The 57,671-nt window shown below is 58.2% G+C and carries 54 protein-coding genes and 5 pseudogenes (2 of these 59 cut by a window edge); 31 read left to right on the forward strand and 28 right to left on the reverse strand.

Annotation, left to right across the window (positions count from 1 at the left end; all coding sequences use genetic code 11):
* The 10 genes from G6L97_RS23755 to G6L97_RS23800 form a co-directional block, all read left to right on the forward strand.
* On the forward strand, window positions 1-938 hold the 3' portion of the coding sequence (locus G6L97_RS23755) for a benzoate-CoA ligase family protein (RefSeq protein ID WP_141194289.1). 700 nt of this gene lie to the left of the window's left edge; only the last 938 of its 1,638 coding nucleotides appear in the window; the start codon falls outside the window, past its left edge; the stop codon is at window positions 936-938.
* 77 nt (window positions 939-1,015) lie between these two features.
* Window positions 1,016-1,744, forward strand: coding sequence for a fumarylacetoacetate hydrolase family protein (locus G6L97_RS23760; protein ID WP_065705974.1), 729 nt, complete (start codon window positions 1,016-1,018; stop codon window positions 1,742-1,744).
* Window positions 1,741-2,391: a maleylacetoacetate isomerase gene (maiA, locus tag G6L97_RS23765; RefSeq protein WP_065705975.1), complete on the forward strand. Its 651-nt coding sequence runs from the start codon at window positions 1,741-1,743 to the stop codon at window positions 2,389-2,391. Before G6L97_RS23760 ends, maiA begins: the two co-directional genes overlap by 4 nt.
* A 30-nt stretch (window positions 2,392-2,421) precedes the next feature.
* A complete protein-coding gene (locus tag G6L97_RS23770; protein WP_211390061.1) occupies window positions 2,422-3,612 on the forward strand; it encodes an ABC transporter substrate-binding protein in 1,191 nt (396 codons plus the stop codon).
* A gap of 35 nt (window positions 3,613-3,647) precedes the next feature.
* Window positions 3,648-4,568, forward strand: coding sequence for a branched-chain amino acid ABC transporter permease (locus tag G6L97_RS23775; RefSeq protein WP_065705979.1), 921 nt, complete (start codon window positions 3,648-3,650; stop codon window positions 4,566-4,568).
* A gap of 3 nt (window positions 4,569-4,571) precedes the next feature.
* On the forward strand, window positions 4,572-5,582 hold the full coding sequence (locus G6L97_RS23780; RefSeq protein ID WP_083211738.1) for a branched-chain amino acid ABC transporter permease: 1,011 nt from the start codon (window positions 4,572-4,574) through the stop codon (window positions 5,580-5,582).
* Complete coding sequence (locus G6L97_RS23785) at window positions 5,579-6,328, forward strand: ABC transporter ATP-binding protein (protein ID WP_065705981.1); 750 nt, start codon at window positions 5,579-5,581, stop codon at window positions 6,326-6,328. The genes G6L97_RS23780 and G6L97_RS23785 overlap by 4 nt, the downstream gene beginning before the upstream one ends.
* The gene (locus G6L97_RS23790; RefSeq protein ID WP_065705983.1) at window positions 6,328-7,029 is read left to right on the forward strand and encodes an ABC transporter ATP-binding protein; all 702 of its coding nucleotides are present in this window, start codon (window positions 6,328-6,330) and stop codon (window positions 7,027-7,029) included. Before G6L97_RS23785 ends, G6L97_RS23790 begins: the two co-directional genes overlap by 1 nt.
* 94 nt (window positions 7,030-7,123) lie before the next feature.
* Window positions 7,124-8,572: an aldehyde dehydrogenase gene (locus G6L97_RS23795; RefSeq protein ID WP_141194013.1), complete on the forward strand. Its 1,449-nt coding sequence runs from the start codon at window positions 7,124-7,126 to the stop codon at window positions 8,570-8,572.
* 127 nt (window positions 8,573-8,699) lie between these two features.
* Window positions 8,700-10,415, forward strand: a complete 1,716-nt coding sequence (locus tag G6L97_RS23800) for a GMC family oxidoreductase (RefSeq protein WP_174003969.1) — start codon at window positions 8,700-8,702, stop codon at window positions 10,413-10,415.
* A gap of 120 nt (window positions 10,416-10,535) precedes the next feature.
* Here G6L97_RS23800 and G6L97_RS23805 read toward each other — a convergent pair whose 3' ends face one another.
* The 8 genes from G6L97_RS23805 to G6L97_RS23840 form a co-directional block, all read right to left on the reverse strand.
* A complete protein-coding gene (locus G6L97_RS23805) occupies window positions 10,536-11,522 on the reverse strand; it encodes an NAD-dependent epimerase/dehydratase family protein (RefSeq protein ID WP_174038130.1) in 987 nt (328 codons plus the stop codon).
* A 37-nt stretch (window positions 11,523-11,559) separates the two neighbouring features.
* On the reverse strand, window positions 11,560-12,321 hold the full coding sequence (locus tag G6L97_RS23810; protein WP_174003973.1) for a hypothetical protein: 762 nt from the start codon (window positions 12,319-12,321) through the stop codon (window positions 11,560-11,562).
* Window positions 12,318-13,352: a Gfo/Idh/MocA family protein gene (locus G6L97_RS23815; protein ID WP_174003975.1), complete on the reverse strand. Its 1,035-nt coding sequence runs from the start codon at window positions 13,350-13,352 to the stop codon at window positions 12,318-12,320. Before G6L97_RS23815 ends, G6L97_RS23810 begins: the two co-directional genes overlap by 4 nt.
* Entirely contained in the window at window positions 13,349-14,224 is an 876-nt protein-coding gene (locus G6L97_RS23820) for a sugar phosphate isomerase/epimerase family protein (RefSeq protein ID WP_272438517.1), read from the reverse strand. The genes G6L97_RS23815 and G6L97_RS23820 overlap by 4 nt, the downstream gene beginning before the upstream one ends.
* A gap of 67 nt (window positions 14,225-14,291) precedes the next feature.
* Window positions 14,292-15,359, reverse strand: coding sequence for an ABC transporter ATP-binding protein (locus G6L97_RS23825; RefSeq protein ID WP_065705997.1), 1,068 nt, complete (start codon window positions 15,357-15,359; stop codon window positions 14,292-14,294).
* A gap of 4 nt (window positions 15,360-15,363) precedes the next feature.
* Complete coding sequence (locus tag G6L97_RS23830; RefSeq protein WP_065705999.1) at window positions 15,364-16,191, reverse strand: carbohydrate ABC transporter permease; 828 nt, start codon at window positions 16,189-16,191, stop codon at window positions 15,364-15,366.
* 4 nt (window positions 16,192-16,195) lie between these two features.
* Entirely contained in the window at window positions 16,196-17,104 is a 909-nt protein-coding gene (locus G6L97_RS23835; RefSeq protein WP_244517229.1) for a carbohydrate ABC transporter permease, read from the reverse strand.
* 4 nt (window positions 17,105-17,108) lie between these two features.
* Window positions 17,109-18,311: an ABC transporter substrate-binding protein gene (locus G6L97_RS23840; protein WP_158006618.1), complete on the reverse strand. Its 1,203-nt coding sequence runs from the start codon at window positions 18,309-18,311 to the stop codon at window positions 17,109-17,111.
* Between the two features lie 425 nt (window positions 18,312-18,736).
* Between G6L97_RS23840 and G6L97_RS23845 the strand changes: the two genes are divergently transcribed.
* The gene (locus G6L97_RS23845; RefSeq protein ID WP_141194021.1) at window positions 18,737-19,831 is read left to right on the forward strand and encodes a LacI family DNA-binding transcriptional regulator; all 1,095 of its coding nucleotides are present in this window, start codon (window positions 18,737-18,739) and stop codon (window positions 19,829-19,831) included.
* A gap of 180 nt (window positions 19,832-20,011) precedes the next feature.
* On the opposite strand, the gene G6L97_RS23850 is transcribed toward G6L97_RS23845, so the two are convergent.
* The 3 genes and pseudogenes from G6L97_RS23850 to G6L97_RS23860 form a co-directional block, all read right to left on the reverse strand.
* A complete protein-coding gene (locus tag G6L97_RS23850; RefSeq protein WP_272438518.1) occupies window positions 20,012-20,137 on the reverse strand; it encodes a hypothetical protein in 126 nt (41 codons plus the stop codon).
* 245 nt (window positions 20,138-20,382) lie between these two features.
* Window positions 20,383-21,336, reverse strand: a complete 954-nt coding sequence (locus tag G6L97_RS23855) for an NAD(P)-dependent oxidoreductase (RefSeq protein WP_211391364.1) — start codon at window positions 21,334-21,336, stop codon at window positions 20,383-20,385.
* A 44-nt stretch (window positions 21,337-21,380) separates the two neighbouring features.
* Window positions 21,381-22,325, reverse strand: a pseudogene (locus G6L97_RS23860) (branched-chain amino acid aminotransferase).
* A 166-nt stretch (window positions 22,326-22,491) separates the two neighbouring features.
* On the opposite strand from G6L97_RS23860, the pseudogene G6L97_RS23865 reads away from it, so the two are divergent.
* Window positions 22,492-22,949 (forward strand): annotated as a pseudogene (locus G6L97_RS23865) (Lrp/AsnC family transcriptional regulator).
* A 543-nt stretch (window positions 22,950-23,492) separates the two neighbouring features.
* Here G6L97_RS23865 and G6L97_RS23870 read toward each other — a convergent pair.
* Window positions 23,493-24,392, reverse strand: coding sequence for a LysR family transcriptional regulator (locus G6L97_RS23870; protein ID WP_174003977.1), 900 nt, complete (start codon window positions 24,390-24,392; stop codon window positions 23,493-23,495).
* A gap of 162 nt (window positions 24,393-24,554) precedes the next feature.
* Here G6L97_RS23870 and G6L97_RS23875 point away from each other — a divergent pair, with 162 nt between their 5' ends.
* From G6L97_RS23875 to pcaD, 4 genes are all read left to right on the forward strand, one after another.
* The gene (locus tag G6L97_RS23875) at window positions 24,555-25,736 is read left to right on the forward strand and encodes a muconate/chloromuconate family cycloisomerase (RefSeq protein WP_174003979.1); all 1,182 of its coding nucleotides are present in this window, start codon (window positions 24,555-24,557) and stop codon (window positions 25,734-25,736) included.
* Between the two features lie 9 nt (window positions 25,737-25,745).
* On the forward strand, window positions 25,746-26,036 hold the full coding sequence (gene catC, locus G6L97_RS23880; RefSeq protein WP_065706012.1) for a muconolactone Delta-isomerase: 291 nt from the start codon (window positions 25,746-25,748) through the stop codon (window positions 26,034-26,036).
* A gap of 71 nt (window positions 26,037-26,107) precedes the next feature.
* Window positions 26,108-27,046, forward strand: coding sequence for a catechol 1,2-dioxygenase (catA, locus tag G6L97_RS23885; protein WP_065706014.1), 939 nt, complete (start codon window positions 26,108-26,110; stop codon window positions 27,044-27,046).
* Window positions 27,047-27,311: 265 nt separating this feature from the next.
* The gene (pcaD, locus tag G6L97_RS23890) at window positions 27,312-28,094 is read left to right on the forward strand and encodes a 3-oxoadipate enol-lactonase (RefSeq protein WP_174003981.1); all 783 of its coding nucleotides are present in this window, start codon (window positions 27,312-27,314) and stop codon (window positions 28,092-28,094) included.
* A 297-nt stretch (window positions 28,095-28,391) separates the two neighbouring features.
* Here the strand turns inward: pcaD and G6L97_RS23895 are convergent, their stop codons facing one another.
* From G6L97_RS23895 to G6L97_RS23905, 3 genes are all read right to left on the reverse strand, one after another.
* Window positions 28,392-30,347 carry an FUSC family protein gene (locus G6L97_RS23895; RefSeq protein WP_211391362.1) on the reverse strand — a complete coding sequence of 652 codons (1,956 nt, stop codon included), beginning with the start codon at window positions 30,345-30,347 and terminating at the stop codon, window positions 28,392-28,394.
* A 130-nt stretch (window positions 30,348-30,477) separates the two neighbouring features.
* Window positions 30,478-31,929: an aldehyde dehydrogenase gene (locus tag G6L97_RS23900; RefSeq protein WP_174003985.1), complete on the reverse strand. Its 1,452-nt coding sequence runs from the start codon at window positions 31,927-31,929 to the stop codon at window positions 30,478-30,480.
* Window positions 31,930-31,979: 50 nt separating this feature from the next.
* Window positions 31,980-33,116: an NAD(P)-dependent alcohol dehydrogenase gene (locus tag G6L97_RS23905; RefSeq protein WP_174003987.1), complete on the reverse strand. Its 1,137-nt coding sequence runs from the start codon at window positions 33,114-33,116 to the stop codon at window positions 31,980-31,982.
* Between the two features lie 177 nt (window positions 33,117-33,293).
* On the opposite strand from G6L97_RS23905, the gene G6L97_RS23910 reads away from it, so the two are divergent.
* From G6L97_RS23910 to G6L97_RS23940, 7 genes are all read left to right on the forward strand, one after another.
* The gene (locus G6L97_RS23910) at window positions 33,294-34,232 is read left to right on the forward strand and encodes a LysR family transcriptional regulator (RefSeq protein WP_174003989.1); all 939 of its coding nucleotides are present in this window, start codon (window positions 33,294-33,296) and stop codon (window positions 34,230-34,232) included.
* 155 nt (window positions 34,233-34,387) lie between these two features.
* Entirely contained in the window at window positions 34,388-34,804 is a 417-nt protein-coding gene (locus G6L97_RS23915) for a DoxX family protein (protein WP_141194030.1), read from the forward strand.
* Between the two features lie 4 nt (window positions 34,805-34,808).
* A complete protein-coding gene (locus G6L97_RS23920) occupies window positions 34,809-35,684 on the forward strand; it encodes a VOC family protein (RefSeq protein WP_174003991.1) in 876 nt (291 codons plus the stop codon).
* Window positions 35,681-36,445: an isochorismatase family protein gene (locus G6L97_RS23925; protein ID WP_065706027.1), complete on the forward strand. Its 765-nt coding sequence runs from the start codon at window positions 35,681-35,683 to the stop codon at window positions 36,443-36,445. The genes G6L97_RS23920 and G6L97_RS23925 overlap by 4 nt, the downstream gene beginning before the upstream one ends.
* Window positions 36,446-36,499: 54 nt before the next feature.
* Complete coding sequence (locus tag G6L97_RS23930; protein WP_065706030.1) at window positions 36,500-37,507, forward strand: glutathione S-transferase family protein; 1,008 nt, start codon at window positions 36,500-36,502, stop codon at window positions 37,505-37,507.
* A complete protein-coding gene (locus G6L97_RS23935; RefSeq protein ID WP_065706032.1) occupies window positions 37,504-38,124 on the forward strand; it encodes an alpha/beta hydrolase in 621 nt (206 codons plus the stop codon). Before G6L97_RS23930 ends, G6L97_RS23935 begins: the two co-directional genes overlap by 4 nt.
* A 165-nt stretch (window positions 38,125-38,289) precedes the next feature.
* On the forward strand, window positions 38,290-39,204 hold the full coding sequence (locus G6L97_RS23940; RefSeq protein ID WP_065706034.1) for a LysR family transcriptional regulator: 915 nt from the start codon (window positions 38,290-38,292) through the stop codon (window positions 39,202-39,204).
* Window positions 39,205-39,827: 623 nt separating this feature from the next.
* Here the strand turns inward: G6L97_RS23940 and G6L97_RS23945 are convergent.
* The 11 genes and pseudogenes from G6L97_RS23945 to G6L97_RS23995 form a co-directional block, all read right to left on the reverse strand.
* Window positions 39,828-40,040, reverse strand: coding sequence for an MDR/zinc-dependent alcohol dehydrogenase-like family protein (locus G6L97_RS23945; RefSeq protein ID WP_158006619.1), 213 nt, complete (start codon window positions 40,038-40,040; stop codon window positions 39,828-39,830).
* A gap of 432 nt (window positions 40,041-40,472) precedes the next feature.
* Window positions 40,473-41,255: a (S)-acetoin forming diacetyl reductase gene (locus G6L97_RS23950; RefSeq protein ID WP_065706036.1), complete on the reverse strand. Its 783-nt coding sequence runs from the start codon at window positions 41,253-41,255 to the stop codon at window positions 40,473-40,475.
* A 27-nt stretch (window positions 41,256-41,282) separates the two neighbouring features.
* Complete coding sequence (locus G6L97_RS23955) at window positions 41,283-41,528, reverse strand: hypothetical protein (RefSeq protein WP_065706037.1); 246 nt, start codon at window positions 41,526-41,528, stop codon at window positions 41,283-41,285.
* Between the two features lies 1 nt (window position 41,529).
* The gene (locus tag G6L97_RS23960; protein WP_065706038.1) at window positions 41,530-42,090 is read right to left on the reverse strand and encodes an NADPH-dependent FMN reductase; all 561 of its coding nucleotides are present in this window, start codon (window positions 42,088-42,090) and stop codon (window positions 41,530-41,532) included.
* Window positions 42,091-42,214: 124 nt separating this feature from the next.
* Window positions 42,215-43,663: a c-type cytochrome gene (locus tag G6L97_RS23965; protein WP_198927206.1), complete on the reverse strand. Its 1,449-nt coding sequence runs from the start codon at window positions 43,661-43,663 to the stop codon at window positions 42,215-42,217.
* The gene (locus tag G6L97_RS23970; RefSeq protein WP_065706040.1) at window positions 43,660-45,306 is read right to left on the reverse strand and encodes a GMC family oxidoreductase; all 1,647 of its coding nucleotides are present in this window, start codon (window positions 45,304-45,306) and stop codon (window positions 43,660-43,662) included. The genes G6L97_RS23965 and G6L97_RS23970 overlap by 4 nt, the downstream gene beginning before the upstream one ends.
* 2 nt (window positions 45,307-45,308) lie before the next feature.
* Entirely contained in the window at window positions 45,309-45,878 is a 570-nt protein-coding gene (locus G6L97_RS23975; RefSeq protein WP_065706041.1) for a sugar dehydrogenase complex small subunit, read from the reverse strand.
* A gap of 519 nt (window positions 45,879-46,397) precedes the next feature.
* Window positions 46,398-46,559: pseudogene (locus G6L97_RS28255) on the reverse strand (transposase); the annotation flags it as partial.
* Window positions 46,560-46,586: 27 nt separating this feature from the next.
* Window positions 46,587-47,258, reverse strand: coding sequence for a YoaK family protein (locus G6L97_RS23985; RefSeq protein WP_065706042.1), 672 nt, complete (start codon window positions 47,256-47,258; stop codon window positions 46,587-46,589).
* Window positions 47,259-47,457: 199 nt separating this feature from the next.
* Window positions 47,458-49,047 carry a GMC family oxidoreductase gene (locus tag G6L97_RS23990; protein ID WP_174003993.1) on the reverse strand — a complete coding sequence of 530 codons (1,590 nt, stop codon included), beginning with the start codon at window positions 49,045-49,047 and terminating at the stop codon, window positions 47,458-47,460.
* A gap of 271 nt (window positions 49,048-49,318) precedes the next feature.
* Window positions 49,319-49,522, reverse strand: a complete 204-nt coding sequence (locus G6L97_RS23995) for a tautomerase family protein (protein WP_065706044.1) — start codon at window positions 49,520-49,522, stop codon at window positions 49,319-49,321.
* A gap of 390 nt (window positions 49,523-49,912) precedes the next feature.
* Between G6L97_RS23995 and G6L97_RS24000 the strand changes: the two genes are divergently transcribed.
* Entirely contained in the window at window positions 49,913-50,704 is a 792-nt protein-coding gene (locus G6L97_RS24000; RefSeq protein ID WP_211391360.1) for a LysR family transcriptional regulator, read from the forward strand.
* A 368-nt stretch (window positions 50,705-51,072) separates the two neighbouring features.
* Here G6L97_RS24000 and G6L97_RS24005 read toward each other — a convergent pair whose 3' ends face one another.
* Window positions 51,073-51,969, reverse strand: a complete 897-nt coding sequence (locus G6L97_RS24005) for a LysR family transcriptional regulator (protein WP_065706046.1) — start codon at window positions 51,967-51,969, stop codon at window positions 51,073-51,075.
* A 142-nt stretch (window positions 51,970-52,111) separates the two neighbouring features.
* On the opposite strand from G6L97_RS24005, the gene G6L97_RS24010 reads away from it, so the two are divergent.
* From G6L97_RS24010 to G6L97_RS24025, 4 genes and pseudogenes are all read left to right on the forward strand, one after another.
* Complete coding sequence (locus G6L97_RS24010) at window positions 52,112-52,711, forward strand: nuclear transport factor 2 family protein (RefSeq protein ID WP_065706047.1); 600 nt, start codon at window positions 52,112-52,114, stop codon at window positions 52,709-52,711.
* Window positions 52,712-52,830: 119 nt separating this feature from the next.
* Window positions 52,831-53,784 (forward strand): ring-cleaving dioxygenase, encoded by a 954-nt coding sequence (locus G6L97_RS24015; protein ID WP_065706048.1) that lies wholly within the window; start codon window positions 52,831-52,833, stop codon window positions 53,782-53,784.
* Between the two features lie 43 nt (window positions 53,785-53,827).
* A pseudogene (locus tag G6L97_RS24020) lies at window positions 53,828-54,192 on the forward strand (hypothetical protein); the annotation flags it as partial.
* 44 nt (window positions 54,193-54,236) lie between these two features.
* Window positions 54,237-54,656, forward strand: coding sequence for a DoxX family protein (locus tag G6L97_RS24025; protein WP_065706050.1), 420 nt, complete (start codon window positions 54,237-54,239; stop codon window positions 54,654-54,656).
* Here G6L97_RS24025 and G6L97_RS24030 read toward each other — a convergent pair.
* Window positions 54,566-55,465, reverse strand: coding sequence for a LysR family transcriptional regulator (locus G6L97_RS24030; protein ID WP_065706051.1), 900 nt, complete (start codon window positions 55,463-55,465; stop codon window positions 54,566-54,568). The two genes, G6L97_RS24025 and G6L97_RS24030, sit on opposite strands and share 91 nt — an antisense overlap.
* Before the next feature lie 97 nt (window positions 55,466-55,562).
* Between G6L97_RS24030 and G6L97_RS24035 the strand changes: the two genes are divergently transcribed.
* The 3 genes and pseudogenes from G6L97_RS24035 to G6L97_RS24045 all read left to right on the forward strand — a co-directional run.
* Window positions 55,563-56,189, forward strand: coding sequence for an NADPH-dependent F420 reductase (locus tag G6L97_RS24035; protein ID WP_065706130.1), 627 nt, complete (start codon window positions 55,563-55,565; stop codon window positions 56,187-56,189).
* Between the two features lie 117 nt (window positions 56,190-56,306).
* The gene (locus tag G6L97_RS24040) at window positions 56,307-57,005 is read left to right on the forward strand and encodes a hypothetical protein (RefSeq protein ID WP_198927207.1); all 699 of its coding nucleotides are present in this window, start codon (window positions 56,307-56,309) and stop codon (window positions 57,003-57,005) included.
* 307 nt (window positions 57,006-57,312) lie between these two features.
* A pseudogene (locus G6L97_RS24045) lies at window positions 57,313-57,671 on the forward strand (AraC family transcriptional regulator) (its annotated part continues 34 nt past the right edge of the window); the annotation flags it as partial.

Raw genomic sequence — 57,671 nt, forward strand, 5'->3', positions numbered from 1 at the left:
GCTTTTCCGTGCCGAAGATTTTCTTCGCCTACGGTCTTGGCAACTCGCTGACGTTTCCGTTCTCTGTCGGGGCGACCAGCGTTCTGGTTGCTGGCCAGCCGAAACCGAAGGTCGTTTTCGATGCGATACGTGACTATCGCCCGACGCATTTCTTTGGGCTGCCGACCTTGTACACCGCGCTGACCAATTCGCCGGAAGCGGGGACTGCTGACCTCACAAGCCTGAAATTGTGCCTGTCGGCAGCCGAGGTTCTCTCAAACGAGGTCGCTGAAGAATGGCGCTCCCTTTCTGGGCTCGACATCATCGAGGGACTGGGTTCCACGGAAGTCCTTCATATTTACCTCTCCAACACGAAGCATTCGCGTCGCAGTGGAGCAGCGGGTCTGAAAGTGCCTGGCTACGAGATCTCCCTGCGTGATCCCGACGGCAATGAGGTGGCCGATGACGAGAGTGGCATCCTGTGGGTTCGAGGTGATTCAAACGCGCCCACCTATTGGAACCGGCCTGACAAGACGGCTGAAACGATGCGCGCCGATGGCTGGATCTACACGTCCGATCGTATGAAGCGTGACGCCGACGGATTTTATTACTTCCTCGGAAGGGCGGATGAATTCGTCAAGGTTTCGGGACAATGGGTTTATCCACTTGAGGTAGAGCTCTGCCTTGCAGATCATGCGGATGTCCGCGAGTGCGCAGTTCTTGCAGTGGAGATGGCCGACAGGCGCATGACGCTCCAGGCGTTCGTCGTCATCGACGGCGAGAACGAAGACAGAGCCGGCCTTGCGGAGACCCTCAAGCAGCACGTCAAGAAAACTCTTCTTCCCTACAAGTATCCGCGCACCGTCATTTTTCTCGATGAGCTGCCGAAAACCGGCACGGGAAAGATCGACCGACAGGCGCTGCGGCAACGCGATCTTTCGCAGATTGAAACGCACTGAATGGCAGCCGCCGCTGCCATGCGCCGCTCCTCGGCCAGTGACCCTTGATTTGCAAGATGAACAGAATGGAACACTCGATGTCTACTTTCGAATTCGAACCACAGGTACCTGCATCCATCGCGATCAGCGACAGCCAGAACCGCTTTCCCGTACGCCGGATCTTCTGCGTCGGTCGAAATTACGCCGCCCATGCTCGCGAAATGGGGAAGGATCCCGACCGTGAACCGCCGTTCTTCTTCACCAAACCAGCCGACGCGGTCGCGGACAGCGGCAGCGCGATCCCCTATCCGCCGGAGACCAGTGATTTCCATTATGAAATAGAACTTGTCATCGCGATCGGAAAGGATTGCGTCTCAGTGTCGAAGGAAGAAGCGCTGGATACCGTGTGGGGTTACGGCGTCGGAATCGATCTGACGCGGCGCGATCTGCAACTCTCCGCCCGTGACAAGGGCAGGCCGTGGGACTGGGGCAAGGCGTTCGACCTTTCCGCACCCTGCGCACCGCTGAAGCGTGTCTCAGAGGTCGGCCATGTCGATAAGGGCCGGATCTGGCTTGCCGTCAACGGGACCATCCGCCAGGACGCCGACGTGGCTGAACTGATCTGGGACGTTCCCGAAATCATTTCGATCCTCTCGCAATCGATGTCCCTGAAACGCGGCGACCTCATCATGACGGGGACGCCGGCGGGTGTTGGGGCAATTGTTGCCGGAGACAAGGTGACCGGCGGAATCGACGGCCTTGGCGAGATTGAAATCAATATCCTCGAAGCGGCATCACCCGCGAACCGCCGGGAGAATGCGGCATGAGCCGACCGGTTCTGCACAATTACTATCGCAGTTCGACATCCTACCGGGTGCGGATCGCGCTGGCGATGAAAGGTGTCGACTACGACTACGAGGCATTTCATCTGCGCAAGGGCGACCAGCGCTCGGAGCGGTTCCTGAAGCTCAATCCGCAGGGGCTCGTTCCGGCGCTTACCTGGAGCGACGGGGAGATCATAACCCAGTCGCTGGCGATCATCGAATATCTTGACGAGATCATTCCGGAGCCGCCGCTTCTGCCCGCCGATCCGGCCGGGCGGCAGCGCGTCCGCAGCCTGTCGCAGATCGTTGCCCTGGATATTCATCCAATCAACAATCTACGGGTCCTCGGCTATCTGAAAGAACACTTCGGAGCTGGCGAGGAGGCTCAGGCCACATGGTTCAGGCATTGGGTGACGGAGGCATTCGACGCAATGGAGCAGCGGCTTGCGAACGAGCCGGGCACTGGCCGCTTCTGCCATGGCGATACAGTTTCGCTTGCCGATATCTGCCTTGCTGCACAATTGACCAACAACAAGCGGTTCGGTGTCGATATGACACCCTATCCACAGATCACGAGAATAGGAGAGGAACTGGAACGGCTTGACGCCTTCCAGACGGCTGCGCCCGCGCGTCAGCCGGACAACGAATGACATTTTGATCGTTTCTCTAGGGAGGAGACTATGAGACGAACGATGACCGCAGCCGGTTTCGCATTGCTTGCGAGCGGAGCGTCGGCTTTTGCCGCAGACGAGCCCGTCAAGATTGGGTTCATCACCACCTTGACGACACCCGCGGCCAGCATCGGCAACGATATGGTCGATGCCGTCAACCTCGCCGTCGAGCATGTTGGCGGAACCATTGGTGGGCGACCCATCAAGGTAATTTTCGAGGACGATGGCCTCAAGCCGGAGCTCGGTCGACAGAAGGCCGAGAAACTCTTGCGGCAGGACGAGGTTGATGTCGTCTCGGGCTTTATCTGGTCGAACGTCCTGATGGCGGCTCGAAAGTCGGTTCTGGATTCAGGCAAGTTTCTCATCAGTACGAATGCGGGGCCGTCTGAACTGGCAGGCAAGTTGTGTAGCCCGAATTTCTTCTCGTTGCGCGGCCAGAACGACATGGTGCCGATCGCCCTTGGAAAGGTGATGAACGAGCGCAAGGTCAAGAAACTCTATGTCATGGCTCCCAACTACGCGGCGGGCAAGGATATGGCGGCCGGCGTTGAGCGCAGCTTTTCGGGCGAGGTTGTCGGTCGCGATTTCACCAAATGGGGTGACGATCCGCAGCTCGATTTTTCGGCGGAATTCGCGAAGGTCTCGGCATCCGGAGCGGATGCACTGTTCGCATTCTACCCAGGCCGTGCATCGATCTTCGCACGCCAGTTCGAGCAATCCGGGCTGGCAGACAAGGTCAAGCTCTACAGCGTCTTCACGATGGACCAGATCGCACTTCCGCAACTGCAGAAAGCCAATATCGATGTGGTGCTCGGAACACGTTCGGCCGATTACTGGTCCCCGGACCTGGACACGGAAGCCAACAAGCGTTTCGTTGCTGACTTCAAGACCAAATATAACCGCGTGCCATCCAACTATGCTGCGGCAGCCTATGATCTCATCCCTTATCTCAAGGCTGCGGTCGAGCAGAGTGGCGGCGACATTTCCAACACCGATGCCGTGCGTGAAGCCCTGATCAAGGCAGACTACGCTTCCGTGCGAGGCAGCTACAAGCTTGGCCGCAATCATTACCCGATAGACCATTACCATGGCCTTGAGGTCGCAGCGGACGCTAACGGCGCCTGGAGCTTGCGCTCTGACGGGATGAAAATGGACAGCCTCGTTGATCCTTACATCGAGGATTGCAAGAACACGCAATAACACGACCTACGGGTCGCCGCGCATGGGAGGGCACGGTGGATCTTGTTCTTTTCGCAAATCAGTTGATCAATGGAATCCAGCTTGGGCTGATCCTTTTCCTGCTTGCCGCCGGCTTGTCTCTTGTCTTCGGCATCATGGATTTCATCAATCTCGCCCATGGTGTCTTCTACATGGCGGGCGCCTATATCTGTGCAACTGTCGCAGTTCTCACCGGCTCGTTCATGCTGGGTATACTGGTTGCCATACCGCTGACCCTTGTACTTGGGCTCCTGATTGAATGGGTGATCGCGCGTCATTTCTACAAGCGCGATCACCTGGATCAGGTTCTGGCAACCTTCGGTCTGGTCCTGTGCGCGGACACGGCGGTGAAGTATTTGTGGGGGCCGGAAGGCTTGTCGGTACCGCTGCCATCCTGGCTCGGCGGGCAGGTCTCGCTTGGTGGCGTGACGCTTCCCACCTACCGGCTGTTCATCATCGCGGTGGCGGGCCTTGTTGCCTTCGCATTATGGCAGGTCATCAGCCGTACGCGTGTCGGCATGATGATCAGGGCATCATCTTCCAATGAGGAAATGGCGCGCGCCCTCGGCATCGAAACGCGCATGGTGTTCGCTTTCGTGTTCGCAATCGGGGCCGTGTTGGCGGGGATCGGGGGCATCATGGTTGCACCGATCACCGGCGCTTCGATCGGAATGGGTAACCAGGTGGTGATCCTGGCGCTTGTCGTCATCATCATCGGGGGCATCGGTTCGATATTCGGCGCATTCGTCGCCGCGATCGGCGTCGGTCTGATCGATACACTGGGGCGAGCCTACCTGCCGTCTATTCTGAACCTTGTGTTTAGCCCGGACGTTGCGTCCTCGGCCGGGCCATCGCTCGCCTCCATTCTTATCTATCTGACGATGGCGCTTGTTCTCGTCTTCAGACCGGCAGGTCTTTTCCCTCCGGCCAATAGGTGAACCATGACACGTATCTATTCTAGCGCCGACGTAACGCACACCAGCGATATCCCGGTCGGAAAGCCGACGGAACGGGGCATTTCAAGAGATGCAGCGGCCGCCGTCGTCATCCTTTTGCTGCTTGCTGCCGCGCCACCACTTCTCGGTGCCTTGTCCCAGAGTTTCTGGGTCGATGTCCTGTTGCGTGCGATGATCCTCGCCATCGCCGCCGTGTCGCTGAACTTCATCATCGGGCTTGGCGGAATGATCAGTCTCGGCCATGCGGCCTTTCTGGGGATTGGCGGCTATTCAGTCGGAATTCTGTCTGACGTGGATGTCGATAACGGGTTCATTCAGCTTGCCGTCACGCTTGCGGTAGCAGCCCTTTTCGCGCTTCTATCGGGCCTCATCGCACTCAGAACGCGCGCTGTTCACTTCATCATGATCACGCTCGCGTTCGCGCAGATGCTGTATTTCACGATGGTCGGCCTGAGACAGTTCGGCGGGGATGACGGGCTGACGGTAAATTACGCGAGCGCATTCGGTAGTGCGTTTGACCTGGGAAGCAAGTCAACGCTCTTTTACGTGGTCCTGGTGGTTCTCGCGCTGACGACATTCGGCGTTTCCCGCATTCGGCACTCCGCCTTCGGGCTGGTCCTGATGGCTGCCAAGGGCAATGAAAGGCGCGTCAATGCCATCGGTTACGATCCGTATCGGTATCGCATCACCGCCTATGTCCTGGCAGGCATGGTCTGCGCCATTGCCGGGTTCCTCGATGCCAATTTTACCAGCTTCGTAACCCCGGAAGCGATGAGCTGGACGAGTTCCGCCGAGCTTATCTTCATGGTTATCGTCGGTGGGGTCTCCACCACGGCGGGACCAATCGTGGGAGCGTTGGTATTTCTGCTCCTGGAGGAATTTCTCGGCGGTCTGACCATCTACTGGCACTTCTGGTTCGGCCTGTTCCTCATCGCCGTGGTGCTGTTTGCAAAAGGTGGGCTGGTTGGTCTGATTGCGAAGAGGAAACGCACATGAACCCCGCCCTGGAAGTCCGCAATCTTCAAAAGCACTTTGGTGGACTGCATGTGACGCGCGATGTTTCGCTGTCACTGGCGCATGGAGAACTGCACGCAGTCATTGGCCCCAACGGCGCGGGAAAGACCACGCTGATCAGCCAGCTGTTCGGTGACCTTGTGCCGTCGGCCGGAACGATCCTGGTCGATGGACGCGATGTCACGGGGCGGCCGCCGCATCAGCGCGCCGGCTTCGGAATGGCGCGTTCCTTCCAGATCACGACCCTTGTTCGTGAACTCACCATAGGCGACAACGCCAGCCTCGCGATACTCGCAAGCCGGGGACATGCGTTTCGGTTCTGGAAGCGCGTCGATCGCGATGCTCATCTTCTTGAAACCGCGCGGCACGCGTTGAGCGCGGTCGGCTTTGTCGGCATGGACCTTCAGCGCCGTGTCGCCGACCTCAGCCACGGTGAGCAAAGGCTTCTGGAACTCGCGATTGCGCTCATAGGCAAGCCCAAGCTTCTGCTGCTCGATGAGCCGATGGCGGGTCTCGGCTCGGAAGAAAGCAAGGCAATGACCCGGTTGCTGCTTGGGTTGAAAGGGCGCGTCACCATCCTCTTGGTCGAGCACGACATGGATGCCGTATTCGAGCTTGCCGACCGCATCACGGTGCTCGTTCGCGGTGAAGTGGTGGCCATTGGGACACCCGCGGAGATCCGGGCCGATGGCCGCGTGCGAACTGCTTACCTGGGGGAGGATGCCTGATGCTCAGCGTGCAGGGTTTGAAAAGCGGATATGAACGGACGCCCGTGCTGTTCGATATGTCTTTCGAGGTCAATGCCGGCGAGGCGATCTGCCTGATGGGCAGAAACGGCATGGGAAAGACCACCACTGTGCGAGCGCTCATGGGGCTGCTCCCCGTCTGGGACGGATCCATCGATTTCGACGGTCACCGTCTGGACGGCATGTCCGCTGCCCGTGTTGCGCGGCGCGGCCTTGGTCTTGTTCCCGAGGGGCGCCAGATATTTCCCAACCTCACCGTCATCGAAAACCTCAAGGTCGCGGCGGCCAATCGGGCCGGCAATCCCTCACCCTGGACGACCGACGAAATATTCGATTTCTTCCCTGCATTGCATGAACGTGCTGCTTCCTACGGCAATCTCTTGTCGGGAGGCGAGCAGCAGATGCTTGCGATCGGCCGCGCGCTGATGACAAATCCACGTCTGCTCATTCTTGATGAGGCGACCGAGGGGCTGGCGCCCGTCATCCGCGACCAGATTTGGAGCTGCATCGGCAAGTTGCGCTCGAAAGGGCAGGCGATCATCGTCATCGACAAGCACATCAAGCGGCTCATGCAGGTCGTTGACCGCTTCTATGTCGTGGAAAAAGGGCGCGTCGTCTGGTCGGGCGATCCGGGAGGGGTGCTTCGCGAGGAGGCAAGGATCAAGGCATATCTGAGCGTCTGATTGTAGACACGAGCGTGGCGGCCACCTGGCGCTGGCGTTCAGCATAGCGCAGATCAGTCGTTTTAGAGGGCGTAAACAAGGAGGAGCGAGAACCATGGATACCTATATCCACATTGATAACGAAGAGCGTCAGGCAGAAACTCGAGCAACATTCGAACGGCGCAATCCTGCATCCGATGCGATTGTAACAAGAGGCGCGGCCGGCGGTGTCGCCGATGCGATCAAGGCGGTCGAAAGCGCCCAGACTGCATTTCTTGAATGGAAGAAGTCGGGTCCGACGCAACGGCGAGCCCTGCTTTTGAAGGCGGCGGATGAGATCGAGGCAAGGGCGGATGACTTCGTCAAGGCGATGGCGCTTGAAGTTGGCGCCAACGAATTGTGGGCGCGCTTCAACGTCATGCTGGCGGCCAATCTTTTCCGTGAAGCCGCAGGTCTTTCGACACAGCTTCAGGGGGAAACCATTCCCACCGACAAGCCGGGAGCACTCTCGATGACGATCCGCCAGCCGGTTGGTGTCATTTTGAGCATCGTGCCATGGAACGGTCCGGTTGTTCTTGCCGCACGCGCGATCGCATATCCGCTGGTTTGTGGAAATTCCGTCGTGTTTCGCGCGTCGGAGACTAGTCCGCGCACCCATGAGATCATCGTGCAGGCCGTTCGCGCGGCGGGCTTCCCGGCTGGCGTTCTCAACTTCCTGACTAATGATCCGAAGGACGCACCCGACGTCGTTGATGCTTTGATCGCCCATCCAGCCGTCCGGCGCATCAACTTCACCGGCTCGACCCATGTGGGCCGCATCATCGCTGAAAAGGCAGGACGTCACCTCAAACGTTGCATCCTGGAACTCGGAGACAAATCGCCGCTCGTCGTTCTCGACGATGCCGATATCGACGGGGCCGTCTCAGCCGGCATTTTCGGCGCGTTTCTCTACCAGGGGCAGATCTGCATGTCGACCGAGCGGATCATCGTCGATGAGAAGATCGCCGGTGATTATGTGGCAAAATTTGCTCAGAGAGCGAAGACGCTTCCGGCAGGCGATCCGGCGCAGGGCGCCTGTATTCTCGGCCCGGTGATCAGCAAAGGCGCCGCCGATCGCTTGCGAGAATTGCTCGACGATGCCGTTTCGAAAGGGGCCAGACTGGTTGCGGGTGGCGCACCGAAAGGAACGGTTTTTCAGGCCACGGTTCTTGATGGCGTTACACCCGGAATGCGGATCTACTCGGAAGAGACATTCGGCCCCATTGTTTCGATCATCCATGCCAAGGATACGGATGACGCGGTCCGCATCGCCAATGACACAGATTACGGCCTGTCGGCTGGGGTCTTCGGGGGGGATATCGCGCGTGCGATCGACGTTGCGCAGCGCATCGACACCGGGTCTGTTCACATCAATGGCGCGACGGTCGCCAACGAAGCCCAGGCGCCATATGGCGGCACAAAGGCGAGCGGATTTGGCCGCTTCGATGGAAGGGCAGTGATTGATGAGTTCACCGAGCTGAAATGGCTCACGATCGAAAGCAGCCAGCAGGGTTATCCGTTCTGAAAGACGTCCCGTGGGCCATCCAATCCGGATGGCCCACGCGGATTTCAAAGCAGTAGAGTGAGGTTTTTCGTGCGGGTCCGGAGGCACGCGAAATATTCCGGACGCAATCTCGGGGAGGAGACGGAAAATGGGCAGGGACGGCAGCAGACTCGACAAGCTCGAGCACCGCTTGATTTCGGGCGCGATCACACGCAGACATTTTATTCAGGCCACGTTGGCAGCGGGACTGGTCGGTATCAGCGGGATCGATGCTCTCGCTGACGAACTCGACGCAATCCGCGCCAACCAGGAAAAGCGCCGCGTCTCTCTTGCAAAGACCTACGACTATATTGTCGTCGGTGCCGGAAGCGCCGGCTGCTCGCTTGTCGGAGCTCTGGCCAAAGACAAGGCAGCGCGCATCCTTGTGCTTGAAGCGGGAGAGTGGGACACTCCGCCGGAAGTACAGGACCCACGACTCTGGTTCACCAACCTGGGAACACCGCGCGACTGGGGCGACAATTCGATCCCGAGCAAAGGCGTCAACGATCGTGCCATCGCCGAGCATACCGGCCGCATCGTTGGCGGCGGCAGCAGTATCAATGCGACGATCTGGTCGCGGCCATTCAAGGCGGATCTTGACCACTGGGCAGAGGTTTCCGGCGACCCGCACTGGGGTTACAGCCATGGGCTTGACGTGTTCAAGCGGGTTGAGAACTGGCAAGGCGAGCCCAATGCGAAATATCGCGGCAACGGCGGGCCTGTCTGGGTGCAGCCGGCCCATGATCCGTTGCCGCTTGCGCTGGGGGCGCTCGAGGGGTGCCGCGAAGTCGGCCTGCCGGTGGTCGGCGACCTCAATGGCGAACGAGAGGAAACAGGCAGTGGCTTCGGCCTGATGAACCAGATCATCAAGGATGGCCGGCGATTCAGCATGGCCAAGGCGTTTCTTTATCCTGTTCTTTCGCAGGAGAATGTCACGCTTCTGGTTGGTGCGCAGGTCAGCAAGGTCGTTATCGAAGGAGACCGGGCGACCGCGGTGGAGTTCCTGCAGGGTGGCAAAAAGGTGACCGTGGCTGCTGACAAGGAGATCATTCTCAGCGCCGGCGGTTTCAATACGCCCCATATTCTGATGCTGAGCGGTATCGGGAACGAAAGCGATCTAAAGGCGGTCGATATCAAGACGATCGTCAACGCGCCTGAAGTCGGCCGCAATGTGCAGGACCATATTCTGCATGGCGGATGCCTTTTCGAAGCGCCGGCCGCGTTCGAATATCGTAACAGTGCGGCCAATGTTTCGGGCTATTACAAGACCCGTTCGGATCTCGAATTACCCGATGTCAGTATCGTCCAGATTGAAATCCCATATGCAAGCGATGTGATCGCCAAGGAATACGCGCCTCCTGCAACGAGCTGGGCGCTGTGTGCCGGGCTGGTGACGCCGAAGAGCCGGGGTACGGTCAAACTGAAATCGAGTGACACCTCCGTACGGCCTGTCGTAGACATGCAGTTTCTCAGTGAGCCGGACGATGTCGCCACGCTTTCCGAAAGTATCGAGATCGCCCGTTCTATCGGCAATTCCAAAGCGATGAGGGAATTCGTCGTGAAGGAAGTCTCTCCCGGCAAGAAGTTGGAAGGTGATGCGCTGGTGAACTTCGTGCGCAACGGCGCCACGACATATTTCCACGCGTCGGGTGCGTGCCGGATGGGCAAGGACGACAAGGCAGTTGTCGATTCCAAATTGCGGGTCAACGGTATCCGAAATCTGCGGATTGCCGACTCGACCATCATGCCTCGCATCGTGGCGGTTCCGACCATGCCGGCCTGCGTTCTGATCGGCCAGCGCATGGCCGAGATACTTGCGACTTGATGGTTATGTGAGGGGTGTGATTAGGCTGCTATGGATGGCAAATGCGGACCGGGAGGCATTTCGAGCACTCCCGGTATTCGTGCCGCATCCCTTGGACCGCCGGACGTGACGGTCTGCTGCTCATCTTGCGAGGCGTTCGATGTCCCCGACGATCCGATCGCTCAGGGCTTCGATCGCAGGGTCTTTTTGTATGCCGGCTTCAAGGCGTTTCTTCAGGAAGCGGATGGGGGCGGCCAGCACCTTTTCGAGGTCTGATTCGCATGCGAAGTCACCGGCGAGCATCTTGATTTTGGTGTTGTCGAACAAGGTGGTCAATGTCTTGTCGCCAAACAATGGACCCTGCCACTCGGGATGATAACGAACCAGTACATCGCTTGGCACATGCACGATTTTGATATCCACGCCCAATGCGCGAGCGATCACGCTATAGATTGCATCCCAGGTGTAGCCATTGTCCGAGGTGATATGGAAATCTTCACCCAGGGCGCCAGGATTGCCGAAAAGCCTGACGAATGGACGCGCGATATCCTCGGAACGCGTGAGCGTCCACAGGGAGGTGCCGTCGCCTGCGACGATCACCGGCTTGTCTGCCAGCATGCGAAGCGCCACGCTGTCCCCTTCGTTGAGCATCGTCGGCATGGCGGTCCGCACGGTCTGGCTTGGTCGCACGATCGTGTAGGGAAGATCCACGGCGGACCGGATCATTTCCTCACTTCTGATTTTCGCCTGGCTGTAGGACCAGAACGGATTGCCTATTCTTGTGGTTTCGGCCAAGCGTCCGTCGAACGGCGTCTTATGATAGACCGAGGCCGATGAAATGAACACGTATTGGCCTGTCCTTCCGGCGAATAGGCTGATATCGCGTTCGACCAGATCCGTTGTGCGGGCGAGAAACTGGTTGACTACATGCCAGTCCCGATTTGCGAGCTTTGCATAGGCATGAATGTCATCCGTGTCTCCGGTGATCAATTCGACGCCCTCCGGCAATGGTTCGCCTCTGATGCCGCGGTTGAAGACCGTGACCTGATGTCCGGCTTCGATTGCGGCTCTGACGCAGGGAAGCGAAATCTGGCCCGTTCCGCCTATGAACAATACTTTCAGGGTCATGCACTCCTCGCAAATTACATAATTACGCCGAAGACTGTCACGCGAGGCGCAGCAGCTTACGGCAGTTTTCAAGGTCAGTTCGCAATTTCTGTAGCCCGTAGGGCAAGGCACTTCCGTTACGAACATGTCCAAGAGCGATGCGCCATGAAATTCGGGCGCTGCTTTCGTATTGCAGCGCTGGCTCGATCAACGATGTCGGTGTGGTTGTGCGAATGATCGCCGGCTGAGCAGATGGGGCACCGGTAATATCGACCTCGAGCCTTCGCGTCATGCCGACCACATGTGCGTCAATAAACATTGTCTTGGCGTTATATGTGCCCGAAAAGACCGTTGCACCCGATTGCACTGTGTAGGAATGGTTTCGCGAGATGAAACTCTCCCGGCCATCGAACAGCGCTCCCATGAGACCCAGCATGGCTAACTGCTCCAAAAGAATTTCGCGGATATCGGTCCCGGTAATGCTGGCACTGCATTCTGCGTACACAGGCGACTCTACCGGCAATGTCCCACTCGGGAAAAGCTTCGGAAGAAAGGACAGAAGCGGCATGACCGGAATTTCCAGCTCTGCTAGGGTCTCTATGTCCCGTTCTTGCGCAAGCCATGGTTTTGCCAGCAGGATCAGATGCGCATTGGTGCAGGCTAGGCGACCCGGCTCCAGTGCGTCGGCCTGTGCGATTGCAATCCCTGCGGTTTCGTTGTCGGACCATGCCATGCTCAAGGGAAGTGAATTCAGGGTGTCCCGGTAGGCCGGATCCAGTTCGCCATTTGTCAGATCGATAACACTGACTGGAGATGTCATAGCCTCTCCTCCAGAATGCGGTCCGCAGCGCCGGCAAGTCCAAGCGCGAAATCGAGATCAGCGATCGCGATGTCCGGCGGCACTGTCTGCTCACTCCGTCCGGTTACCACATCGAGGATTTCCTGCCACAGCACCTCGTACCCGTTGAGATCGCTATGGAATGTGGTCTGGACGCCGTTCCGGACAATGTGCGCTTTCGACGAGCCACCGAGCACATATGACGGTGTGAACTCGATGTGGAGATCGGTTCGTTTTCCCGTGGCTTTGAGCATCCATCTGGCCGGCCACTCTCCGGGCGTAATGGCCGTCATCATGGTGCGTGTGAGGTCATTGGCCATGTTCAATGCGTAACCGTATGGCAGGATGCCGGCGACATTGTGCAAGGTCCCCGGATCCGCGCAAAGCTCGCGGACAAGAGGGATGTCATGAATGCCAAGCCCAAGCAGGGCTGATCTCAACATTGCCCGGCGATATTGTTGCGAGTCTGCAGGACGTGATGCGGCCGGTGCGGCGTGAGCGAAGATTTCGGTCGATTGCGCGATGAAAACCGAGTTCGCAGGAATGCATATCGAGGATTGAATAAGCGAAGCCTGTTCTTCGTGATCTTTCCAGTCCTGGATCGCTCGCCGACAGGCGGGATCGTAGACATGCATCGTTCCCACGAAGAGCGCGGTTTTGAAGGGCCGGATGGCGTCATCGATCAGGCGGGCTTCCTCTTGCGACCAGGCAAGAGGTTTTTCGCAAAGAATGGCTTTCTTTGACGCCGCGCAGGCCGCAAGAATCTGCTCGCAATGCAAACTGTTGGGGCTGCATATGACGATGACATCTACCTTGGGGTCTTCGAGTATTGGCTCAATCGACGTCGTCGCGCGGGCTTCTACCCGCCCGGCGACATTCTTTGCGACATCCGCGTGTATGTCCATGATCCAACGGATTTCACAGCGGTCATTCACAGTGGCAATGGCCGGCAGGTGGATGGACTGTGTCACCTGTCCCGCGCCGATGATCCCTATGCCGACCGTCTGCCTCATGTTGTTTGCCGCAGGTTCAGGTTCCGTCGCATCCACTGACCTGCCAGCCTCGCGCTTTCCGCCACGGTTGGTTGATCGGCTATGTCGACCTCGACCACAAACCAGCCGTCAAAGCTCGACAGCGCAGCCATCACACCATCAAGTTCAATCGAACCGCGGCCCGGTTCAGTCCATATGCCTGCAGCGCCGGCGTCGAAATAGGTCTTGCCTTCAGTCTTGATGCTTTCAGCGACCGAGTGCCGGTAATCCTTCATGTGTACGGCGCCGATGCGACCCGCATGTGTTTTCAGGAATGGCAGGAGGTCGAATTCCGCCCAACTGAGGTGGCCTGTGTCAGGCCCCAGCATGAGAACATTTTTTGCAACGTTCTCAAGCACGAACTCGGTTTCTGACTGGGTTTCTATGCGTGTGCCGACATGGGGATGTAGGCAAGGGATGACGCCTTCCGCTACCATGGCCGCGGCGGTCTGCGCGATCCCCTCAGTGATTGCCTCAAGCACCCGGTCGTCACGCTTGGCACCCTGGGCAGGGATTTCGTTGCGCTCGGGCAAGATCCCTCGCACCTCGGCCAGAAAGATCCGGTCAAGGCCAAGCAGGGCATGGTCGCCGGCGATCTTGCGCGCAGTTTCGATCGTCCCCGCGAGTGCATCGTGATTGCTGAAATCGGCTGAAAAGTAACCCGGTGCGGGCAGGAGCTGGTAGCCGGTAAGTAGCTCCTGATAGGCTGCCGGTGTGCTACCGGCTGGGATGTCGGCATGAATGCCATCATAGCCTGCATCACGTACCATTTCGAGGATCACCGGGAGTGGCGGTGCCTGATCCGGTCTGAACCCCTCCCGCGTCAAAATGTAGGGGAGGGGGTTATAGGCCATTTTCCTGGACATACGTATTCCTCGGTCTTTCTGGATGTCTGAACTGAACCTCCGGTAAGCAGCGGTCTCAGTTGAGGCGTGTACCTGTCTCGGCGTCGAACAGATGGGCCCGATTTGCGAAAGGGCTGAGATGAATGGTTTCGCCCGGGGCGACCGTCAGGCGCTCGTGAAACATTCCGACGATCTCGTCACCGTTCATCCGCAACTTGACCAGGGTTTCGGATCCGGTCGGTTCCGTTACGGTGACTTCAGCCGCAAACGAACCAGGTGCACCGGCTTCAACGATGGCAAGATGTTCAGGGCGAATGCCGAGGGTAACGGGCCGGTTTGGGGTGCTGGACAGGTGCGGAACGACGATCTGGGTCCCAGATGGGCTTTTGAATACGCCATCGGACGACACCGTGCCGTTGATCAGGTTCATTCCGGGCGATCCGATAAATGTTGCGACGAAGAGATTGGCCGGGTTGTCATAGAGAGCAAGCGGCGGGCCGACTTGTTCGACACGGCCGCCATTCATGACGACGATCCTGTCGGCCATCGTCATCGCCTCCACCTGGTCATGCGTCACATACACAATGGTCGTGCCGAGCCGTTGATGCAGTTCCTTGATCTCGCTGCGCATCTGCACGCGCAGCTTCGCATCGAGATTGCTGAGGGGTTCGTCAAAGAGAAAAACCGCGGGATTTCTGACAATTGCCCGCCCCATCGCAACGCGCTGTCTCTGGCCGCCCGACAGCTGCTTTGGCGTCCTCTCGAGAAGGTCGTTCAAGGCGAGAATTTCAGCTGCCTTCCTGACGGCGGTATCGATCTCCGGCTTTGGCTTGCGCTTCAGCTTGAGTGAAAAGGCCATATTTTCGGCAACGGTCATGTGCGGGTACAAGGCATAGGACTGAAACACCATGGCGATGTCACGGTCTTTCGGAGCCAGCCGATTGACCACCTTGTCGCCGATCTTCATCGTCCCGCCGCTGATCGATTCCAGGCCTGCGATCATTCGCAGCAAGGTCGACTTTCCACATCCCGACGGTCCGACGAGAATGACGAACTCGCCATCTCGGACATCGACATCGACGCCGTGCAGAACCTGCAAGGCCCCGTATTTCTTGGTGACGGACTGAATTGTAAGAGAGGCCATGTGTTTAACCTTTCACGCCGCCGGCGACTGCGCCGTGCGCGATGAATTTCTGAACGAACAGGAAAAGGATCAGTGTCGGCAGCATCATAAGGGTGGCTGCCGCCATCAGGCTGCCCCAGTCGGTGGAGAACTGGTCCATGAACATCCGGATACCGACGGGAAGCGTCATGGCTTCCGTTGTCCTCAGGAACACGTTCGCGACAAAGAACTCGTTGTAGGAGAAGAGGAAGGCGAAGATCGACGTTGCCGCAATGCCCGGTCCGGAAAGCGGTAGCACGATGCGCAGAAACGCTTCGATCGGTCCGCATCCATCGATCAGGGCGGCCTCTTCCAGTTCGCGCGGGATGGTGTCGAAATAGCTGCGCGCCATCCAGGTGATGAAAGGAAGGTTGACCATCGCATAAACGATGATGACCGACAGAGGGCTGTTGATCAGGCCCATGGGCTGGAAGATCAAGAATAGCGGGATCAACGCGAGGATGATCGGGAACATCTGTACGGCAAAGAGCGTTGTCGAATAGCCCTGCAGCAGCTTGTTGCGATATCGCGAGAGAGCATATCCGCCCAGCACCGCTGCAGACACGCTCAAGGCAGTCGCACCGATTGAAACGATCAGCGAGTTCCGAAAGTATAGGAAGAACGGCGTCTGCGTCAGGCCGCGATAGTTTTCCAGTGTGAAGACTTCAGGGATCACGCTGCGCGACAGCAGCATCTGCTCGGTCGTCTGGAACGAATTCAGGACCATCAGGATGATCGGCATATTGAGGATCGTGACGATCACGAGCATCAGTGCTGCCAGAGACCAGCGTTCAAGTGTTGTGGTGTCGTTCATGGCGTCAGTTCCGGCGCTGAAGACGGAGCAGGAAGGAAACCAGCACCATCAAGATAAACAGGGTGACGAAGGATGTCGCTGCACCCATGCCGACGTCGTTGCGCGCAAAGGTGTAACGGTAGGCGAGGACGATAAGGTTTTCTGTCGCGTTTGCCGGCCCGCCTTGCGTCAGAAGCCATGGCGTATCGAAATCGTTGACAGACCAGATCGTCATCAGTAGGCACAGTATGATCGAGATATTCTTGATCTGCGGCATCGTCACGTTCCAGAAGGACTGCAACTTCGTTGCGCCATCGATGGCTGCCGCCTCGTAGAGACTGCGGTCGATGCTCTGGAGAGCAGCAAGCAGTGATAGCATCATGAACGGGAAGCTTCGCCAGATCTTGATGACGATCACCAGCGTTGTTGCCCATGTGCTGTCCGATAGAAAATAGATCGGGCTCGAGCCGAACATTCCAAGCAACTGATTGAACAGAGCCTTGTCGTCGGCAACCATCCATCGCCATGCGACGATCGACACGAGCGACGGTACGATCCACGGCAGAAGAAGCATGACGCGAAACAGTGCGCGACCAGGCATGTCCTTCTGCATGAGAAGCGCCAGTCCCAGACCCAGCAGGTAACAGCCGACGATGTTGAAGAATGCAAAAACGAGGCTGAACTGCAGGGAGTGATAGAAAGCCGGCGATGACAGCAGCTTCACGTAGTTGTCGAAACCGACGAGACGTCCTGCCTTCATCAGCGACCCGTTGGTAAAGCTGAAATAAAATCCCTGGACCATCGGATATGCGATGACAAGCATCAGCAGAACGATGGAGGGTGTCAGCAGAATGGCTGGCGTTACGAATTCGGGTGCGGCCATCTGCCTGGCGCGATCGCGCCAGGTCCCGGCTTCAACATGATGTGTTGCCACGGAGTTACTTCTCCAAGACTTCTTCAAGATGGGATTGAGCATTGCCAAGAGGCCCGTCGAGCGGCTGGCCCTGCCAGATCGACTGCGCGAGGCTCAAGAGGAAACCATCGCCGTCGATAGTGTTGAGCACAGGGAAAGTTCCGCCCTTCGCCTGCGACAGCGTTCGTGCGCCGGGCACGTAATTATCAAAGACGAACTTGATATCCGGATCCTTGGTGAAGTGTGGATCCTCGGCGATCGATTGACGCGCCGGGAGATTGTTCACATGCCCCTCGCTCCACAGGGTGATCGCATTGTCAGACCACCATTTCATGAACGCGAGCGTTTCTTTCGGGTGTTGGCTCTGCTGGTAGGCCATAATGTTGTTGACGAAATACAGGCCGAGCTGATCGCCATGCGGGCCTTTAAGCGGCGGCAGTATGCCGATTTTCGAACGGGCATCGCCCGCCTGGGTCGCGGCCGTAGCGCCGGCAAGCACAAACGTTGCTTCGCCACGGAAGAACGCGCCGAGCGCGTCGTTATTCGTGTATCCCGCGCTGGCTGGATTGACCGAGCCGTCCTTCACGAGATCGGCGAGGAATTGAATTCCTTCCTTGCTGCGCTCCGATGTCAATCCGGCCTTGCCGTCAGGCGTGAAAAGCCCACCGCCGTTGCCGATTGCCATATGGGAAATCCAATGCGCGCCAGAAGCGTCACCCGAGGCCACGATCCCGAATTTCCCGCCGCCGGTTGTTGCCTTCGCAGCCTGGCGGAGTTCCTCGAACGTGGTCGGCGGCTTGATCCCGGCCGCTTCCAGGATGTCCTTGCGGTAGAGGATGACCTTGACGTTCAACGCCCATGGCAGGCCGACATAATGGTCGTCGAATTTCATGGCGTTGAGCGCCGATCCCGAAAATTGCGCTTCGCCGATCTCCTTGACGACTTCATCGACAGGAAGGATCGCCCCCTGGTCATAAAACTGCACAGCCTGGAAGCCGCCGCCCGTCGAAATGTCAGGCGCGCTGCCGGATGCGATCGCAGTGACGTATGTCTCGTACCAGTTCGACCATGGCACGGATCGATAAACCACCTTAACGCCGGGGTTTTCCTTGTTGTAGCGGTCGACCAGAGCCTGCGCCGTTCCGGGATAGGCCTTGTCACCCCATATCATGTCCCAGAAATTCAGCGTGACCGGCGACTGTGCAGCAGCAGGGCAGATGCCGGTCATAAGCAATCCGGCGGCAAGAGTTAGCTTGAGTGTTGTGCGCCGAGTTGCGTCGGCGCAAGAGAGACCGAAAATCATTATTTCCTCCCGAAAGCACGAAGGCATCATGTCCACCTTCGGCACAGATCCCGATTGTCATGCAATTTCTCACCGATCGACGAAGAAGTTTTCCTCTCGAGCGAGCAAGGCCTCAATCGCGTCAGGCATTGCTCGAACCGCCTCCCGTCGGTTGATGTGGTTACGTCACCATAGTTCCTTGCTAAATGCAACAAGATTCCGTAAGGTGAAACAAATTGCATGGAGCGCAATGAAAATGATGGCGAGTTATGCTTCCTTACCCGCCGTGAAGTGTTAGGGATCGCGGTGGTTAGCTGGTAACAAGGACGTCGATGGAGAAGGCCGCCCGGTCCGCCTAGTGAGGAGCCGCGGTGTCTAAATCGGAAAGCACGCGTGTACTGAAAATGAAAAAAGCCAGAGTGTCCGATGTCGCGTCGCTTGCGGGTGTATCGCCAAGTACGGTGACGCGTGTCCTTCATAAAAATGGATATGTGTCTGAAGCAAATCGGACAAAAGTCGAGAAGGCGGTTTCCGAGCTTGGTTATTTACCCAATATTCAGGCCCGATCCCTTCGAAACCGACGCAGTTATGCTGTCGGGCTTCTTTTGTCGTCCGAAAGGGCAAACCCTTATTATACCAAGGTTGCGGATGCCATCAGGGCGGAAGCGGCCACCAGGGACTATTTCATTTTGTCTGCGAACCATAACTTCTCACCATCACTGGAGGCGATGGCGGTTCGGCAATTCATGCAGCAGGACGTTGAGGCCGTCATCGTGTGTAATGCCCTCGATCCTGACAATTTCCAACCTCTCAAAGACTCCGGAATCGCCATCATCCAAGTCGAGCGGCAGAGGCTCCAGGGAACTCATCAGATCGACGTCGAACTTGCAAAAGGTTTTGATGTCGCCCTCGAAACTCTTCGAACGCTTGGTCACAGCAGGATAGCGTTCCTGGGCTGGCAGGCGCATCGATGGAAAGCGGACGCAGGCATCGCGCTGACTGAACATCGTCGATCGGAAGGGTTTAGGCAGGCGGCAGATCGATACGCTTTTCATGCGGAGGACAGTCCGATACTACTCGGAAAATTCGATATCGGCCTCGATCCGACCGAGGTCGGCAGAGTGCTGACACGGGAACTGCTGGATCGGCGCGAACGGCTGCCGACCGCGATACTGACCGGCTCGGACGTCCTTGCCGCTGGCGTCCTGCAGGAGTTGCATGCGCACGGTCTTTCTGTCCCAGGTGATCTTTCCGTTATAGGTTATGACGACAGTATTGCCTCATATCTTTCTCCACCGCTGACGACCATATCGCAGCCATACGCGTCAATAGCCAGTTCAGCCTTCTCCATCCTTGATGCCTTTGCTTCGGACCCGCACAAGCGTGATCCAATAAGGCTGGTCATCGAGAATGATCTAACTCCAAGAGCCTCGATTGGGCCGGCTACCGTCTGTCGGAAGCGATAGCCCAGGACGTGTCCTTCCCCGGAATTCAATAGTGCCGCCCTGCTAAGCGTTTACACCCAAAACAATCCAGGCGCCCGCGGTCCTACTTAGTAATGCTATCGATCAGGTGAATTTGGGCCTCGTGACCTTAAAATGTAGTTGGTAAAATTCGATTTGCAGGAGTTCACTGTGTTTAAAGTGCTAGCAATAGCCGCCGGACATCGCGACATTGCGCATGTGGCTGGTCTTCTTCCCGGGGCGATCGTCAGCGATCGTCTGGATGGATGCAGTCAGCCGCTCTGCGATGCTGGCACCGAACTGCACCACGAGACGGTCGTGCGTTGTGACTACAACATTGACGCGGAACGTGCAGCCATCCGCCAACTGGTGGAGACAAATGCTCCGTTCTCCGCAGCCCCACGGGGTCCGATTGACAATCAACGGGATGCCGCGGAACTTCGCCCTGAAGACCTGCTTTGTAAATCTCGAGCTGTGAACTCTCCGTACTTTGCTTTTATCATCGTATCCTCCCACATGTGCTTGTTGATATCACTGCAATTGATCCGACAGGACTATCTGCCGCGACTGGAGATCTTATGGTTCGTTTGCGTGGCTACATGCTCAGTTCTGGCTTCGATCGCTGTGATTACCGACATCATGTCCAAGCGGCCATTCCCTGATTCGACGCTCTCGGCGTAGAGTTGCCGGCTAAGATCAAGAAGTGGCGAGGCGATTCCAACTGCCCGTGCGGCGTAGGCAACGAGTGTAGTGCTGTTATAGGCATCGGAGGTTGCGGCCTGAACGGTCAGGTCGCGGGACATCAATTTTGGAATCTTGATGCGGGTTAGATCACACGCCATTGGCCCCGACGCGATGGCTTCTTCGAACGTGCGCAGATCGAGATTGTTCCGCTCGGCAAAATGCACTGCTTCTGCTAGACCAGCGAGCATCGTGCAAAGATAATGGTTAACCGTGAGTTTCATGAGCGCACCGTTGCCTACGGCGCCACACACTATGGTTTCACGACACATGGGTGCTAAGAGTGGACGTATCTCGGCGAGACTTTCGGGGTCTCCGCCCAGCAAAGACACCAATTGGCCTTTTTCTGCCGGTATTCGCGAGCCGGAAACAGGGGCCTCGACATAGCGTCCGCCCGCGGCGGAAATCTCGGCCGCCAACGTGCGTGAATATTCCGCAGGGTTCGAGCCCATCGATACGATCAGGTGATCAGTAACAAGGGCCTTAAATGCAGGTGTCCCGCGTTGGAGAACGGCGTCCAGCGCTGCTTCATTGACCAGCATGCAAATGACTATCCTCGTTTTCTGAAAAAGCTCTGCGACAGTCTCGGCTACCTCCGCACCGGCGTGACGCAAGGGTTCGGTCGCAGCAGGCGAACGATTCCAAACTACGAGCTTTGCCCCGGCTTTTGCAAGGTTCAGAGCCATGGGCTGTCCCATGACTCCAAGCCCGATAAAACCAATTTCTAGTTCCGTAGTGCTGGCTTGGTTTTCAATCATACGCGCCATAATCAGAGCTCCGTCATTCAAAATATCGAAATCGTCAAAGTGGCTTAGAAAAGGCGGTCAAGCCAACCATGAGGGTCGAGCGCATGCCCGAACTGGATCAGTCAAGGCAGCCTTCAAACGCGTCACAACGGCTGCCGTGCCGCAAGCAAACGCTTCATGGAGGCGCCCGCTTTCTACATCCTTCTGCCATTGATCTACAGCATATGGCTCCTCCTTGACGGTAAGCCCCATGTCGCGGCCGATTTGGATCAACGAGTTGCGTGTAATGTCGGGCAGGATAGTCCCGGTCAGCGGCGGGGTCTGCAACGACCCATCTTCAAAGACGAAGAAGATGTTCATTCCACCCAGTTCCTCAACCCAGCGCCGCTCGATCACATCAAGGAAACTACCTGATCGCAGCCTTCGCGAAGACCTTCCGTCTGCGCCGCAAGGCTGGCCGCATAGTTGCCACCGCACTTGGCAGCGCCTGTTCCACCTGGTGCAGCTCTTGTATAATTTTCCGATAGCCAGAGTGTCACCGCTGCGGATCCGTTCTTGAAATAAGACGCCACCGGAGATGCAATCACGTAGAACACGTATTCTGAAGCCGGCTTCGTACCGAGCGCCGCTTCCGAACCAATCAAGAAGGGACGCAGATAAAGGGAGCCGCCTTCGGCCGAAGGAATCCAATCACGATCAAGCCTCACCAACGCGCGGCAAGATTCGATAAACACGTCTTCCGGCAACCTTCCCATCGCGAGACGTTCTGCAAAATCACGGAAGCGGCATGCGTTTGCATCGGGACGAAAGAGAGTCGCACCGCCATCCGGAAGACGGTAAACTTTTATGCCTTCGAAAATATCGAGGGCGTAGCGAAGAACCATCGTCGCAAGGTCGAGGTCAAGTGCCTTGCCGAACCCAGGATTTTTTAGCAGAGTTTCGCGATGTGGCGCGGAAACGGGTTCTGGATTCTTCTTTACATCGAATGTGAGCGTGACATGTCCATCCATTGTTATCCTCAAAACTTGGCAAAAGATGTGATGAAGATCTTGTATATGAAAAGCTTTGGCATTTGCGTGGGTGTATGCTGTTTTTAGCGTCCATTTTGGCAGAAAACCGGTTAAAATTGGGGAAGGGTGAAATCCACTGCTACGAGAGTTTTGGGGTGCCTAATTGATCAAGCTGGATGACATAGACCGACGCATACTACGGGCCCTCCAAAAGAACGGACGGCGGCAAAACGCAGAACTGGCCGATGAGGTCGGGTTATCCCCGTCACCTTGTCTTCGACGCATCAAGCTACTCGAAGAATCAGGCGTCATCGAACGATATGTCGCATTGCTTGATGCTACGAAAATTGGAATGGGACTAACTGTGTTTGCACGGAGATGGCTTACCGGCCAAGACGTGGAGACTGTTGATCACTTCACGAATGAGTGAAGAAGTTGCCACAGATCGTTGAATGCCATCTTATGGCGGGAGACTGCGATTTTCTGCTGCGAGTCGTCGCAACTGACCTGGACGACTATCGCAGGTTCCAGATCAATCATCTCACACGGATCAAGGGCGTCCAAAGTGTCAAGACGGAGATCCCAATGCAAAAGGTCAAACTGACTACCGAGTTGCCGATCTAAAGCGCCGGTCTTGTTTCCGGCACCAAGTAGGTGAGCCGCGCAACAAGGTGGGGAACTTCTGCGGATCCTTCGTCACCGAGATCCGGTTTGGAAGACGGCTCAGTTCCGCGTGGAAACGTATGGCCCGCCCTGTTTGCAAGTAGTTTTTTAGATCCCCTGTGCAATCGGCTTCAGCGTATTCGGTCTTACGGTCAAGCCGTAGCCAAGATGGATATCCGCACGTCCAGAGCCACGATAACCAACACGGTTTCAATGAACCATTTCCACCTGGGCTTTCTGAATGGCCGATTGACTGTCAGGCCATCTATATTCCTTTTCGCAAACATCATGGACTGCGTGTAAGCGCAGCCAACCTTGATATGATGGCGCTACGCCGAAATTTTTCTTACGTAAAGCAAAATAGGTGGGGGGGGAATATGCCAGGCCACTGCTCTCAGTAGGTTTGGACAAAGTGTTTCGGCCCGAAATCGCGCGTCAAACTCACAGTCTTCATCCGGCAACAGTGATGGAAGTCAAAATTTTGTAAGCATGTCAGCTGCGCGGTCACCACCAGGTTGGGTTCTCAGCGTACATGATCTCAATGAGTTGTTTAACAAGCGTGATGTAGCCCGAATTATCGCTTACCCTATGATACAAAATAACCGGTGAGGTGGCACGCTCATCGTCTATCATTCGGTAATGAACGTCTGAACGCATTTGCCTGGCAGAGAGCGGCACTATACATATTCCTGCTTCTGCCGCCACAAGCCCTAGTGCTGTTTGGATTTCCCGAACTTCCTCAACTTCTGACGGTCTCACATCTGCCGCGTGAAGGATCTCAAGCACCTGATCGGCGTACCCGGGACGCGGTTCCTTTGGATATACGATGATCTTCTGCCTTGACAACCTCTTCAAGGGAATCGGCGTCGTGTCGTCAGCCAGTAGCGAGCTTTTCGGCACTGCGACGGCGAGCCTCTCTTCGCATAGAACCGTGCTAGAGACGTTTGGATCGGTGGGCCTCAGACGGCCAAACCCGATGTCGATCCGTCCCTCCTTCAATGCGGGGATCTGCTGAACCGAAACAAGTTCGAGAAGTCGGATATCAAGCTCTGGCGCATGATAACGCAACTTGCGTACTAGAGTGGGTAGACCGCCGTATAATGTCGATGCCACAAAGCCGATCGAAAGGATGCTGTTCTGATTGAGTCCGACGCGACGGGTCGATTCCCGCATTTGCTCAACACGGCCGAGAACCTGCAAGGACTGCTCGTAGAAAAGCCGGCCGGCATCTGTCAGTTTTATTGGGCGGCTCTTGCGAATGATGAGCGGTACACCCAACTCGTCCTCAAGAATTTGAATCTGCCGGCTGAGCGGTGGTTGGGCGATGTTCAAGACCTGTGCGGCGCGAGTGAAGTTGCGTTCGCGGGCAACTGCCACGAAATATCGAAGTTGCCGGAGGTCCATTCCGCTTCTCCAGGCTAGGGTGAAATTGCTTCACGAAAGGTATGTTGCTAGGCAGCAACCGGCTAAAATCGTTACGAACTCTGGATATCATACCTTCTAGGTATAATATAGAACCTAAAAGGTGTTGGACGATAACATCGCTTAAGACGTAACGTTATGTCCATGAGCGAGATAGTCACCAAGCTAAACCCAAAATCTTCCGGCTTCCCCGCGGTCGAACGGATCGAAACATTGATTGTCGATCTGCCCACAATTCGACCGCACAAATTATCGGTCACAACTATGACCGGCCAGACGCTTATGCTGGTGAAGGTTTACTGCAGCGACGGCGTCTGTGGGATGGGCGAAGGAACAACCATTGGCGGACTAGCCTATGGAGGTGAGAGTCCAGAGAGCATGAAGCTTGCCATTGATAGCTATTTTGCGCCGGTTATGATTGGCCAAGATGCAACGCGCGTCCAGCTCTTGATGGCTCGCATCGGGAAAATGGTGAAGGAAAACCGTTTCGCGAAAAGTGCTGTGGAGACGGCACTTCTTGATGCTCATGGCAAGCGCGTCGGTTTGCCTGTCAGTGAACTGCTGGGCGGGCGTCAGCGCGACCGGCTCCCGGTTGCATGGACACTTGCGTCCGGTGACACAGAGCGGGACATTGCTGAAGCCGAGATGATGCTCGATCTTCGCCGCCACCGAGTTTTCAAACTGAAGATCGGAGCGAAAGGATTACACGAGGATGTCGCCCATGTTGCCGCGATCAAGCGGGTACTTGGTGACCGGGGTTCGGTGCGTGTTGATCTAAACATGGCTTGGAGCGAGACCGAAGCGACATACGGTATTGCGGCATTGGCCGATGCGGGTTGCGAGCTCGTGGAGCAGCCAGTGGCGTCCGCAAATGCTCTTTTTCGTCTTATGCGTCGCTTCCCAGTGGCGCTCATGGCCGATGAAATACTCACGGGACCTGCTTCAGCTCACGACATCGCGCGTGTGAACGGTGCGGATGTGTTCGCGGTCAAGATCGAACAGAGCGGAGGCCTTTTCAATGCGCAACGAGTCGCGGCTATCGCCGATTCGGCCGGGATCGAGCTCTATGGTGGCACTATGCTTGAGGGTGCGGTTAGCACGATAGCCTCGGCACAGGTCTTTGCCACGTTCGCCAATCTGCAATGGGGAACGGAGCTCTTCGGTCCCTTGCTCTTGACTGAGGAAATACTGGTGGAGCCACTGGATTACAGTGAATTTTCGCTGTCGATTCCCACGGGTCCGGGACTTGGGATCGAGCTCGATAATGAGCGTGTCGCCTTCTTCGCCCGCGACGGTTTGCGCAAAACCATCAGTATCGCTGGATAGGAGATTAGCATGCTTTTTCATGTCCGAATGGATGTCAATATTCCCCGGGACGTCACGGCGAATGAAGCAAACGAGATCATTGCCAAGGAAAAGGCCTATTCGCAGGCCTTGCAGCAAAGTGGGAAATGGCGACACATTTGGCGAATTGCGGGCGAATACGCAAATTTTAGCATCTTCGATGTTCAGGACAACGCGGAGCTACATGAGGTTCTCTCTGGCTTACCGCTTTTCCGCTTCATGAAGATCGAAGTGACACCATTGTTGCGGCATCCCTCCTCGGTCCGTGAAGACGATTCCTGACGACCAGTCGTGACGCTGCCTGGAGGACGCAATCCCGCCCGTTTCAAGATCAATCACATGGAGGAGTAGCAATGAGCGTAAAAATTTTTAATCGCCCCGACATTCAGGAATTCCTGGCAACTGTCAGCGGTCTTGATAAACACGACGGTAACACGCGCATAAAGCAGATCACCAATCGGATTGTGTCCGATTTGTTCGAGGCAATTGATGACCTGAACATCACACCAGATGAATATTGGGCCGGGATCGCTTGGTTGAACGAAATCGGTGCGGCTGGACAGGCGGGTCTCATCTCGCCGGGCCTAGGCCTCGACCATTTCCTCGATGAACGACTTGACGCAATCGACGCGGAACTCGGGATCGAAAATCCGACCCCTCGAACGATCGAAGGACCGCTCTATATCGCAGGAGCACCGGTTTCTACCGGTTACGCTCGTCTCGATGACGGCAGTGACGAGAATGGCCATACACTTATTATGCACGGCACGGTGTTCGGCTTCGACGGTAATCCGTTGCCCGGCGCCAAGGTGGAAGTTTGGCATTGCGACACCCGTGGGTTCTACTCACATTTCGATCCGACCGGAAAGCAGGCGCCATTCAACATGCGCCGTACAATAATTAGCGACGACAAGGGGCGTTACAAGTTCCAGAGTATCCTGCCGAGTGGTTACGGCGTTCCTCCGGGAAGTCCGACAGAAAAGCTACTATCAAGCTTGGGACGTCATGGTCAGCGTCCAGCACATATCCACTTTTTCGTCAGTGCAGATGGTCACCGCAAGCTTACGACGCAAATTAATATTGAGGGGGATCCGTTAATCCATGATGATTTTGCCTACGCAACGCGTGAGGGCCTGATCCCTTCGGTGATCGAGCGAACCGATGAGGCGAGTATTCATGCCAACAACTTAAATGCTCCGTTTGCCGAAATCGTTTTCGACATCCGCCTCACGGCTCTCGTCGACGGTGTTGACAATCAGATCAACGAACAGCGTAAGCGGGCTGCCGCCTGATCGCGCGCATCCGCGGCCCCTTTCAAAAGGGGCCGCTTGGTTTTGAGAATGGCGGACCCGTATGCCGGTGCGGAGCGAGATTTTTCTTGAATCTCGATGATTACCGATACAGGCAATATTCTCCGGACCAAACGTTGGTGACATCGTACTCGAGGTAATCGACGCGGTTCTGTTTGTGCCGTCACTTGGACGTCAACTATCGTTTTGGGCGTTGGCGCCAATTATCTCGGCTCTGTTGCCTCCTATCATTAGAAAGATAAACGCTTTGCAAAGTCTCGATCTTGCCAGCCACACAATTCATTATCGTGTCGATGGTGATAATGGGAAAAAGCCCTGGCTGTTATTTTGCAACTCGCTTGGAACCGATCTTCGCATGTGGGACCCACAGGTAGACTCCCTCTCAAGCGATTTTCGAATCCTGCGCTACGATCGCCGCGGTCATGGACGGTCGACCACTCCATCCACACCGTTTACCATCGCGGACCTTGGGAACGACGTGGTTGCGCTCCTTGACGCGCTCAATATCGAAAAAACGAATTTCTGTGGCCTGTCGATCGGCGGATTAACCGGCCAATGGTTGGCGATTCACGCTAGCCAGCGACTCCATAGGATTGTTGTCTGTGCGACGGCTGCAAAGATTGGTACGATGGAAAGCTGGACCGCCCGCATCGAGGAGGTCTGCAACGACGGTCTCCAACCATTAGCATCTGCCACTGCGGAACGATGGTTCTCGCCTGCATTTCGTGTTTCGAACCCGGCTATCGTGGATGCGGTATTAAAGTCTTTTGGTGACACGTCTGAGGACGGCTACGTGGGATGTTGTGCCGCACTTGCAACTGCCGATCTGCGAGCAGATCTTGCCCATATCAGGCATCCACTACTTGCCATTTCAGGTGACCGCGACCCTGTCTGCCCCCCAGCGGATCTTCAAGCACTTGCTGTGGGAGCCTCGTTTGGGCGTCACGTTTCGCTCCCCGGGAGGCATATTATTAATATCGAAGCGGCCAACAGTTTCAACAAAGTCGTACGGTCGTTCCTTTTAGAGTAGAGGCAAGCGCCATAAACGAAGTACTCAGGGGTGGATATCTTTTCGCGCTTCCAGAAACCTGCGCTTGGGTACAACCGTATGTGATCGCCTATAGTTCTATCGGATCAAGACCTGGATGTATGCCGCATTATCTCACATGTCGTGGAGCCATCGAGTGATGGGAGCTGCGCGCCGCCGGGGCAGCTGCAGCGTTGAGTGCCTTCGGAATCACTTTCACCGTCCGGTTTAGAACCACCGCGACGCTTTGATGATTGCCGGGAGCAGGGCGAGCAACCCAATCCGGACGGCGCTTTCTGCCTATCGCGACGCGAATATGGACGGGTGGCCGGACAGGTCGTGGGCGGCCAGTTCCAGCAGCCATTGCAGCCTGCTGGGCTGGTCCGGATCTGGCTCACCAGCACCCGTGATCACCGCATCGAGTCCGGCCGCATAGCCGCGCAACGTTTCTCCCGTCCGCACCGGATCGTCGAGCGATGAGCTCATCAGACGAAGTGTTTCCTGAAGAGCGCGGTGGCTGGCGTCCGTGAGTGCTGCGGAGTCTCGCATTTCACCCAGGCGCAGGAGCACATGCCCGAGCGACAGTGCGGCGAGAGCATCCTCGACGTCCTCGACCCGTCCCCACGATCGGACGGCGAGGCTAAAGACGAGATATCGCAATCGCGCAAGATGCCGTGCGGCCCAAGGGGTGCTGGCGCGGATCGAAATCGCGGTAATCTCCCTGCGGATCGAAGCTCTCAGATGCTGACGGCGACGCTGCGCATCCATCGGGAGAAGCCAGCGATAGAAGGCGTAGCTCACCGCGATTCCGGCAAGCAACGCCACCTCGATGGCCACAAGGCCCACCGGATCGACCGGGTGAATGTCGACCGGGCGCGCCAGGATCGCAAACAACATGTTGAAGGCGAGCCCAAAAACGATGGTTCCCTGCTTCGCCTGCAGCAGCGAGGCTGCGAATATAAGAGGAACGGCAAGCGCTAGGGAAAGCCAACCGTTCGCCACCGCCGGCAGAATGGCAGCGCGCCATAACAGGGCGGCAAACGAGGCAAAGAGACCGCCGAGGAATATCTGACGAACGGCCGGAGCGGGTTCGTCCACCATGGAGAACAGGACCGTGAAGATGCAGGTTCCGAGCATCAGGTATCGCAGCGGTTCCCAGCCGATAAGCAGCCAAATCGCGCCGACGACAGTGGAAGCAATGGCACCCCGGAGCACGGCCAGTTGAAGGGCCGCCAGATCCGGATGTGGCGTCGAGCGGTGCAGGTCCGTCTCGCCCGAAGCTGTGCGGATCTGTTCATAGCTCCCGGCGGCGCGCGTCAGCAGCGTTCTCATTTCGTCGAGAACCGGCGCCAGCAGGACATCTTCCCGCTCCAGCTGTAGGGCGGCCGCATGGATTTCCTGCATATCGAAGTCGCGACCGGCTCCCAATTCTTCAGCTGCCCGGCTGAAGGCCTGGCTGAGGGCCAGCATTCCCGAATGACCGGGGGCCAGGTGCAAAGCTTCGCGCGAACGGATGGCCCGAGCCACGACGATGAGATCGAGATGGCTCGCAAACAGGGAATTCAGCTCCCGCAGCTGACGACGCGCCGCGAGCGACCCGGCTGCGGCATCCTCCGCCGAAGCCTCGACACCGGCGAGCGAGAGCAGGAATGCGCGCTCCCGCGCAAGCGATCGTTCGCCTGGTTCAGACAGGGCATCGGCGATCAGGGCCAACGCCTGCGACGCCACGCTGCGGGAACGGACATCTACGCTCGATCTGCCTGCCCGCGGGCCAAACACAAGCGCAACAAGGATCGCCGATCCGATCCCGATAACATTGTCGACGGCACGAGCTACCGCAAAAGCCAATGGATCAATAGGTGTCATCAGCGTCAGCGAAACGATGACGGCACACGTCAGCCCGCACAGAGCCGCACCATAGGCGCGCTGGTGCCGCATCACGTTGGCACCGCCGCAACAAAGAGCGATCCAGGCGGCAAGGCCGAACACGGCAATCGTGGGATCGGCGGGCCAGACAAGCACCAGCACGGCTCCAGCCGCTGCGCCCAGCAGGGTGCCGAAGAGCTGGGCCAAGCTTCGTTCGAACAGGAGACCGCGGGGAGGTTGCCCGACCATCCAGACCGTCATGGCGGCCCACCACGGGTAGTCGAGGGAGAGCGCCGTTGCGACAGCCATCGCAAGCGTCGACGCGCCGGTCAGTCGTATGGCGACATTGGAGATCGCCGGGTCGCGCACGGCAGCAATGAAAGAACGCACCACACCCCCATTGGTCGAGAACATCGACCGCGTCGGCACAGATCATTGCACCGACCGTATCAGGCCATAATCGAAAGGAACGTCCTGCCGGTCTGGAGCCAGACCAGCGGGACAAAACGTTGCCCGTCCGTCAAAACGGATAGGCCTGGGCCGGGTCTTCCAGTGTCACCCACTTGATCTCGGTGAACTCCTCGATGACGGCCCGACCGTCGAAGCGGCCATAACCGCTGTTCTTCATGCCGCCATAGGGGGCCTGCGCCTCGTTCTGGACAGTCGCGCCATTGACATGCACGCAACCGGCCTGGATGCGCGTGGCGGCCGAGATCGCTCGGTTGATGTTGTTGCTGAACACAGCGGCCGACAAGCCATAGTCCGTGTCGTTGGCGACACGCACGGCCTCTTCGATGTCGCGCACGCGCACGACCGTGGTGATGGGGCCGAAGGTCTCCTCACCGTAGATGGTCATGCCGGGCTTGACGTGATCGACGATGGTCGCGTCCATCATCGCGCCGTTGGCCTTGCCTCCGGCCGCGATCACCGCACCCTTGTCCACGGCATCCTGCAGCATGGCGTTGATCCGCTCACCCGAAGCTGCATTCAGGATCGGGCCGACGACGCTGTCGCTCGCCTGCATCGGGTCTTTCGCCACAAGCGCCTTGGCGCGCTCGGCGAAACGCGCCACGAAGGCGTCGGCAATCTTCTCGTCGACGACGAAGCGTTCCGTCGACATGCAAATCTGGCCCTGGTAGAGGAACGCACCGAATACGGCGGCATTGACCGCGCCATCGAGGTCGGCATCGTCGAGGACGACGAACGGCGCTTTGCCGCCGAGTTCGAGCAGGCAGCGCTTCAGATAGCGGGCCGAGGTTTCGGCGATGACGCGTCCGACTCGGGTCGAGCCAGTGAAGTTGACGCGGCGCACGGCGGGATGGGCAATCAGGACCTCTGTCACCGGACCGGAATCCTTGGGCGCGATCGTGATGAAGTTCAGAACGCCGGCCGGCAGGCCTGCCTCATAGAGCGACGACGCCAGCAGGGCGTGGGTGCGCGGGCTGTTCTCTGACGCTTTGAAGATCACCGGGTTTCCGCAAACGATCGGATAGGCCATGGCGCGGGCGCCAAGCAGGATCGGTCCGTTCCAGGGGGCGATGCTTAAAACCACACCAGCAGCCTGGCGGATCGTCAGCGAGAGCGTACCGGGCTTGTCAGTCGGGAGGGTCTCGCCTTGGATCTGGGTTGCCAGACCGGCGGCCTCACGAAACAGAGCGGCCGAGCCCAAAACGTTGAAACGCGCCCACAGCTCCGAAGAGCCGACCTCGGCAGCCATGACCTCGCAGAACTCGGGCAGCTTCTGCTCGAGGATATCTGCCGCCTTGAGCAGGATGGCACGCCGGGTCGAGGGACCGGTGGCCGACCACGAGGCGAAAGCCCGCGCAGCGGATTCGGCGGCGGCAATTGCGTCGTTCACCGATGCCGCGGCGCCTGTGGTCACCACCTCCTGGCTGACGGGATGACGTCGCTCAAACGTGGCCCCATTTTCTGCCGGGCGAGGAATATTGTCGATGATGAGTTCGGTCTTCATTTCTTGTCCTTCTTGGGTGTCCGCGCCTGTGGTTCTGCTGCCAGAGAAAGTCAGGCGGCTTCGTCGAAACGCACGATCGGTTTGATGGTGATACAGCTTTCGCTGTCGGCCATGGCCTGGTTCAGCTCGTCAAAACGGTAGAACTTGACCAGACGGTCGAACGGGAACCGGCCTTGCCGGTAGAGCTCGATCAGTTCCGGGATGAAGGTGCGCGAGACCACGTCGCCCTGCACGATCCCCATGATGCGGCGGCCGGGGATCATCACCTCATTGACGTTGAAGCTGGCCTCGGTGCCTTCGCGCGTGGCGCCGACGATGCCGCAGGTCCCAAGCGTTGCGAGGCTGTCGATCGCCTGGCGCAGTACCTCGGCGCGGCCGCTGCATTCAAGGGTGAAGTCGGCGCCGCCAGACGTGATGCGGCGAATTTCCTCGACGGGATTCGTTTCGCGGCTGTTGATCGCGTGCGTCGCGCCGAGTTCCAGCGCGAGCACGAGCCGATCGGGGTTGACGTCGACCGCGATGATCGTCGTCGCCCCGGCCACACGGGCCGCCATCAGGGCCGCAAGGCCGACCGCACCGGTTCCGAAGGCCGCGAAGGCGGAGCCCCCATGGACCTTCAGCGCATTGAGCACCGCGCCCGAGCCAGTTTGGATGCCGCAGCCGAGGGGGCCGAGTAGTTCCAGCGGAACATCTTTGCGAACCTTCACCACGTTGCGTTCGCTGGCAATCGCATGGGTGGCGAAGGAGGATTGTCCGAAGAAGTGATCGTGCAACTCCCCGCCATGGGCGTCGCATGACGAGCAGCTCCCATCCATGCGCGCGCCGCCGAAGTTGAGAAGGGTCATATGCTCGCAATGGGCGGGATGGCCTGTAGCGCAGGGAGCACACAGGCCGCAGGACATGTAGGTCAGCACCACATGGTCGCCCGGCACAACGGTGGTCACGTCGCTGCCGACCCGCTCGACCACGCCCGACCCTTCATGGCCGAGGATCATAGGTATGGGCGTTGTAAAGTATTGATCGCGCACGACCATGTCTGTGTGGCAAACGCCGCTGGCGACAAGTCGAACCAGGACCTCGTTTGCCCGGGGCTCTTCCAGCGAGGCGGTTTCGATATGCAGCGGTTGTCCCGGTTGCCGGAGAACTGCTGCCTGTATCTGCAGGCGTTGAGATGTATCTTGGGACAAGGGCACCCTCCCGGTAAACGTTGGCTGGTCTATCTGGAATTTTGACCCAACCCGTTAGCGCATCGCATTCCGCAGCGGAAACACCGTTTTGGTATTGAGCATATCGATACGATATGTAATTCCTCTGTTTCGTTGAAGACAACGGCATTTGATTCCCATCGTCATTCGTGAATCGATATGTCAATCGACCTGAAACGCCTTCGCTATTTCGTAACAGTCGCCCGCCTCGGAAGCTTTACCCGCGCGGCCGAAGTCCTGGGCATGGCGCAACCGCCGTTGAGCCAGCGCATCCAGGAACTCGAGGCGGAGGTCGGCTCGCTTCTGCTGGACCGCGCCGCCCGGCCGCTGGAACTGACGACCGCTGGGCGTCTGCTTTACGAGCAGTCATCCCAGATCCTGCAGCGTACCGAGGCAATGATGGCGTCGATGCGCCGCTTGCAGAGCGATCAGCGTCCGGTGTTTCGCCTTGGTATGGTGCCAACAAACTTCCACGGCAATCTGGCCGGCATCATCCGGGATTATCGGCGGGCGCTTCCAGGCGTCGAGGTACGCATCGCAGAGATGAACAGCATCGAGCAGGCCGAAGCGCTGCGCGAGGGACGCATCGATGCCGGGATCAGCCGCGTCGAAATCGCCGCGCCCGGTGTTCGCCGGATCGTGCTCCGCAACGAACCGATGGTCGCCGCACTACCGGTCGATCATCCGCTGGCGACGATCGAGGAAGCGATGCCGCTGGCCTCGCTGAAGGACGAACCCTTCATTGTCTACACCAGCAATCCGCGCCCCAGCCTCGCCGACCATGTGCTCGCGCAATTTGCCGAGCGCGACATTGCGCTTTCGAGGATCGTCGAGGTCGGTCAGTATGACACCGCACTGATCATGATCGCCGCGGGCGAGGGGGTGTCAATCGTCCCGGCCTCCGCCCGCCTTGTCGGCTCCGTGGGCGTGGCCTATCGGCCGCTCGCGGAGCATATCACCACGCCCATCGTTCTTTGCTATCGCGAGGACGACACAACGCCCGAGCTACAAGCGTTTCATCTCGTCGTGTCGGAATTTTTTGCGGAACGCCGGCTCCCTATCCCCGCCTTAATGGAGCCGGTGTCAGCGGGACCCTGAACGGACAGGCGCCAGCAGCGCGCATCGGGCCGCCTTAAGAGGGCGTTATTCCTTCCAAAATGGAACGAATAACCTGCAAATCGACGCGCTAATCAAAATTTCGAAACGGATGCATATTGGGCTTCTAACAACCTCGAACCTCGGTAGGCCTCGTCATGATTGACAATCGTACTGCTCCTTATGCTGCTCTTGTCCTGCGTATTGCGCTTGGCATCCTGTTCCTCGCCCATGCGGGCCTCAAGATCTTCGTGTTCACGCCTGCCGGTACGGCGGGCTTCTTCGGCTCGCTCGGCCTGCCGGGCTGGCTCGCCTATGTCACCATCCTGTGGGAAGTTCTGGGCGCGCTTGCCCTGATCCTCGGCGTGGTGCCGCGCCTCGTCGCCATCGGCATGATCCCGGTCCTGCTCGGTGCCATCTTTACCGTCCACGGCGCCGCCGGCTTCTTCTTCAACAACCCGAATGGCGGCTGGGAATTCCCCGCCTTCTGGATCGTCGGCCTTGTCGTGCTCGCCCTCATCGGCGACGGCCCCTTTGCGCTCAAGCCCACGCCGGCTGGCGCCAAAAAGGCTTGAACCGATGGCCGATCAGGACTCTGCCGCTGCGACCCGCCTGTCGATGGGACGGGTCGCCCTGACGGTCAACGACCTCGACCGCGTATCGGACTTCTACCAGCGCTCGGTCGGCCTCCATCTCCTTCGCCGGGATGGGGCCACCGCCGAGCTCGGAGCCGGCGATGAGACGCTGCTGGAACTTCGGCACGATGCCTCGGCGCGGCGCCGGTCTCCACGCGATGCCGGTCTTTTCCATACCGCCTTCTTGCTGCCGTCGCGGCCCGACCTTGCACGCTGGACGAGAAACGCGATGGAAACGCGCTCACCTGTCGTGGGTGCGTCGGACCACAGTGTCAGCGAGGCGATCTACCTGTCCGATCCAGAAGGCAACGGCGTCGAGATATATGCCGATCGTCCCGCCTCCGCCTGGAAATGGCAGGGCGGCCTGGTCGACATGCCGAGCGATCCGCTGGATGTCGAAAATCTTCTGGCCGATGCCAACGATGAAACCTGGAACGGATTCCCGGTCGGCTCGAAGATCGGCCATGTGCATCTTCAGGTTGGCGCCATCACGCCAGCCGAAGAGTTTTATGCCGCCGTCCTCGGCCTCGATATCACCTCCCGTTATCCGGGCGGCACCTTCTACGCCGCCGACGGCTATCACCACCACATCGCAACCAACATCTGGAACAGCCGGGGTGCCCCGGTGCGCTCCGAGCCCACAACAGGCCTAGCCGAGATCAGGATCGAACTTGGCCTGGAACGTCTCGCGGCAGTGAAAGCCCGATCAACACAAAGTGCCACGAACGGCAATGACGGCTTTCTCATCCGCGATCCCTGGGGCACCGCCATCGTGTTGGTGCCTGTCTCGTCCCACAACAACCAAGGAGAACCAGCATGACTGACACCCGCCCCGCCGATATCGTCAGCCCGATCAGCGACAGCGTGTTGCCAAATCGTGTTTCCGCAGCCGAGGCTCGCGCTGCAGGCCGCTATGGCCATGACAAGCCGACGGCCGAAAACAGCATCCTGCTGCTGGTCGATCACCAGATCGGACTGATGGCCGGCATGCGCGATACCACCTCGCTTGCCGAACTCAAGAGCAATGTCGTCGGTCTCGCCCGCACGGCGAAGGCTCTCGGTATCCCGACGCTTATCACGTCATCCAATGCGCAGTGGCAGAACGGAGACAACCTGCCCGAGATCAAGGAGCTGTTTTCCGACCAGCCGATCTATCGCCGCACCGGCATCATCAACTGCTACGAGGACCCGACCTTCCGCAAGGCGCTGGAGGATCTGGTCGAGAAGACCGGCCGCCGCCACATCATCGTCGCGGGCGTGACCATCGGCACATGCTGCGCACTACCGACTCTGTCGATGCTCAACGATGGCTACGCCGTCTTTCCGGTCGTAGATGCCTCCGGTGCCTGGAACCGCTATGAGGCCGATGCTGCAATGTCGCGCATGGCGAATGCCGGTGCGGAACTGGTATCCACCTTCGCGCTTGCCTGCGAACTGCAGGCCGACTGGAAGAGCCCGACCGCCAACGCGATGCTCGAGCCCTTCGTCCAGAACCTCTCGGAATACGGTTTCGTACTCCAGAATTTCTGGAACAACGCCAATGGCCACACCGTCTCCGACCCGTTCGGAATGGTGAAGTAAGCACGAAATGTGTGGCCCGTTCCCTTCGGGGAGCGGGCGGAAGGGATTTGAGGAATGCTTGTCGAAGGAAAATGGGTCGAGAATTGGCAGCCGGTACAGGCCAAGGATGAAAAGGGCGGCTTTGTCCGCCAGATCTCCGGCTTTCGCAGCTGGGTGACGCCCGACGGCAGCGCCGGGCCGACCGGCGAGGTGGGCTTCAAGGCCGAAGCCGGGCGCTACCACCTCTACGTCGCGCTGATTTGCCCCTGGGCATCGCGGACGCTGATCGCTCGCAAGCTCAAGGGCCTTGAGGATGTCGTCTCGGTCTCTGTCGTCGAGCCGGCACTGACCGATCAGGGCTGGCGTTTCGGGGACTATCCCGGTTCATCCCGTGACGACGTCAACGGCGCCACATACCTGCACGAACTCTACACGCGCGCCGATCCGCACTACACCGGCCGCGCTACCGTGCCCGTCCTGTGGGACAGGAAGCGCGCAACGATCGTCAGCAACGAATCCGCCGAGATCGTGCGCATGTTCAACTCCGGCTTCGGGGACCTGGCGACGGACGCGTTCGAGCTCTATCCCGAGCATCTGCGCGCTGCCATCGACGGGCTGAACGATCGCATCTATCCGAGCCTCAACAACGGCGTCTACCGCGCCGGTTTCGCGACGACACAGATCGCCTACGAGGAAGCCTTCGCCGAGGTGTTCGGCATGCTCGACGAGCTCGAAACCCGGCTGGAGCGAACCGGCCCCTTCCTGTTCGGCGACGCGTTTACGGAAGCTGATATCCGTCTTTTCGTGACGCTGGTGCGCTTCGATGCGGCCTATCATGGCCTGTTCAAATGCAACCTGCGCCGCATTGCCGACTATGATCGGTTAAGCGCCTATCTCGCCCGCGTTCTCGCTGTTCCCGGCATCCGAGAGACCGTCAATATCGATCATATCAAGCGCGGCTACTATTCGATCAAGGCACTTAACCCGACCGGCATCGTCCCGCTTGGTCCCGATCTTCCGGGGCTGGCTCCCGTCAACCTGTCTCCGCGTGAAGCGGTTCTTTCAAAGGAAGTCCGCTCATGAGCGCACTCGTTATTTTTCTCCATGGAGTAGGCAGCCGCGGCGCGGATCTAGCTGGGCTCGGCGGTATGTGGGGGCCGCAACTGTCGGATACGGCCTTCGCCGCTCCGGACGCCCCCTTCGCATTCGATCAGGGTGGGCCTGGCCGGCAATGGTTCAGCGTACGTGGCGTGACCGAGGCCGATCGCCCGCAACGGGTGGCCGATGCGCGCGAGGCCTTCGATCAGACCATCCGAGCGATTATAGAGACGCATGGCCTTGCCGGACGTCTCGAGCGCGTCGCGCTTGTGGGATTCTCGCAAGGGTCGATCATGGCGCTGGACGCCGTCGCCTCCGGTCGCTGGCCGGTTGGAGCGGTGGTTGCCTTTTCCGGACGCCTGGCCTCGCCCGAGCCTTTGGCGCCCGCGACCGGCACGAAAGTGTTGCTTGTCCACGGTGACGCCGATCCGGTGATCCCGGCGCAGGAATCCGCTCAGGCGGAGGCAACCCTTCAGACCGCCGGTGTCGATGCCCGCCATCAAAGACTTCGGGGACTCGGCCACACGATCTCTGCCGAGGGGGCCGCAATCGCCGGCAAATTCCTCGACGATGTTTTCGGTGCAGTTGCAGTCTCGGAGTGAAATGCAACGCGTGCGGGACGATAGTTTCCACGCGTTTATTCCTGAGAAGAGCATCGCCAAGAAACCGAGAAAGTGATGAAGTGCCACCGATTGCTCCAACGGTCGTACACGGAATAGTATAATCCCATCATCATTGCATTGTGCAGGCTTGAATGGACCTCAACTATGGATCGTCTCGATTGTGAACGCATGTTCGTCACCGTGCTTGACACGGGGAGTTTCGCGGCGGCCGCGCAACGGCTCGGCACGAGCAGCGGACAAGCCTCGAAGCTGGTTTCGAAACTGGAGGCTGATATCGGGGTCCAGCTCATCAAGCGCACTACCCGCGCGCTATCGGTGACGGAGGTCGGGCAGGCCTATTATGAGCGGATGAAGGTCCTGCTCGAGGAATTCGACAGCCTAGACGCCTCTGTCCGCAACGCCTCCGGCGCTCCCGCCGGGCGCCTTCGGCTGACGGCCCCTATGACTTTCGGGACGACCTGCCTTACCCCCGTGCTGATCGACTTCGCCAATGCCTTTCCGCAAATCCAGCTCGATGTCAGCTTCTCCGATCGGGTCGTAAATCTCGTCGACGAAGGGTTCGATGTCGCCATCCGGATAGGCAAGCCGCAGGACAGCGCCATGATCGCCCGAAAGATCTGCGACGCCCGCGTCGTTGTCGTCGCGGCTCCTTCCTATCTCGCCAGCAGGGGGCTGCCGGGAACACCGGAAGATCTGGACGGACACGACTGCATCATCGACACCAATTTCCGCGATCCGTTCCATTGGACATTCAAGTCAACCGCTTCACCGGAATCGTTGACGGTGACAGTATCGGGACGGTTGAGCTTTTCGAACGGCGAGACATGCCTCGCCGCAGCTACGGCCGGTCTCGGTATCGCCCGCGTGCCGAGCTTCATTGCGGGGCCTCTTGTTCGCGCTGGACGCGTGCAGCCGTTGTTCACTGATCGCGAGGATGCGCCGCTCGCCATTCATGCGCTTTACCCGCCCGCACGGCATCTGGCTCTCAAGGTTCGGGCGGTCGTCGACTTTCTCGCGAGTTGCTATCGCGGGCAACCGGAATGGGATCGTGGCTGGTGACCATTGCCGTTCGTCCGGAAGAACGGCCCCATATCTTCATGTCATGCTGTTGCAACGTTCGGCTTCGCACACTCATCACATAGCAACCGATGAGGGCCTGATGGTGGCAGGAAAGTTCAGTAGTCGAACTCAAGAAACCTTGCAATTCAAACAAGCCCGGAAAGATGCGGCTGAAATTTGCTGGAATCAGTCGGGGGATACGGAACTTTGGCGACGCTGTCGTTCCCTGCCGCAATAATTATCGTCGACGACTAAGATGCTACAGCCATGGATCCGATCTCAACCATCTAAAAAAGGGAGCGATGCAAGTTATCCGTCACTATTTTCTCTTTTGGTTTCGGCCAGGTATGTGTCCATAGTTCGGGATGCACTCGACCAATGCGCCGTGCAGGAGAATTCTTGTTGTGTTTTTATTGTTCTTTTCAAATCCTGAACTGTGTTTCCATCACCAGGCCAAACGCAGCTCAGGTCAGAACGACGATCGGATTGATCGTAAAGACGCGCGCGATTCTGACCGGGAGCGCACCGGAGGCGACGTCATAAACCAATGACTGAAAAGGTATCTCGACGAGGTCCAAGACGTGCCTGCCATAGCTTGTCAGCGAACCCGGGCACGGGATCGCTCATTTGGCCCCGACAATGCCCGCCGTGAAGACGAGGCCACCGCGATCCGCGCAGAGCAGCGAATCTTCCAGTGTCGTCGTGCCAAGGAGTTCGAGAACCTTGTCGAAGCGCAAACCGATGGAGGCGATCGCGCCATCGTCGATGATGACCCGGTGGGCGCCGAGCTGTTTTAGGGCTGTAATCCGGCTTTCCCGGCGCGTGGTGGCGAACACGTTCGCGCCGGCCCGACGCGCGAGTGCGACGCTGCCATTCCGACTGAAGTCGTGACACACGCAGGAGGCGTTGTCTTTGCTGAAGATCAAGCGACGAGAACAGGGATCCCCATGCCGTCTGGAGCATATCCGGGAGCGTGGCGAGGACGCCCCAGGGAAGATTTGTCTCGATCTTGACCACATTCTTGGTCGGCACGCAGTTGAACTGCGCATGGCCGCGTTGAACTGCGTGCCATGCCGCCCATCACCGTCGCCACGACATAGCAACGGGCGAAGTCGCCCCCGGTGCCTCCTCAATGGCGCCTACCGCCTCAATCCCGAGGATCCGCGGAAGACTTACCGTGGCAGACCCTGCCTGGTAAAAAGCTCGGACCGGTTAAAGCCAAATGCCTTTACACCGATCCGAGCCCATCCCGAGGTTGCTTTCAGCTGCTAGTTGAAAACCATGCCTCCATCTATGATGACAGCCTGCCCCGTCATGTAGTCGGAATCCGGTCCCGCGAGAAACGCTACGCATGCAGCCACGTCGCCGGGCTCCGATATCCGCTTCAGTGCGATGTTTTTCGCGAACTGCTCCATGCCCCACTCAAACGTTTCGCTGGCATTGTCGGCCAGATCCTGCGCGACCTTCTGCATCATTGGCGTGTTGACGATGCCAGGGCAGTAGGCATTCACGGTGATTCCATGGGCTGCTAGGTCGCGCGCCGCCGTTTGTGTGATGCCTCTAACGGCGAACTTGGTCCCGCTATAGACAGCGAGCTCGGGATTTCCCACCTGACCAGCCTGGGAGCAGGCATTAATGATCTTGCCGCCGTGACCCAAGGACTTGAACGTCTTGACTGCGGCCTGGATCCCCCACAAAACACCGCCCACATTGATGTCGAATGCGCGGCGGTAAATCTCGGGTGTTATATCTTCGATCGGTGTGATCGGTGCAACGCCTGCATTGTTGATAACGACATCGAGCCCGCCGAGCTGCCTGGCGGCCTCCTCGACAGCAGCGAATACGGAGTCGCGATCGCTCACGTTGACCTCGACGACGCAGGCCGTTCCCCCGGTAGCCTCTATCTTTTTGACCACGGCATCCGCCGACGACACATTCATGTCCGCGCAGGCTACGGCAAAGCCGTCCTTCGCGAGACGAAGCGCAATGGCTTCACCTATGCCCTGACCAGCACCGGTAATAAACGCGACTTTTCCAAAGTTTCTTTCCATTGTTTTGATCCTCTTGGGTGGCGTACGTTAGTTGATCTCCATGACTGGCGGCTCAAGCGGCCATCTGATCAGCGATCCAGAAACGCACACAGGTCGTTGGTAAAACTTCACAGGATTCTTGAAGGCAAAGATGTGGTCGCCTTCCTCCTCGGCTGAGTAGACAACAGGCTCCGATCCATTGATCTGCGCCTGCATCCATCGCTGGCTCAGGACATTGTTGCTGTTGTCGCTGGTGAAGATCGCGGTCGGAACGTCGATCTTGCGGCTGATCACGTCACGCTCTTGACCGATTGCTGGCGATCCATTTTCCGAAGGCCGTCATCAACGCCGTGAGGAACTTTTCGGTGTTCTCGTTCACAAGGTTTCCGCTTTCGTCGAGCAGGTTCCCGACGCCGCCGATATAGGCTTCTGGCTGCTGCAAAGTCGGCACGTCTAGAAAGACCAGCGACTGGCGCAGATGATGGTTGGCTCCGAACCCGCCGATCCCTCCTGGCGAGACGCTGACGACCGCACCGGGCTTGCCGCTCCACACGCTCTTGCCGTACGGCCGGGACCCGACGTCGAGTGCGTTCTTGAGAACGGCCGGCACCGAGCGGTTATATTCCGGCGTGACGAACAGGACGGCATCGAAAGGTCTCACCTTGTCTCTGAATGCGGCCCAGGCGGCAGGCGGAGTCTCTAGTTCAAGATCCTCGTTATAGAGCGGCAGATCACCGATCTCGACGATTTCAAAGTTCAGGTCCTTCGGTGCAAGGCCCATGAGCACATGCGCCATTTTGCGGTTGAGTGAGGCCTTGCGCAGACTGCCGACAAGAACGGCGACGGATGTGGTCATGGCGTTTTTCCTTGCGAGGTTGATTGTGATGCAGGTTGACGGGTGGTTGATTGAGCGATTCCTCGCCTGTCCATGCCGGTGCCCGCCCTGGACTTGATCTCAGCTTGAAGTAAGCCAACCATTCTCACGAATGACCAGCCAGGTCTTCGCGGCTACGCCCTCGCATCCTGAGAACAAGCGCTAGGAAGAAAAGAAACACTACGACCAGGCCGGAGATCATGGCCGGCACGATGTAAGGCTGCATCCGGGCGAGCAGCGGCTGCGGTCCACCGGCGCGGGAGACAGCCACGTCGGCCAGCGACACACGTGCCTGCGGATTGCCATAGCTGGACAGCAGATAATTGGAGATATCCGCCACCTGTTGATCGGAGAGCGCGCCGACGAAGGAGCCCGTGCCGAAGTGGGGCATCAGGACCTCCTTACCGCCCGCATTGCGCTCGATGCCGTAGAGTACGGTAGCGACGAGATTTGCCGGCTCGATGGCTCCAGTAGCGGTATTGTGGAACAGCGACGGATAGGCCTGGTTCTCGCTGCCGGCACCGGTAGGTTGGTGACAGCTGGCGCAATTGCCGCTGTAGAGTTCCGCGCCGGTGCGCAGGCTGTCATGGGCATTGGAGGGGAAGATTCCGCGGATCTCGGCCTCGCTGCTGACCGAAGCACCGAAGTCATGCGCTGGCTTCGTTTCGCGCGGATCACGAATAGCGGGAACCGACTTCAGATAGATAGCAAGTGCCCGAAGATCGGCCTCGGGAAGATGCTGCAGACTGTTCTCCACCGCCTCCGCCATGCCGCCACCGGCCTGGTTCTTCCCGTCAGCGTGACCGGTACGGAAATAGGTCACCAATTCGTCGGTGCTCCAGCCGCCGATACCGCTCACCGGGTCGGACGTGATGTTGGGAGCGAACCAGGGGCCGACAAAGCCGCCGGCCAGATAAGCGCTTGAATCCTCACCCATCAGCACACCGCGAGGTGTGTGGCAGGAACTGCAATGACCGAGTGCGCCAACCAGGTAGGCTCCTCGGTTCTGCTCCTCGCTTTTTATCGGGTTCGGCTGGAAAGGTGTCTTGCGCGCATAGATGAGGTTCCAGGCAGCCATGGAGAAGCGGATGTTGAAGGGGAAGGGCAGTGCGGTCTGGACCTGAGGCGCTTCGTCAACTGGCTGCACACCGAGCATGAAATACGCGTAGAGGGCACTGATGTCGGCGTCGGTCAGCTCGGCATAGGCGTCATAAGGCATGGCGGGATACAGATGGACGCCGTCCTTGCGCACGCCGTTGCGCACGGCGCGCCCGAATTCGGCCTCTGAATAGGTGCCGATGCCCGTCGTCTTTGACGGAGTGATGTTGGTGGAGACGATCGCGCCGAGCGGGGACTCGATGGCGTAGCCGCCAGCGAATGGCTTGCCGCCTCGCGGAGCGGTGTGGCAGGCCATGCAGTCGGCGCCGGTGGCGACCATGCGGCCCTGCTGCACGAGTGCAACATCCTGGGCCTGCGCCCCAAGGGGTGCGAGTGCGACTAACAGCGTGGCGCACAGGAGAGCGCCGGAGAGGGCATGTTCTACCTTCATCGTCATGCCCTCAGCGCGCCGGAGATGTCGTCCGCAGCCTTGATGCCGAGGGCAGCCATGGTTAGGGTCGAGTTGACCACGCTTGCAGAGGGCATGGCGCCGCCACCGGGAATCCAGAGGTTGGCGTGGTCATGGGCGCGGCAATTGCCGTCCACAACGGAGGTCGTTGGGTTAGCACCCATGATGGTGCCCCCCATGATGTGGTTGTTGGCGTTGAGCGCCGTCGTGATGTTCAGCTCAGTGGCGTTGAACAGGCCCGCGATCTGCTTCAACTGCGACACGGAGGCCTCGTAGCCATTCCGGACATAGTCACCCACGTCGTAATAGACGTCGGGGCAGGCAATGCCATGCGGGTCGCGGCGGGTCTTGCTGAGTGTCACGCGGTTCTTCGGATCCGGCAGCGGTTCGAGGCTGATCGACAGATCGACGCCATGGATGGTGCGCTTGCGAATCTCCGCGTCGAGCTCCGCGCCAACGAGGCCCGCCTTCAGCGCCGCATTGGTGGCGGAGGTGACCTGCGTGATGTTGTTGAGGATCATCTTGTTGGCGGAATAGTCGGAGCGGAATGCACCGTCGCGGGGGCCGACGAGGCAGCTGCTCTGCGCCGGACCACGGCCGACCCAGAGCGGCTCCTCTGACTGGAAAAAGCAGTGAAAGCCGGAATGATCCATCATGTTGCGCCCGACCTGGTCGGACGAATTGGCGATGCCCGCCGGGTTAAGCTCGTTGGCAGCAGCCAGCAGAAGGCGCGGCGATTCCAAAGAGTTGCAGGCGATGACAAAAGCTTGTCCCGTCGCCTTATGGGATCGATGCTCGTTGTCGTACCAGTGGACCGCCGTGACGCGGTTGTTGGCGTCGGTGTCGATCCGGTAGACGACGGATTCGGCCAGTACCAGCGCCCCCTTGGCCTCGGCGGCCTCGACGGTGTGGATGCCGTTGTACATGGCGCCGATCGGACAAATGGGCTGACAATTGTTGTTGCCGCAGCAGGTGGGTCGACCATTCCAGGGCCGGGTGCTGCGTCCCTGCGGGATGGGCACCGAGCGGAAGCCGTGGGCGTTTACCACCTCGGCGAAGCGCTTGTCGCCATAGCTCCACGGAACCATGTCCATCGGATAGGGGCGGGAGCGTTCAGCGGGCGACTGCAGGGCGGGATCGTTCGGCCCTGCGACCCCCATGGCGTCTTCGGCGCGACAGTAATATGGCTCAAGCTCGTCATAGGAGATGGGCCAGTCGAGCCCGACGCCGTAGGTGGAGTGCATCTTCAGGTCGACTGGCAGATGCCGCCAGCTGGAGGCGGCCCAGTGCCAGGTCGTACCGCCCACAGTCTTCAGATAACCCTGCTTGAAGCCCTTGCCGTCGGGGCCGGAAAGCTCGACGAAATTGTTCTCGGGCCAATAGAGCGGGGCCGGCGCCCATTTGGACTGCGGGAAGAGGCCCTGGAAATCTGAGCCGGCTCGATTCTGGAATGGCATGTTGCGCCAGTTCTCAACCGCCTGGGCGCGCTCGATGCGCAGACCGGCATCCAGCACCAGAACGGCCTTCCCTTCTGCCGCAAGTTGGTCGGCGATCAACGCGCCGACCACGCCTGAGCCAACAATCACGACATCAGCGACCGCGTCGCCATTTGAAAATACGGGGCGTTTCACGATCAGAGAACCTCGGGGCTGTTCACGGGCATGCGGCTGATGCCGGGTGGCAGCGCGCTCCACCACATGGGGCCCTTGTTGCAATAGGTTGGGACCGTCAGGCCATCAGCGACGGGCGCGTACATAAGCGCGTCCTTGTAGGCGACGACGACCGGGCCCTTCTGGGTGTCCACGGTACCTTTGTACCAGGCTGCGATGATGCGCATCAGCGCGCCGTCGAGGCCTGCCTCAACAGCCGCGTCCTTTAGCCCCCGTGGGCTCAGGCCGAGAGTGGCGAAGCCGACGAGGCGGGTGATCTCTTCACCCATCCCGTCGCCGGAAAGAGCCTCGAACATGCGCTGGGCAGTGTCGGGCGATAGCTCGGCCCGCCCTGTTGCGATCCGAGATAGGTTGAGAAAGTCCCTGGCATCGTCAGCCGGATCCGCGATAGCCTGTGGCGCTGGTAGCGCGGCGAAGCCGAAAAGGAAGAAAGCGGCGCTGGTGAGCAGGGTGCGGCGGGAAACTGGCCTGGCTGTAAACGGCGCGGAGCGGGGCAGGGCTCCGCTGACGCCAGAATGTCCTCTAGCGATCAAATTTGATCCCTCTTATAGACCGAAACGATATGTGTCGGCATGGAAAATCCTAACGTTCTTAGAATAGATCCAGAAGCGGTGGCGATATAGTGCGTGTTCAGTCTACTGACTGTAGACCTCGCGGATATCCGGCGCGTCGGGGGCAACTGCAGTAAGCGACCGAGATCGGATCGCGGGTGACGGCGACCGCTTTGGCGAGCGCATGGCAGGCAGGCAACGCCTTGAATCCGAAGATGGTGAGAACGATGGTCTGTCATGTCGGAGGACGGGATAGGGCTCCGTGTGTGCGGCATTCACTGATCGGACCCAATTAAACCCGGAGTGAGCGAGGGGACAGGTTGTTTGATACTATGGGGATTTAGCCTAAGTAGTGGATCGCATTTTGCATGGTTGAGCCTTGCCGGAGCCAATGAACAGGTCTGACAGAAGATTTTTGTTGGCTGGCTGGCAGACCGCCTGGATCGGGTCCGCATACCCGTGATGTAATGGCGTCGCAGCAACCGGGGCACTGGTGCGTCAAAGGTGGTGGCTTTGGTCCAGCTTCAGTTGTTGACGGCCATCGGCAAGCAGGGCGCAACAACGAATGCGATTAAATCCGTCGGGAAGGGTGTGAAGCAGGATGCGACGGATGAACTCGTGGGCATCGAGCGCCATTACCTCCTGCCTCCCGGCCGTTCGATATTATAAGCCTCCGGTCGGTCGGGGCATTCAAGCATTGGTGCGAACCTGAATGCCAATGCCAACAAGAGTGAGAATCGGCGGCAGAACGAAACACCACATTCCAAACTGGATGTACGTGAGCGCCGCCAAGGCGCAGCCCAACGCAAAGGTTGCAACGGCAATAGCGAGTCGGACAATGCCTGACTTGATCGGAGCAGGGTCCACCCCAGCGTTTGGACTAAGCAACGCTGCGACATCCAACATGATCTGGGTGGTCGTTCCCGTCATTAGCGTCGTGGGAGGAGCACCGTTTAGGCGCACGCGATGAAACCCATTTTGGATAGCCATTGCCGCAACAATCAGCATGCCAGTTGTGATCAGAGGCATGCCGTCCGGATTGTCGAATTTGCCATAGTGGATCGCCAGCGCCGCCGCTGCAGACAGCAGCAGGAACTGAACGCAGAGCATAGTCACCACCGTTCGCTTGCCTGACATCGAAATTCTGAGCGACGCCGTGCGCGCGATGAGGATTGCCACGCAGAAGACTGGCAACGCCAACAATTTGCTGAGAATGCCTGTACTACCGTGAGCGATAGCGGCACCGATCATTACAAAATTACCAGTTACGTGAGCAGTAAAAAGGCCATTCAGAGCAAGAAAACCTGCAGTGTCGACATACCCACCGATGAAGCTAAGGAGTGTCGCAAGGGGATTTTTCATTCAGCGCTCCAGATAATACTTGGTCCCCGATATCGCCATATGGCGGTCATTAGCATGATGCCGGGACTGGGTGGGGTTATAGACGACGGGAAGCAGGCGGCGTCAGCGGCCGCCTGCTCTTGACGCCTTGCTTACACACGTCCCATGAACGCTAGCCGCCTCGATGGCCGGTTTGTGTCCAGACACGTCGTCCTATCTGTCAGGCCTCGGCGGCGATCAGCTCCGCTGCCCGATATCCGATGAAGACGGTCGGGGCGATGGTGTGCCCGCGGATGAGGCTCGGCATCACCGACGCGTCTGCCACGCGCAGACCAGCCACTCCCTTCACCTTGAGGTCCGGCCCCACGACCGCGGCGTCGTCGTCGGCCGCCCCCATTCGGACCGTCCCAACCGGATGGAAAACAGTGCCGATGTCCTTGCGCACAAAGGCGGCAAGTTCCTCGTCACTGGCGTCCTTCGGAGGAAACACGGCTTCCGCCCATGGTGCCAGCACAGAGGCCTGGGCTACGCGCTGCGCAATGCGCAGCCCGCTGACAAGCGTGCCGATATCTGCCGGATCGCTCAGATAGCGAGGATCGATGACAGGCTTGGCATACGGGTCGGCCGAAGCCAGACGCACTGTGCCTCGGCTCTTGGGCTGTAGCAGCACCGCTCCAATGGTAACTCCCGAGCGGCTTTCTGCATCGCTCACGTTTCCGAACTCGCCCGGCGACGTATTGTACGACAATAGAAGTTCGATGTCGGGAACCTTGGCGTCTCCGAGCGTCGCCCAACCTACTCCGTTTTCAGGGAAGTAGTTCGCCCGGCCCGTGTGATCGTTCAGCCATTGATTTGCATCAGTGTCGGACAAGCCCATTGGGACGGAGCCATCAACACCCGATTTGGCCAACGTGTAGGCGTGCGAATAGATGTGATCCTGCAAATTTGCACCGACTGCCGGTGAATCGACAAGGGTCGTGATGCCCAGAGTTTCTAGATGCGCATGCGGACCGACGCCGGACAGCATGAGGATTTGCGGTGTGTTGAACGCGCCAGCTGAAAGGATGACCTCGCGACGCGCGCTCAGGGTGCGAACGCCGTCGCCATCGCGGATCTCGACCCCCGTGGCTCGCCCTTCCTCGATCACCACCCGCAGGACATGGGCGTCCGTCATGATGGTGAAGTTGTCGCGCGCACGAACCTCTGGCGTCAGGAAGTCGTCGGCGACCGTGCTGCGAACGCCGTTGCGGAACAGCGTCTGGTAACGATCTGCCACAAACGGATCGGCCCCAGCAGAATCACCGAGCGTACCCAAACCGATCTCGACGAAGGCATCGCGAAGTTTGTCCGAGAGATCAGTCGGCGTGGAAATGTCCTCCATGTGGATGGGACCATTCTGGCCTCGCAGCGTATCAGGTCCGCGGTCTGTACTCTCGACCTTGCGGAAGGTTTCGACCGCCGCCGCACCGGTCCATCCCGAGGCGCCGGCCGCTTCCCATGCGTCGTAGTCTTCAGGCCGACCGCGCAACCATGCCCCGATGTTGAGGACGTTCGAACCACCCACTGCCCGACCGCGTGGGTGGGCAATGCTGCGCCCCCCGAGTCCCTCTTGCGGAACAGTCGCATAGGCCCAGTTCTTGTCGGAATTCCACGTTCGGACGAAGCCCCCCTGACTGCGGCCAATGTCATTTGGGTTCTCGTCTCCCGCCTCCACGAGGGCTACCGTCACCTTGAGATTTTCGCTCAGCCTTGCGGCCAGTACTGATCCGGCAACGCCTGCGCCTACAACGATATAGTCAAACTCGTCCATTGGGGTTCCAATCTGCTACAGAGGTCAGAAAGAGCGCCGTCCTCGGCGCGTTTGTCAGTCACCGCTCGCATGTAGGCGGTGGCCAAACGGCAAATGTTCTTTAAAGGGAGATGTGTGGCCGGGTCGACGATTGCCGCCTCTGCCTCCACGGGCCTTGCAAACCTAACGATAACGTTCAGGTCTGATGATGTATTGCAGCGAGGCGCTGTGTTCTAACGGAGAAGCTGCGGAATCTCCGTTGGCAAGCAAGCCGCCTTTATTTTTTTCGGGATCAGCCCTTGGGATCCGTCGGCGGCTCACCGAACAGCTTTCCTGCGCCAGCCCAGTCACTGGGAGCAACATCCTCGAAAATGACGTAGATATAACTCGCGTCGGTTCCCGTGTTTCGAACAATGCTTTCAGTGATTTCTGCTGCGACTTTCTTCTTCTGTTCGTGGTTCTTGCCTTCGAACCAACTCACTTTGACGACCGGCATAATACATTCTCCTTCATCTCTGTGCCCGACCGCGTCTCGATCAGGGCAAATGACATTGTGATAATTTTATTGTATCTGCATCGCCATTAAAGGGGCATCGACAGCGACTCTGTGTAGACTTATGTTCGTCAATCGGCCGACGGACGCGCTTCGCGGCCACCTCGTCGCGAAGCGGGAAGGCGAGCCTCGGGGGGGTGAGCCTTTCGGAGAATGACCAATCAAGGTGTCTGGGCCAAGAGCTTCCTGGAGTGGCGCAGCAGCAGAAAGGATTTAAATGGGGCAAATAGATCATCTCGCCGGCGTTCAGGCCTTCGTCGAGGCAGCGGATACCTGAACTTCACCGAGGCCGCGCACGCGCTGGGTGTAACCAAATCTGCAGTTGGCAAGAGCGTGAGTCGCCTCGAGGCCCGGCTTGGCGTCGAACTCATTCACCGCAGTACACGCCGTCTTGTGCTGACCGCCGACGGAGAAGCTTATCTCGCCGTCGCACGCCGGGCACTTGAGGAGATCAGTGCGGCTGAAACCTTCCTATCGAGCGGGAACAGCGTCATTGCGGGAAGGTTGCGCGTCGACGGGCCCGCGGCTTGGGGCCGCGAGGTCCTTTTGCCGATCCTGACCGAGATTGTACGGGAACATCCCGGCCTGCATCTTTCCATGACCTTCACGGATCGCATCATCGATCCAGTCGAAGAGCGTGTCGATCTTGTCCTACGGTTCGGCGAAACCGCGGACACTACCGGCCTCATCACGCGAAAGCTGGCTGAGCAGCGCGCGCCGCTGGTCGCGGCACCGTCATATCTCGCGCGAAAAGGAACCCCCAGCAGGCCGGAAGACCTTAACCGCCACGATTGTATCACGGGGGTTAGGCGAGATGTGCCGATCGGCTACAGGATCGCACGTGGATCTAGCCCGATGGAACGTCTTCCGGTCGTCCCGACGCACGAAATCGGCGACGGCTCGGCAGTGGTGGAGGCAGCCATAGCCGGACTCGGGATCGCACAAATGCCCTGGTCGCTGGTTGCAAAGGAACTGGCTGACGGGCGATTGGTCGAAGTCCTGCCCGAATATGGAACCGTGCATGTCGGAATATATGCATTATGGCCCAAGACCCGCCATCTGCTGGCACGCGTGCGCCACGTCGTGGATGTTTTGTCGGAGAAGGGACAGCGAGGCGCGCTTTAAGCCGCCAGCGCATTCTGATCATTAACAATTCTTGTGAAAGTGCCGAATACGTGCCCGGGCAGATGCCGCCCACAGGAGAATGGCTGCGACCCGAAAGCCGTGGTGAAGGCGGGGGTATTGCTGGAATAGCGAGGAAAACGCGAAGCCCCGGTCTTGGTATCTGGATATTGCCGATGCTGCAAAGGATGCAGAAATAGCTTAACTTAATACATCGATGCGAAGCAGACATTCATTCTGTCCGGGTCACTGCATGTTATTGGTTCTCTGCCAGAATGTGAGATTCGTGCATTCAAGATTTCATATTAATCTTTTCTGCCACCAAGTGATGGTCGCCCGGAGAGGCGTGACCTGCGCGTTTCCGCCTTTCCTTATCGCGACAGTTCCTTTTTCAAGGCGTCGATGAACAGTTGAGTTCGCAGCGGCAGCAGCCTGCGTCCAGGGATGATCGCCCAGATCGGTATCTCTGCCTGCTGCCAGTCTTTGATTACGCGAACCAGAGCGCCGGAACGCATGCTTTCAGCCGCGAGGTGATTTGCCAGCGGTGCGATCCCCGCGCCATTCAACGCCATATGCATCAGAATGCCCGGTGAGTTGGCCGTCACCCGCGCCTGCAGGTTCCCCTCCCAGGTTTTATCCTCCGAAACGAGTCTGAGACGCATCGGCTCCCCGATGCGCTGCGTCAAATGCAGGACTTCATGCGAACCGAGATCGTCGGGCGAGTCTGGGATACTGTGTCCAGTCAGATATCCCGGCGAAGCATAAAGGCCCATATGGATGGTGCCGACACGCCGGGCGGCCAGGGTGGCATCATCCTGGAGATCACCGATCCGTACGGCCAGATCGAAATTCTCGGCAATCAGGTCGACCCGGCGGCGGGAGACATCGACATCCACCAAAATCTTCGGATGCGCCACCATGAAGCGGGTGATCAGAGCCCCCAGCATGTCGCTGGTGAAATCGGTGGGCATCGAAAGGCGTAGGTGTCCGCTGGGCTCCAATGTGCGACCCTGTATCAGATCGGCAGTCGCCTCGACCTCCGCCGCCACATGTTCTGCATGTACGAGAACGGTTGCTCCAAAGTCAGTCAGAGTCAGTGTTCTAGTGGTCCTTTGAAGGAGCTTTTCGCCAAGCTGGTTTTCCAGCATCATGACCCGGCGGGAGATGGTCGAATGTGGGACGCCAAGTTGCTCTCCGGCTTTCTTGAAACTGCCTTGACGCACAACTGTCGCGAACATGACAAGGTCATTCGGATCGGGTCGGCCCATTTTTTATATCCATTTTGACGCGTTCTATTATCTCATTTATGGGATTTCGAAACCCATTTCCATGACTTTATCTTATCTGCGGGTTTGATAGTTTCTCCCCATCGGCGGCGGAAAGCAGCCGCCAACCAGATGGAGAAAGCTCATGTTCAAGATTGCTCACCGTAAATTTCTCGTCGGCGCACTGGCACTTGCAACCGGCCTGTCGGCTGTGACTGTTGCCGCAGTTTCACCAGCATCTGCGCAGACGGCTGGCACCGAAGCCCAGTCTGCCGCATCGCTTGCAGTTGTCATGGACTTCCTGTCGAACACTGCCCCTGATAAGGTCGAAGCCGCTGCAAAGCGTCTGGTGGCCGAAGATGCGACATATGTTTCGCTGAACTTCGACAACCCTGAACTGAAGAAGATCGAACCATGGACCGGCACCGCGAAGGGACCCTCTGCCTATAGCAGCACCTTCATGCGCGTCGCCAACTATTGGAAAATTGAAGACTTCAGCGTCACCGATAAGATCGCATCTGGCGAAGACGTCGCCATCTTCGGTAGATTCACCTACCGCTCTGTTGTGGTTGGCACGGTGTTCACATCGCCCTTCTCGATCCATGCTAAGGTCAAGAACGGCAAGATGACATACTTCCAGTTCATGGAAGATACCTACGCCTCGGCAAGCTCGTTCCGCCAGTCCGGTTCCTGGACTGTCCAGACCACCGAGGGCTCCGCACCGTTCACGGTCGGCGGCAAGTAATCGGCTCTCACCAAATCTCATTATCTTCGAAAATCGTCAGTGCTCATAGTGCTGGCGGCGAAAATTCCAGCAGGCCCTGACCTTCATGGTTTTTCGGTCTGCCGCTCGGGAGACAATCGATGGACCTTCAGCTCACAGGCTTTCACCACCTGACAGCAATCACGGCAAACGCAGCCGAGAACGCGCGGTTCTACACGCAGACGCTCGGCATGCGGCTGGTCAAAAAAACCGTCAATCAGGACGATACGACTGCCTATCATCTGTTCTATGCGGACGGCGTTGCCACACCTGGCACCGATCTCACATTCTTTGACTGGCCAGTTGACCGCGAACGTCGCGGCACCCACAGCGTCTCCAGAACTGGGCTTAGGGTCACAGGACCGGACACCCTGACTTATTGGGAGTCCAGGTTTAAAGAGTTGAAGGTGATGTCTGGAGACGTAGTCCAGATCGATGGCCGTGCGTCGCTTGATTTCGAGGACGGCGAAGGCCAGCGCTTCCGGCTGGTCGACGATGGAGGGCCAGCGCCCGCGAATCCTTGGGACCGCAGTCCGGTACCTGCGGAATATCAGATCAAAGGCCTTGGGCCGATCATCATGAGCGTTCCCGATATTACAAACACCGAGCTGGTTCTGACACGCGTGATGAACATGAAGGAAGTCCGCTCGTACGGCTCTCCTGACGGAAATGGGGATGTTCATGTGTTTGAAATGGGCGAAGGCGGCCCGTCGGCAGAACTACACGTCGCCGTCCAGGCTGGGTTGCCAGCCGCTGGACAAGGTGCTGGCGCCGTCCACCACGTAGCATTCCGAACGCCAGATGAGACGCAACTGAAAGCTTGGACGGAGCGGCTGAACTCCGTTCGGCTGCCATCGTCTGGGGAAGTCGAGCGGTTTTATTTTAAGTCGCTATATTTTCGTGAGCCGAACGGCGTGCTGTTCGAGATCGCAACAGACGGCCCCGGCTTTGCGGTCGATGAACCACTTGAGACCCTTGGCGAAAGTCTGTCTCTTCCACCATTCCTCGAACACAAGCGCCAGCAGATCGAAGCAAGACTGAAGTCGCTTATCTGAGCGGCCTCGGGATAATTCCAGACTTCCAGAGGGAACCAATGAAATGTCCAAGATCCTCGTCCTCTGTTTCGTCCCACGGCCAAATCGAAACCACGGCTTATGCCGCCGCAGAAGGTGCGAAGTCGGAACGCGCCGATGTTATCGTCAAGCGCGTTCCCGAGCTAGTTCCGGATGATGTTGCCAATTCCTCTTACTTCAAGATGGACCAGCTAGCTTCCATCGCGACTGCAGAAAAGCTTGCGGAGTACAATGCGATCATCGTCGGCGCGGGTACGCGGTTCGGTACTGTCGCCGCGCAGATGCGCAACTACCATAATTAATGGCGATGAATCACGCCAGCCATCGGAAGTCGAACTCGAAGGTGCTCGGTTCCAAGGCGCGCATGTCGCGAGGATCACGGCCAATCTCCCGGTGGCCTTAATCATGGCGAACTCTTTCTCTCGGAGAACACAATGGAGCAGCAGATCGCCTTCTACAGACCCTTTGCCCTATCCGCGATGCGGATTTCGCTCGGGCTGGTTATCTTTTCGTTTGGAACAGCGAAGATTTTCAGCTTCCATTCTGGTCAGTTTACGCCTCCGCCGGGATCACTCCCTTGGCTCGCGGGACTGATCGAGCTGATAGTCGGGTTCTTTTTTGTGATCGGTTTTCAAACCCGGATCAAAGTATTTGTCCTCAGCGGTCAAATGCCGGTTGCCTACAGCATGGCCCATCTTCCGATGAGCTTTTTCCCAACGGAAAACGCTGGATATGCTGCGGCAGTTTTTGCCTTTGTATTCTTCTATTTTGTGTTTGCCGGTGCGCCGAAGTTTTCAACCACGAAATCAAGGAAGCTTCTCAATTTCGGCGTCAACCGCCGATCCGGCGCATAGAGGACATGCAAAGGCCGTGTCGGCACATGGTAATCTCGCAGGAGCGCAACCAACTGGCCGTTGTCGAGATAGTCGCGCACAAGTTCCAGTGGCTGCAACATAATTCCCAGGCCTTCCAAAGCCGCGCAAAGGAGAGGCTCCCCATGATCTGCCACAAGCCGACTTGTGACGGGGATGATTTGTCGTCCATCTGGGCCATCAAAAGTCCAGTGGGTGCGCAGTTCCGTGTGGGAAAAGCCAAGGCATTCGTGCTGCGCCAGATCCTGCGGCGACGCCAAGGGTGGTGCTTTTTCCAGATATTTGGGCGATGCGCAAAGAGCGAGCTGATAGGGAGAAAGCCGTCTGGCAATCAACCCGCTGTCCGAAAGCTCTCCCACCCGAAACACGGCATCATAGCCCTCGTCGATTAGGTCCACTGCGCGATTGGCCAGTGTCAGCTCAACCGACAATTCGGGGAACATTTTCATGAATTTGGGGAGGAGTGGGGAAAGGGTGCGCATGCCGAAGCTGACAGGGGCGTTGATGCGCAGGCGTCCTGCAGGCACTGCGCGTGTTTCTTCCGCCATGCTTTCCGCCGTCTCGACCTCTGCCAGGATGATTTTCACGCGCTCATAGAAGACCCGGCCGAAATCGGTCAGACTCTGTCTACGCGTCGAGCGATGGAGAAGCTGGACACCCAGGTGCTGCTCAAGCTTCTGGACATGTTTGCCGACAAGCTGAGATGACATCTGCAATGCTTCGGCCGCGGCGCTGAATGAGCCGCAGTCCACGGCTCTGACAAACACTTCCATTCCCGTAAGACGATCCATTCAAAACATTCCGTTTCAAGTGATGCGATGATCGTGCGATTTATCTGTCTTTGTTTCAGAGGCAAAGTGTCTTTAGTCGAAAAGAGAGGATATGGAAATGAAAGTCGCAGTCATTGGAACAGGGAACATGGGCTCTGGATTTGCCCGGGCATTTGCTGCTCGAGGCGTTGATGTCGTCATGGGTCACCGGGATCCGGCCAAGGCCGCATCACTTGCCGCCGAAATCGGCTCGCATGTTGAAGGCGGGGGTATTGCCGCTGCTATAAAGCTTGCGGATGTTGTTTTGTTGGCCCTGCCGTACCAGGCCGTCGCTCCAGTTCTGGCAGAAGCCGGGGACCTGAAGGGCAAAATCCTGATCGACATCACCAACCCGATCACTGCCGACTACAAGGAATTGCTCTTGGGTCACACAACTTCCGCTTCCGAGGAAATTCAGAAGCTCGCAGGTGGTGCCCATGTCGTGAAAGCATTTAACACGATATTTGCGGGCCTGATTTCGCCGGAGGCCCGGACGGGCAAGACGCTGCAAGTGTTTGTGGCCGGCGATGATGAGGACGCAACGGCGAAGGTGCGCAAATTGGCTGAGACGTTGTCGTTCGAGCCTATTAATGCCGGCCCGTTGAGCAACAGCCGCTTTCTAGAACCGATAGGAGAGATGAACATCCACTTCGGCTTTTTCCTCGGTATGGGCCCGACGGTAGCGCCTGCCTGGGTTCGCGTTTGACAGAAGATGCCTGATGGAAAGCAATTTTGCGGTCCATCAGGCATCCAGCCTAAGCAAATTATCGTGGAACTGCGCTTAACTTACGTCGTGGCTGCGATACGCAACTGGAGGAACACAATGAATTTCGTACGTACAGTGCCACTCGCCATCGGAATGCTTTTTGCGGCCGAAGGCCACTCAGCAGGAACTTCTGCATCACCCGCCGTTGGCGACTTCACTCTTTCGGGTGTTTCGCTCGAACAGTCGAGCTACAAGGGTGAACCAGCCTTCAGGATGGCGATGCCATCTGAGGCTATCCAAGACCCGCAGAAGGAAAAGCTTTCGGACCGGGACTTCATGGCATGGCTGCCTCAAGATTTTGGTGATGGCGTCATCGAGATCGAAGTGGCAAGTGAACTGGTTGAGAATGCTCCAGCATACGCACGTGGGTTTATCGGCCTTACTTTCCGTATCGACAAGGACGGCCGCTTTGAAAGCATCTACCTGCGCCCGACGAACAGTACCGCGGACGATCAGGTGCGGCGCAACCACAGTGTGCAGTATGTAGCATACCCAGACTATCGTTTCGACAGGCTGAGGCAGGAATCACCTGAAAAATACGAGAGCTACGCGGAGCTTGACCTAGAACGATGGATCCATATGAAGATCCTCGTATCCGGAGAAAGGGCAGAACTCTATCTCGACGGTAGTGAACGACCTGCTTTGATTGTCAGCGATCTAAAACTGGGAGCTGGTCAACGAGGCGGTGTGGGCGTCTGGCTGGAATCCGGCACGCTGGCCTATTTCCGAAACCTGAAGGTAACCCCTGCTCCTTGAAAAAAATTGGACGGGCCAAGGGCCCGTCATGTTACGGCAATGCGGAAAGCTCAGCCTACACCTGATGATCTCTATCAGGTGTAGGCCTATGAAGTTCGCAAGCAACATTGTCCGTCTTTTTCTACGATATCTCTATCCGATCATCGTTCTTGCCATTCTAGTGGCTGGGCCTTTAAGTATTTTGCTGCTCAGGTGACATGCGGGATGCGGACGAAAACTTGGACCACCAGGAGGTAGTTCATGTATTCCCATACAGACAGAATTCGCGCGGTCGAGCTGTACATTAAGCTCGACAAGCGGGTTTAGGATCGGCGACACGATCAAACGCTTCATAGCATGGCGCAAAGCCACGGGCCTGAATCCGAAGACCAGTTTGACTTTCAACATCTTCCATTCCAATCCACGTGTGACGTCTCCGGACGAGTATCGGCTGGACCTTTGTGTCAGCACTGATCAGCCGATCAAGACGAACGAAGAGCATATTGAGGCGGGCATGATCCCCGGCGGCCGTTGCGCCGTGCTGAAAGTCGCCGACAATACTGATGATCTGGAGCCTGCCGCGCTTTACCTCTGTCGCGATTGGCTGCCGGCCAGTGGCGAGGAAGCGAGGGATTTCCCCCTGTATTGCCAGTACCTCATCTTCTTTCCGGAAGCACCTGAACATGC

Source organism: Agrobacterium tumefaciens (genome assembly GCF_013318015.2).
Lineage (GTDB): Bacteria > Pseudomonadota > Alphaproteobacteria > Rhizobiales > Rhizobiaceae > Agrobacterium > Agrobacterium tumefaciens.

Coding starts and splice junctions, on each gene's coding strand:
- G6L97_RS23760 (WP_065705974.1), top strand. CDS start 1,016: ATGTCTACTTTCGAATTCGAACCACAGGTACCTGCATCCATCGCGATC.
- maiA (WP_065705975.1), top strand. CDS start 1,741: ATGAGCCGACCGGTTCTGCACAATTACTATCGCAGTTCGACATCCTAC.
- G6L97_RS23770 (WP_211390061.1), top strand. CDS start 2,422: ATGAGACGAACGATGACCGCAGCCGGTTTCGCATTGCTTGCGAGCGGA.
- G6L97_RS23780 (WP_083211738.1), top strand. CDS start 4,572: ATGACACGTATCTATTCTAGCGCCGACGTAACGCACACCAGCGATATC.
- G6L97_RS23785 (WP_065705981.1), top strand. CDS start 5,579: ATGAACCCCGCCCTGGAAGTCCGCAATCTTCAAAAGCACTTTGGTGGA.
- G6L97_RS23790 (WP_065705983.1), top strand. CDS start 6,328: ATGCTCAGCGTGCAGGGTTTGAAAAGCGGATATGAACGGACGCCCGTG.
- G6L97_RS23795 (WP_141194013.1), top strand. CDS start 7,124: ATGGATACCTATATCCACATTGATAACGAAGAGCGTCAGGCAGAAACT.
- G6L97_RS23800 (WP_174003969.1), top strand. CDS start 8,700: ATGGGCAGGGACGGCAGCAGACTCGACAAGCTCGAGCACCGCTTGATT.
- G6L97_RS23805 (WP_174038130.1), bottom strand. CDS start 11,522: ATGACCCTGAAAGTATTGTTCATAGGCGGAACGGGCCAGATTTCGCTT.
- G6L97_RS23810 (WP_174003973.1), bottom strand. CDS start 12,321: ATGACATCTCCAGTCAGTGTTATCGATCTGACAAATGGCGAACTGGAT.
- G6L97_RS23815 (WP_174003975.1), bottom strand. CDS start 13,352: ATGAGGCAGACGGTCGGCATAGGGATCATCGGCGCGGGACAGGTGACA.
- G6L97_RS23820 (WP_272438517.1), bottom strand. CDS start 14,224: ATGGCCTATAACCCCCTCCCCTACATTTTGACGCGGGAGGGGTTCAGA.
- G6L97_RS23825 (WP_065705997.1), bottom strand. CDS start 15,359: ATGGCCTCTCTTACAATTCAGTCCGTCACCAAGAAATACGGGGCCTTG.
- G6L97_RS23830 (WP_065705999.1), bottom strand. CDS start 16,191: ATGAACGACACCACAACACTTGAACGCTGGTCTCTGGCAGCACTGATG.
- G6L97_RS23840 (WP_158006618.1), bottom strand. CDS start 18,311: ATGACCGGCATCTGCCCTGCTGCTGCACAGTCGCCGGTCACGCTGAAT.
- G6L97_RS23855 (WP_211391364.1), bottom strand. CDS start 21,336: ATGGCGCGTATGATTGAAAACCAAGCCAGCACTACGGAACTAGAAATT.
- G6L97_RS23870 (WP_174003977.1), bottom strand. CDS start 24,392: ATGGACCTCCGGCAACTTCGATATTTCGTGGCAGTTGCCCGCGAACGC.
- G6L97_RS23875 (WP_174003979.1), top strand. CDS start 24,555: ATGAGCGAGATAGTCACCAAGCTAAACCCAAAATCTTCCGGCTTCCCC.
- catC (WP_065706012.1), top strand. CDS start 25,746: ATGCTTTTTCATGTCCGAATGGATGTCAATATTCCCCGGGACGTCACG.
- catA (WP_065706014.1), top strand. CDS start 26,108: ATGAGCGTAAAAATTTTTAATCGCCCCGACATTCAGGAATTCCTGGCA.
- G6L97_RS23900 (WP_174003985.1), bottom strand. CDS start 31,929: ATGAAGACCGAACTCATCATCGACAATATTCCTCGCCCGGCAGAAAAT.
- G6L97_RS23910 (WP_174003989.1), top strand. CDS start 33,294: ATGTCAATCGACCTGAAACGCCTTCGCTATTTCGTAACAGTCGCCCGC.
- G6L97_RS23915 (WP_141194030.1), top strand. CDS start 34,388: ATGATTGACAATCGTACTGCTCCTTATGCTGCTCTTGTCCTGCGTATT.
- G6L97_RS23920 (WP_174003991.1), top strand. CDS start 34,809: ATGGCCGATCAGGACTCTGCCGCTGCGACCCGCCTGTCGATGGGACGG.
- G6L97_RS23925 (WP_065706027.1), top strand. CDS start 35,681: ATGACTGACACCCGCCCCGCCGATATCGTCAGCCCGATCAGCGACAGC.
- G6L97_RS23930 (WP_065706030.1), top strand. CDS start 36,500: ATGCTTGTCGAAGGAAAATGGGTCGAGAATTGGCAGCCGGTACAGGCC.
- G6L97_RS23935 (WP_065706032.1), top strand. CDS start 37,504: ATGAGCGCACTCGTTATTTTTCTCCATGGAGTAGGCAGCCGCGGCGCG.
- G6L97_RS23940 (WP_065706034.1), top strand. CDS start 38,290: ATGGATCGTCTCGATTGTGAACGCATGTTCGTCACCGTGCTTGACACG.
- G6L97_RS23950 (WP_065706036.1), bottom strand. CDS start 41,255: ATGGAAAGAAACTTTGGAAAAGTCGCGTTTATTACCGGTGCTGGTCAG.
- G6L97_RS23960 (WP_065706038.1), bottom strand. CDS start 42,090: ATGACCACATCCGTCGCCGTTCTTGTCGGCAGTCTGCGCAAGGCCTCA.
- G6L97_RS23965 (WP_198927206.1), bottom strand. CDS start 43,663: ATGACGATGAAGGTAGAACATGCCCTCTCCGGCGCTCTCCTGTGCGCC.
- G6L97_RS23985 (WP_065706042.1), bottom strand. CDS start 47,258: ATGAAAAATCCCCTTGCGACACTCCTTAGCTTCATCGGTGGGTATGTC.
- G6L97_RS23990 (WP_174003993.1), bottom strand. CDS start 49,047: ATGGACGAGTTTGACTATATCGTTGTAGGCGCAGGCGTTGCCGGATCA.
- G6L97_RS23995 (WP_065706044.1), bottom strand. CDS start 49,522: ATGCCGGTCGTCAAAGTGAGTTGGTTCGAAGGCAAGAACCACGAACAG.
- G6L97_RS24005 (WP_065706046.1), bottom strand. CDS start 51,969: ATGGGCCGACCCGATCCGAATGACCTTGTCATGTTCGCGACAGTTGTG.
- G6L97_RS24010 (WP_065706047.1), top strand. CDS start 52,112: ATGTTCAAGATTGCTCACCGTAAATTTCTCGTCGGCGCACTGGCACTT.
- G6L97_RS24015 (WP_065706048.1), top strand. CDS start 52,831: ATGGACCTTCAGCTCACAGGCTTTCACCACCTGACAGCAATCACGGCA.
- G6L97_RS24025 (WP_065706050.1), top strand. CDS start 54,237: ATGGAGCAGCAGATCGCCTTCTACAGACCCTTTGCCCTATCCGCGATG.
- G6L97_RS24030 (WP_065706051.1), bottom strand. CDS start 55,465: ATGGATCGTCTTACGGGAATGGAAGTGTTTGTCAGAGCCGTGGACTGC.
- G6L97_RS24035 (WP_065706130.1), top strand. CDS start 55,563: ATGAAAGTCGCAGTCATTGGAACAGGGAACATGGGCTCTGGATTTGCC.
- G6L97_RS24040 (WP_198927207.1), top strand. CDS start 56,307: ATGAATTTCGTACGTACAGTGCCACTCGCCATCGGAATGCTTTTTGCG.